Annotated in this window: 58 protein-coding genes, 1 pseudogene and 1 riboswitch; of the genes and pseudogenes, 19 read left to right on the plus strand and 40 right to left on the minus strand. The window is 64.4% G+C overall.

All coding sequences use genetic code 11. The features are described 5' to 3' along the window. The 6 genes from dmpG to E8E91_RS14400 form a co-directional block, all read right to left on the minus strand. A partial coding sequence (dmpG, locus tag E8E91_RS14375) for a 4-hydroxy-2-oxovalerate aldolase (RefSeq protein ID WP_280376312.1) occupies positions 1–944 on the minus strand: 944 nt, incomplete at its 3' end. 11 nt (positions 945–955) lie between these two features. After that, positions 956–1,885 carry an acetaldehyde dehydrogenase (acetylating) gene (locus tag E8E91_RS14380; protein ID WP_280376283.1) on the minus strand — a complete coding sequence of 310 codons (930 nt, stop codon included), beginning with the start codon at positions 1,883–1,885 and terminating at the stop codon, positions 956–958. A gap of 19 nt (positions 1,886–1,904) precedes the next feature. Continuing rightward, a complete protein-coding gene (gene mhpD / locus E8E91_RS14385; protein WP_280376282.1) occupies positions 1,905–2,699 on the minus strand; it encodes a 2-keto-4-pentenoate hydratase in 795 nt (264 codons plus the stop codon). A 15-nt stretch (positions 2,700–2,714) separates the two neighbouring features. Beyond that, on the minus strand, positions 2,715–3,572 hold the full coding sequence (locus tag E8E91_RS14390) for an alpha/beta fold hydrolase (protein ID WP_280376313.1): 858 nt from the start codon (positions 3,570–3,572) through the stop codon (positions 2,715–2,717). Between the two features lie 14 nt (positions 3,573–3,586). Then, the gene (gene mhpB / locus E8E91_RS14395) at positions 3,587–4,534 is read right to left on the minus strand and encodes a 3-carboxyethylcatechol 2,3-dioxygenase (RefSeq protein ID WP_280376314.1); all 948 of its coding nucleotides are present in this window, start codon (positions 4,532–4,534) and stop codon (positions 3,587–3,589) included. A gap of 439 nt (positions 4,535–4,973) precedes the next feature. Next, on the minus strand, positions 4,974–5,567 hold the full coding sequence (locus E8E91_RS14400) for a TetR/AcrR family transcriptional regulator (protein WP_280376315.1): 594 nt from the start codon (positions 5,565–5,567) through the stop codon (positions 4,974–4,976). A 311-nt stretch (positions 5,568–5,878) separates the two neighbouring features. Between E8E91_RS14400 and E8E91_RS14405 the strand changes: the two genes are divergently transcribed. Beyond that, complete coding sequence (locus E8E91_RS14405) at positions 5,879–7,123, plus strand: OprD family porin (RefSeq protein ID WP_280376316.1); 1,245 nt, start codon at positions 5,879–5,881, stop codon at positions 7,121–7,123. Positions 7,124–7,430: 307 nt separating this feature from the next. Here the strand turns inward: E8E91_RS14405 and E8E91_RS14410 are convergent, their stop codons facing one another. From E8E91_RS14410 to E8E91_RS14460, 11 genes and pseudogenes are all read right to left on the minus strand, one after another. Continuing rightward, complete coding sequence (locus tag E8E91_RS14410; protein ID WP_280376317.1) at positions 7,431–8,753, minus strand: MFS transporter; 1,323 nt, start codon at positions 8,751–8,753, stop codon at positions 7,431–7,433. A 248-nt stretch (positions 8,754–9,001) separates the two neighbouring features. Continuing rightward, positions 9,002–9,715 (minus strand): aspartate/glutamate racemase family protein, encoded by a 714-nt coding sequence (locus E8E91_RS14415; protein WP_280376318.1) that lies wholly within the window; start codon positions 9,713–9,715, stop codon positions 9,002–9,004. A gap of 85 nt (positions 9,716–9,800) precedes the next feature. Then, positions 9,801–10,817: an asparaginase gene (locus E8E91_RS14420; protein WP_280376319.1), complete on the minus strand. Its 1,017-nt coding sequence runs from the start codon at positions 10,815–10,817 to the stop codon at positions 9,801–9,803. A 10-nt stretch (positions 10,818–10,827) separates the two neighbouring features. Beyond that, positions 10,828–11,187 carry a non-heme iron oxygenase ferredoxin subunit gene (locus E8E91_RS14425; RefSeq protein ID WP_280376320.1) on the minus strand — a complete coding sequence of 120 codons (360 nt, stop codon included), beginning with the start codon at positions 11,185–11,187 and terminating at the stop codon, positions 10,828–10,830. After that, positions 11,184–11,741 carry a nuclear transport factor 2 family protein gene (locus E8E91_RS14430; RefSeq protein WP_280376321.1) on the minus strand — a complete coding sequence of 186 codons (558 nt, stop codon included), beginning with the start codon at positions 11,739–11,741 and terminating at the stop codon, positions 11,184–11,186. Before E8E91_RS14430 ends, E8E91_RS14425 begins: the two co-directional genes overlap by 4 nt. A 2-nt stretch (positions 11,742–11,743) precedes the next feature. After that, positions 11,744–12,976 (minus strand): FAD-dependent oxidoreductase, encoded by a 1,233-nt coding sequence (locus E8E91_RS14435; protein WP_280376322.1) that lies wholly within the window; start codon positions 12,974–12,976, stop codon positions 11,744–11,746. Then, positions 12,973–13,305 carry a hypothetical protein gene (locus E8E91_RS14440; protein WP_280376323.1) on the minus strand — a complete coding sequence of 111 codons (333 nt, stop codon included), beginning with the start codon at positions 13,303–13,305 and terminating at the stop codon, positions 12,973–12,975. The genes E8E91_RS14435 and E8E91_RS14440 overlap by 4 nt, the downstream gene beginning before the upstream one ends. Next, positions 13,302–13,718, minus strand: coding sequence for a cupin (locus E8E91_RS14445; protein ID WP_280376324.1), 417 nt, complete (start codon positions 13,716–13,718; stop codon positions 13,302–13,304). Before E8E91_RS14445 ends, E8E91_RS14440 begins: the two co-directional genes overlap by 4 nt. Before the next feature lie 12 nt (positions 13,719–13,730). Beyond that, positions 13,731–14,114 carry a hypothetical protein gene (locus E8E91_RS14450; protein WP_280376325.1) on the minus strand — a complete coding sequence of 128 codons (384 nt, stop codon included), beginning with the start codon at positions 14,112–14,114 and terminating at the stop codon, positions 13,731–13,733. Beyond that, a complete protein-coding gene (locus E8E91_RS14455) occupies positions 14,111–15,403 on the minus strand; it encodes an aromatic ring-hydroxylating dioxygenase subunit alpha (RefSeq protein ID WP_280376326.1) in 1,293 nt (430 codons plus the stop codon). The genes E8E91_RS14450 and E8E91_RS14455 overlap by 4 nt, the downstream gene beginning before the upstream one ends. 270 nt (positions 15,404–15,673) lie before the next feature. After that, positions 15,674–16,470, minus strand: a pseudogene (locus E8E91_RS14460) (methyl-accepting chemotaxis protein); the annotation flags it as partial. A 307-nt stretch (positions 16,471–16,777) separates the two neighbouring features. Between E8E91_RS14460 and E8E91_RS14465 the strand changes: the two are divergent. After that, positions 16,778–17,239 (plus strand): hypothetical protein, encoded by a 462-nt coding sequence (locus tag E8E91_RS14465; protein WP_280376327.1) that lies wholly within the window; start codon positions 16,778–16,780, stop codon positions 17,237–17,239. 371 nt (positions 17,240–17,610) lie between these two features. Here E8E91_RS14465 and E8E91_RS14470 read toward each other — a convergent pair whose 3' ends face one another. After that, on the minus strand, positions 17,611–18,558 hold the full coding sequence (locus E8E91_RS14470) for an inovirus-type Gp2 protein (RefSeq protein WP_280376328.1): 948 nt from the start codon (positions 18,556–18,558) through the stop codon (positions 17,611–17,613). A 795-nt stretch (positions 18,559–19,353) separates the two neighbouring features. On the opposite strand from E8E91_RS14470, the gene E8E91_RS14475 reads away from it, so the two are divergent. Continuing rightward, a complete protein-coding gene (locus E8E91_RS14475; RefSeq protein ID WP_280376329.1) occupies positions 19,354–20,292 on the plus strand; it encodes a class I SAM-dependent methyltransferase in 939 nt (312 codons plus the stop codon). A gap of 75 nt (positions 20,293–20,367) precedes the next feature. Here E8E91_RS14475 and E8E91_RS14480 read toward each other — a convergent pair whose 3' ends face one another. The 7 genes from E8E91_RS14480 to E8E91_RS14510 form a co-directional block, all read right to left on the minus strand. Then, positions 20,368–21,255, minus strand: a complete 888-nt coding sequence (locus tag E8E91_RS14480; protein ID WP_280376330.1) for a transporter — start codon at positions 21,253–21,255, stop codon at positions 20,368–20,370. Positions 21,256–21,329: 74 nt separating this feature from the next. Beyond that, the gene (locus E8E91_RS14485; protein ID WP_280376331.1) at positions 21,330–22,391 is read right to left on the minus strand and encodes a phenol 2-monooxygenase domain-containing protein; all 1,062 of its coding nucleotides are present in this window, start codon (positions 22,389–22,391) and stop codon (positions 21,330–21,332) included. A 10-nt stretch (positions 22,392–22,401) separates the two neighbouring features. Further along, on the minus strand, positions 22,402–22,761 hold the full coding sequence (locus E8E91_RS14490; protein ID WP_280376332.1) for a phenol hydroxylase subunit P4: 360 nt from the start codon (positions 22,759–22,761) through the stop codon (positions 22,402–22,404). 57 nt (positions 22,762–22,818) lie between these two features. Beyond that, positions 22,819–24,345, minus strand: a complete 1,527-nt coding sequence (locus E8E91_RS14495) for an aromatic/alkene/methane monooxygenase hydroxylase/oxygenase subunit alpha (RefSeq protein WP_271470083.1) — start codon at positions 24,343–24,345, stop codon at positions 22,819–22,821. 35 nt (positions 24,346–24,380) lie between these two features. Further along, positions 24,381–24,650 (minus strand): MmoB/DmpM family protein, encoded by a 270-nt coding sequence (locus tag E8E91_RS14500; protein WP_151131651.1) that lies wholly within the window; start codon positions 24,648–24,650, stop codon positions 24,381–24,383. Next, positions 24,647–25,642: an aromatic/alkene monooxygenase hydroxylase subunit beta gene (locus tag E8E91_RS14505; RefSeq protein ID WP_280376333.1), complete on the minus strand. Its 996-nt coding sequence runs from the start codon at positions 25,640–25,642 to the stop codon at positions 24,647–24,649. Before E8E91_RS14505 ends, E8E91_RS14500 begins: the two co-directional genes overlap by 4 nt. A gap of 54 nt (positions 25,643–25,696) precedes the next feature. Continuing rightward, positions 25,697–25,954: a phenol hydroxylase subunit gene (locus E8E91_RS14510; RefSeq protein WP_190826629.1), complete on the minus strand. Its 258-nt coding sequence runs from the start codon at positions 25,952–25,954 to the stop codon at positions 25,697–25,699. On the opposite strand from E8E91_RS14510, the gene E8E91_RS14515 reads away from it, so the two are divergent. From E8E91_RS14515 to ispA, 6 genes are all read left to right on the plus strand, one after another. Beyond that, entirely contained in the window at positions 25,953–26,288 is a 336-nt protein-coding gene (locus E8E91_RS14515) for a hypothetical protein (RefSeq protein ID WP_280376334.1), read from the plus strand. The genes E8E91_RS14510 and E8E91_RS14515 overlap by 2 nt on opposite strands. A gap of 50 nt (positions 26,289–26,338) precedes the next feature. Next, positions 26,339–28,042 carry a sigma-54-dependent Fis family transcriptional regulator gene (locus E8E91_RS14520; protein WP_280376335.1) on the plus strand — a complete coding sequence of 568 codons (1,704 nt, stop codon included), beginning with the start codon at positions 26,339–26,341 and terminating at the stop codon, positions 28,040–28,042. A gap of 89 nt (positions 28,043–28,131) precedes the next feature. Continuing rightward, the gene (locus E8E91_RS14525) at positions 28,132–28,566 is read left to right on the plus strand and encodes a 3-isopropylmalate dehydratase (protein WP_271470086.1); all 435 of its coding nucleotides are present in this window, start codon (positions 28,132–28,134) and stop codon (positions 28,564–28,566) included. Between the two features lie 380 nt (positions 28,567–28,946). Beyond that, on the plus strand, positions 28,947–29,705 hold the full coding sequence (locus E8E91_RS14530; protein WP_271470087.1) for a sulfite exporter TauE/SafE family protein: 759 nt from the start codon (positions 28,947–28,949) through the stop codon (positions 29,703–29,705). 209 nt (positions 29,706–29,914) lie between these two features. Further along, on the plus strand, positions 29,915–30,157 hold the full coding sequence (locus E8E91_RS14535; protein WP_190826621.1) for an exodeoxyribonuclease VII small subunit: 243 nt from the start codon (positions 29,915–29,917) through the stop codon (positions 30,155–30,157). Further along, positions 30,154–31,041, plus strand: a complete 888-nt coding sequence (gene ispA, locus E8E91_RS14540) for a (2E,6E)-farnesyl diphosphate synthase (protein WP_280376336.1) — start codon at positions 30,154–30,156, stop codon at positions 31,039–31,041. Before E8E91_RS14535 ends, ispA begins: the two co-directional genes overlap by 4 nt. A gap of 30 nt (positions 31,042–31,071) precedes the next feature. Here the strand turns inward: ispA and E8E91_RS14545 are convergent, their stop codons facing one another. Continuing rightward, entirely contained in the window at positions 31,072–31,971 is a 900-nt protein-coding gene (locus E8E91_RS14545) for a phosphatase PAP2 family protein (RefSeq protein ID WP_280376337.1), read from the minus strand. A 196-nt stretch (positions 31,972–32,167) separates the two neighbouring features. Between E8E91_RS14545 and E8E91_RS14550 the strand changes: the two genes are divergently transcribed. The 3 genes from E8E91_RS14550 to dxs all read left to right on the plus strand — a co-directional run bounded on the left by E8E91_RS14550 (position 32,168) and on the right by dxs (position 38,405). Beyond that, positions 32,168–35,437: a carboxyl transferase domain-containing protein gene (locus E8E91_RS14550; protein ID WP_280376338.1), complete on the plus strand. Its 3,270-nt coding sequence runs from the start codon at positions 32,168–32,170 to the stop codon at positions 35,435–35,437. 15 nt (positions 35,438–35,452) lie between these two features. Continuing rightward, positions 35,453–36,406 carry an alpha/beta hydrolase gene (locus E8E91_RS14555; RefSeq protein WP_280376339.1) on the plus strand — a complete coding sequence of 318 codons (954 nt, stop codon included), beginning with the start codon at positions 35,453–35,455 and terminating at the stop codon, positions 36,404–36,406. A gap of 103 nt (positions 36,407–36,509) precedes the next feature. Next, entirely contained in the window at positions 36,510–38,405 is a 1,896-nt protein-coding gene (gene dxs / locus E8E91_RS14560; RefSeq protein WP_280376340.1) for a 1-deoxy-D-xylulose-5-phosphate synthase, read from the plus strand. A 140-nt stretch (positions 38,406–38,545) separates the two neighbouring features. On the opposite strand, the gene E8E91_RS14565 is transcribed toward dxs, so the two are convergent. The 13 genes from E8E91_RS14565 to nrdR all read right to left on the minus strand — a co-directional run bounded on the left by E8E91_RS14565 (position 38,546) and on the right by nrdR (position 48,363). Next, positions 38,546–39,343: a cobalamin-binding protein gene (locus E8E91_RS14565; protein ID WP_280376341.1), complete on the minus strand. Its 798-nt coding sequence runs from the start codon at positions 39,341–39,343 to the stop codon at positions 38,546–38,548. Next, the gene (locus E8E91_RS14570) at positions 39,343–39,762 is read right to left on the minus strand and encodes an MFS transporter (RefSeq protein ID WP_190826582.1); all 420 of its coding nucleotides are present in this window, start codon (positions 39,760–39,762) and stop codon (positions 39,343–39,345) included. Before E8E91_RS14570 ends, E8E91_RS14565 begins: the two co-directional genes overlap by 1 nt. Beyond that, positions 39,759–40,373 carry a GTP cyclohydrolase II gene (gene ribA, locus E8E91_RS14575; RefSeq protein ID WP_190826580.1) on the minus strand — a complete coding sequence of 205 codons (615 nt, stop codon included), beginning with the start codon at positions 40,371–40,373 and terminating at the stop codon, positions 39,759–39,761. The genes E8E91_RS14570 and ribA overlap by 4 nt, the downstream gene beginning before the upstream one ends. 108 nt (positions 40,374–40,481) lie before the next feature. Then, positions 40,482–41,153: a TIGR02281 family clan AA aspartic protease gene (locus tag E8E91_RS14580; RefSeq protein ID WP_280376342.1), complete on the minus strand. Its 672-nt coding sequence runs from the start codon at positions 41,151–41,153 to the stop codon at positions 40,482–40,484. Next, complete coding sequence (locus tag E8E91_RS14585; protein WP_280376343.1) at positions 41,140–41,895, minus strand: transporter substrate-binding domain-containing protein; 756 nt, start codon at positions 41,893–41,895, stop codon at positions 41,140–41,142. Before E8E91_RS14585 ends, E8E91_RS14580 begins: the two co-directional genes overlap by 14 nt. Positions 41,896–41,941: 46 nt before the next feature. Then, on the minus strand, positions 41,942–42,442 hold the full coding sequence (locus E8E91_RS14590) for a phosphatidylglycerophosphatase A (RefSeq protein ID WP_280376344.1): 501 nt from the start codon (positions 42,440–42,442) through the stop codon (positions 41,942–41,944). Further along, positions 42,435–43,403, minus strand: a complete 969-nt coding sequence (gene thiL, locus E8E91_RS14595) for a thiamine-phosphate kinase (protein WP_280376345.1) — start codon at positions 43,401–43,403, stop codon at positions 42,435–42,437. The genes E8E91_RS14590 and thiL overlap by 8 nt, the downstream gene beginning before the upstream one ends. A gap of 14 nt (positions 43,404–43,417) precedes the next feature. Continuing rightward, positions 43,418–43,891 (minus strand): transcription antitermination factor NusB, encoded by a 474-nt coding sequence (nusB, locus tag E8E91_RS14600; RefSeq protein ID WP_151131620.1) that lies wholly within the window; start codon positions 43,889–43,891, stop codon positions 43,418–43,420. Then, the gene (gene ribE, locus E8E91_RS14605) at positions 43,888–44,364 is read right to left on the minus strand and encodes a 6,7-dimethyl-8-ribityllumazine synthase (RefSeq protein WP_044872640.1); all 477 of its coding nucleotides are present in this window, start codon (positions 44,362–44,364) and stop codon (positions 43,888–43,890) included. Before ribE ends, nusB begins: the two co-directional genes overlap by 4 nt. A 62-nt stretch (positions 44,365–44,426) precedes the next feature. Beyond that, positions 44,427–45,521, minus strand: a complete 1,095-nt coding sequence (gene ribBA, locus E8E91_RS14610) for a bifunctional 3,4-dihydroxy-2-butanone-4-phosphate synthase/GTP cyclohydrolase II (RefSeq protein WP_280376346.1) — start codon at positions 45,519–45,521, stop codon at positions 44,427–44,429. Between the two features lie 17 nt (positions 45,522–45,538). Next, positions 45,539–46,201 carry a riboflavin synthase gene (locus E8E91_RS14615; protein WP_280364692.1) on the minus strand — a complete coding sequence of 221 codons (663 nt, stop codon included), beginning with the start codon at positions 46,199–46,201 and terminating at the stop codon, positions 45,539–45,541. A gap of 219 nt (positions 46,202–46,420) precedes the next feature. After that, a riboswitch (FMN riboswitch) is annotated at positions 46,421–46,701 on the minus strand. A gap of 88 nt (positions 46,702–46,789) precedes the next feature. Next, a complete protein-coding gene (gene ribD, locus E8E91_RS14620) occupies positions 46,790–47,899 on the minus strand; it encodes a bifunctional diaminohydroxyphosphoribosylaminopyrimidine deaminase/5-amino-6-(5-phosphoribosylamino)uracil reductase RibD (RefSeq protein WP_280376347.1) in 1,110 nt (369 codons plus the stop codon). Then, positions 47,899–48,363, minus strand: a complete 465-nt coding sequence (nrdR, locus tag E8E91_RS14625; RefSeq protein ID WP_004420528.1) for a transcriptional regulator NrdR — start codon at positions 48,361–48,363, stop codon at positions 47,899–47,901. Before nrdR ends, ribD begins: the two co-directional genes overlap by 1 nt. A gap of 112 nt (positions 48,364–48,475) precedes the next feature. Between nrdR and E8E91_RS14630 the strand changes: the two genes are divergently transcribed. The 3 genes from E8E91_RS14630 to trxA all read left to right on the plus strand — a co-directional run bounded on the left by E8E91_RS14630 (position 48,476) and on the right by trxA (position 50,716). Next, a complete protein-coding gene (locus E8E91_RS14630) occupies positions 48,476–48,901 on the plus strand; it encodes a YbaY family lipoprotein (protein WP_280376348.1) in 426 nt (141 codons plus the stop codon). Beyond that, positions 48,898–49,551 carry a 50S ribosomal protein L11 methyltransferase gene (locus E8E91_RS14635; protein ID WP_280376349.1) on the plus strand — a complete coding sequence of 218 codons (654 nt, stop codon included), beginning with the start codon at positions 48,898–48,900 and terminating at the stop codon, positions 49,549–49,551. Before E8E91_RS14630 ends, E8E91_RS14635 begins: the two co-directional genes overlap by 4 nt. A gap of 295 nt (positions 49,552–49,846) precedes the next feature. Beyond that, positions 49,847–50,716: a thioredoxin gene (trxA, locus tag E8E91_RS14640; RefSeq protein ID WP_280376350.1), complete on the plus strand. Its 870-nt coding sequence runs from the start codon at positions 49,847–49,849 to the stop codon at positions 50,714–50,716. A gap of 57 nt (positions 50,717–50,773) precedes the next feature. Here trxA and E8E91_RS14645 read toward each other — a convergent pair whose 3' ends face one another. Next, positions 50,774–51,121 (minus strand): hypothetical protein, encoded by a 348-nt coding sequence (locus E8E91_RS14645; protein ID WP_280376351.1) that lies wholly within the window; start codon positions 51,119–51,121, stop codon positions 50,774–50,776. Positions 51,122–51,226: 105 nt separating this feature from the next. Between E8E91_RS14645 and E8E91_RS14650 the strand changes: the two genes are divergently transcribed. From E8E91_RS14650 to E8E91_RS14665, 4 genes are read left to right on the plus strand one after another with little or no spacing between them, the layout of a single operon-like run. Continuing rightward, complete coding sequence (locus E8E91_RS14650) at positions 51,227–51,787, plus strand: DUF2796 domain-containing protein (protein WP_280376352.1); 561 nt, start codon at positions 51,227–51,229, stop codon at positions 51,785–51,787. Positions 51,788–51,825: 38 nt separating this feature from the next. Then, complete coding sequence (locus E8E91_RS14655; RefSeq protein ID WP_280376353.1) at positions 51,826–52,533, plus strand: ABC transporter ATP-binding protein; 708 nt, start codon at positions 51,826–51,828, stop codon at positions 52,531–52,533. Between the two features lies 1 nt (position 52,534). Next, positions 52,535–53,797 (plus strand): ABC transporter permease, encoded by a 1,263-nt coding sequence (locus E8E91_RS14660; RefSeq protein ID WP_280376354.1) that lies wholly within the window; start codon positions 52,535–52,537, stop codon positions 53,795–53,797. A gap of 7 nt (positions 53,798–53,804) precedes the next feature. Then, positions 53,805–54,323: a DUF3299 domain-containing protein gene (locus E8E91_RS14665; RefSeq protein ID WP_280376355.1), complete on the plus strand. Its 519-nt coding sequence runs from the start codon at positions 53,805–53,807 to the stop codon at positions 54,321–54,323. Positions 54,324–54,410 lie beyond the last annotated feature (87 nt).

A 54,410-nucleotide genomic window follows, 5' to 3' on the forward strand; every position in this document is an offset into this window, starting at 1 on the left:
TTGCCCAGTTCGACGAGGATGTCGAGGGTCTTCAGGCCGTACTTGGCCGCCGCCACTTCGGCGTGACGCAGGAAGCTGGAATAGACGCCGGCATAGCCCAGGCCGAGGGTCTCGCGATCCACCCGCACCGGGCGGTCCTGCAGCGGCCGCACGAGATCGTCGGCGGCATCCATCAGCCGGTAGAGGTCGGTGCCGTGATTCCAGCCGAGGCGCTCGGTGGCGGCGATGAGCACTTCCAGCGGCGCGTTGCCGGCACCGGCGCCCATGCCGGCCAGGCTGGCGTCGATGCGGTCGCAACCCTCTTCCACCGCGACGATGGAGTTGGCCACCCCGAGGCTGAGATTGTGGTGGGCGTGCATGCCGGTCTGGGTCTCCGGCTTGAGCACCGCCTTGAAGGCGCGCATGCGGTCACGAATGTCCTGCATGTTCATCGCGCCACCGGAATCCGCCATGTAGATGCACTGGGCGCCGTAGCTTTCCATCAGTTTGCCCTGGGCAGCCAACTGCTCGGCCGGAATCATGTGGCTCATCATCAGGAAACCCACGGTGTCCATGCCGAGGCTGCGGGCGTATTCGATGTGCTGCTGCGACACGTCCGCCTCGGTGCAGTGGGTGGCCACCCGCACGCTACGGGCACCGGCGTCATAGGCCGCCTTGAGGTCGTGCACGCTGCCGATGCCGGGCAGCAGCAGCACGGTGAGGCGGGCGTGCTCGATGACATCGGCGGCCGCTTCGATCCACTCCAGGTCGGTGTGGGCGCCGAAGCCGTAGTTGAAGGATGAGCCCTGCAGGCCGTCGCCGTGGGTGACTTCGATGGCGTCCACCTTCGCCTGGTCCAGTGCACGGGCGATGGCCTGCACCTGGCCGATCGAATACTGGTGGCGGATCGCGTGGCTGCCGTCGCGCAGGGTCACGTCGGAGATGTAGAGCTTCTTGCCGTTCATGGTCGGTCTCCTCAGGCCTTGAGCATCGACTGGGCCATGCGCTCGGCGGTGGCCAGCGCGGCAGAAGTCATGATGTCGAGGTTGCCGGCGTAGCTCGGCAGGTAATGGGCGGCGCCTTCGACTTCGAGGAACACCGAGGTCTTCAGTCCGGAGAAGCGGCCGTGGCCGGGGATGTTCAGGTCGTGGAGCTCATCGAACTGCACCCGCTGCTTCAGGCGATAGCCGGGCACATAGCCCTGTACCGCAGCGGCCATCTCTTCGATGCTGGCCTCCACTTGGGCCTGGTCGGCTGCCTCCGAAAGTACGAACACGGTGTCGCGCATCATCAAGGGCGGCTCGGCAGGGTTCATGATGATGATGGCCTTGCCCTTGGCTGCCCCACCGATCACTTCGATAGCTTTCGAGGTGGTCTCGGTGAACTCGTCGATATTGGCGCGGGTGCCGGGGCCGGCGGACTTGCTGGCGATAGAGGCGATGATCTCGGCGTAGTGCACCTTAGCTACCCGCGACACCGCCGCCACCATCGGAATGGTGGCCTGGCCGCCGCAGGTGACCATGTTGACGTTGAGCTGCTGGAGGTTCTGCTCCAGGTTCACCACCGGCACGCAATAGGGGCCAATGGCAGCCGGGGTCAGGTCTATCAGGCGAATCCCCGGTTTCACGCTGCGCAGAAAGGCGTCGTTCTTTACATGGGCGCCGGCACTGGTGGCGTCGAAGACGAAGTCGATGTCCTGGAACACAGGCAGGCGGGTCAGGCCTTCCACGCCTTCATGGGTGGTGGCGACGCCCAATCGTGCTGCGCGGGCCAGACCGTCGGACGCCCGGTCGATACCGACCATGGCGCCCATTTCCAGGTGCTGCGCGTTACGCAGCACCTTGATCATCAGGTCGGTACCGATGTTGCCGGAGCCGACGATGGCGACTTTGAGTTTATTGCTCATGGGAAAGGTCTCTCTGCTATCACTCGGCACTGAACTGCACGGCCACTTGACCGATGCCTTCGATCACCGCTTCGAAGCGGTCACCAGCTACCACGGCTGACATCGGGCCCAGCGCTCCGGTCAGGATCAGGTCACCTGCCTTCAGCGGTTCGCCCAGGCGAGCCATGGTGCGGGCCAGCCACACGGCGGCATTCAACGGGTGGCCGAGGCATTCGGCACCGCTGCCGCTAGACACCAGCTCGCCATTGCGAGTCATGCGCATGGCGGCCTGGCGCAGGTCCAGGGAATCGAGCCGACGGGCCGGGCCGCCGAGCACGAAGCAGCCGCTGGAGGCGTTGTCGGCCACGGTGTCGACGAAGCGGATGTTCCAGCCCGCCACGCGGCTGCCGACAATCTCCAGGGCCGGCAATACCCAGCCGGTAGCGGCCAGTACATCGGCGAACCCGGTGTCGGCGCGCGGCAGGTCACGGTCGAGGATCAGGGCGATTTCCGCCTCGATCTTCGGCTGCAGCACCCGGCCAATGGGCACCAACTCGTTGTCTCCGTAGGCCATGTCGGCAAACAGGGTGCCGAAGTCCGGCTGGTCCACACCCAGTTGGGCCTGCACCTTGGGATTGGTCAGGCCGATCTTGCGACCGACTACGCGACGTCCGGCCGCAATGCCGTGGGCCACGTTCAGGCGCTGGATGGCGTAGGCGGCTTCGCCGTTGTCTTCGCCGATGCGCTCGCGCAGCGGGCCGATGGCCTCGCCGCTGGCTTCAGCCAAGCGCAAGCCAGCGGCCAGTTGTTCCAGGGAATCTTGGGAAAGGGTCATCTCGCACCTCGGGACTCAGTGGGTGAGGAAGTCCAGCACCATGCGGTTGAACTTGTCCGCGTGCTCCCACTGCGCCCAGTGCCCGCAGTTGTTGAACACGTGGAGTTCGGAGTTGGGGATGCCGGCTACCAGGCGCAGGCCGGTGTCCATGGGCACGAAGCGGTCGTTGCGGCCCCAGATCACCAGGGTTTCGGCCTTGATCTCCGCCAAGCGCGGGCCGAAATCGGGGAATTGCTTGGGGTTGGCCGCAAGACTGGAGACGAAGTTTTCCAGGTGATCACGGCGCGCCAGCATGTTGTCCAGACGGGCCTGGAACAGCGCCTCTGTCAGGTCACTGGGGTCGTAGACGAAGACGTTCATCATCTTCTTCAGGTTGTCGATGGTCGGCTCGCGGTACAGGCCCTGGAGCAGCTTGATGCCCTCGGTGGGCATGGGCGTGAAGGGGCTGGCGCCACCGGTGCCGCCGCCCATGAGTACCAACTTGCCGACCCGCTCCGGCCAGTTCAGGGCGAACGCCACGGCGCTGTGACCGCCCATGGAGTTGCCGAGGATATGCACCCGGTCGAGGTCGAGCTGGTCCACCAGGCCCTTGAGGATGCGGGCATTGAGGTCGGAGCGGGAGCCGCTGCAGACGATGGAGTCGCTTTTGCTCCAGCCTGGGCAGTCCAGCAGGATCACGCGGCAACCGGCGCTAACCAGCGGTTCGATGTTGCGGTTGAAGTTGGCCCAGCCGCTGGCACCCGGGCCGGAGCCGTGGAGCATGACCACGGTTTCGCTGCCCTGGCCGCAGTCGTTGTAGTGGATGTTCAGCTCCAGTTCGCCTTCCTGGATGCGGATGAACTGGCTGGTGGCGGCCTCGCTGAATGTGCTCATGTCGGACTCCGGGTTCAGGATTGCGTGGGGGCCGCGGCGATGGCGCCGAAGCCGGCGATCCACTCGGGGATCGGGCGGTAATAGCGGTGGCTGGCCTGGTAGGGGCCGAAAGCGGATAGCGCGGCGAAGGCGGCGACCCAGGTCTTCACCTCGTGGGTGGACTTGCCGGCGATGGCCGACAGCTCGGCATTGCCCAGGCCATCCAGTTCGGCGAGACGGCCGCTGGCGAGGGTGCCGAGGAAGGACTGGTCCCACTCGGGATTGAGCGGGTGCAGGCTGTCCGGGTCCTCGACGAAGCGCCGCGCGGCATTGATCACCCGCTGCTGGCGGGCCTCGCGTTCATCCGCCGGCAGATGGCGCCCGCTGCCCTTCAGGCGGTCGGCCATCAGCCCCTCGACCCGGGCCAGTTCCGGCACCGGCGGCTGGTGCGAGAGGCCGCCGGAACCGAGGAACAGCACGCGCTTGCCGGTCGAGCGGGCGAAACGGCCGACCGCCTCGCCGAGCAGGCGCGCGCGCCGGAAGCCGGGCAGCGGCGCGGCCACCGCATTTATGAACACCGGGATCACCGGATAGCGCTGCAGGCCGCCGAGCAGTTGTTCCAGCGGCTGGGCGAAACCATGGTCCACCTGCATGCGGTAGGACACCGCGGCGTCAACCCCGTCGGCCAGCACAGCCTCGGCGCAGGCTTCGGCCAACCCCTGGGGCACGCTGATTACCCCGGCGGCGGTGCCGAAGTCCCCGATAGCGTGTGCCGCCATGCCGATGCAGAACGACGGCATCACGTCATAAAAGAAACCGTTGTAATGATCCGGCGAAAAGAGGAACACCAGCTCTGGCGAGAAACATTCGATCCGCTCGCGCGCGGTAGCGATCGCCGTATTAACCTCGACAAGCACGTCCGGTGCCGGATCGACGAAACCAACCAATGGCGTGTGCGAAAGGCACTGCAACAAAGCGCTCATCGATGCGCTACCCACATCGAGCGCGCCGACAGGCACAGTAAAACTGGATAGCTTGAATGACTCATACGGGACAGGCTCCGTGACTACGTCGGCTGCGCCGGCAACGCCCTGACGAGAAGACGTTCGCGCATTGTTTGCCTCTCGAAAACCGAGGCTGGCTCGACGCAGGGTAAGGAGCTGCCCTTCAGCAAGCGCTCCCATGGCTTACGGCACTATCCCAATAGCGCAGAAAAGTAAGCACGCTCGCTGTCATCGCTGAATTAACTGGTGATCGGCCTCCTACCATTGCAACTGACCAGAAAGTGCAACCCCGAAGGTCGCCAGTTCATATCCTTAAGAACTCCACCTGGCCATGATCTGCCGTCAATCACGCTGGCGGCCACAACCTGCAGCCGATAGACACCACAAGGAGCCATGCGGAGCGCGGTCCTTGCCTTATTCAAGCGTCCTGATTGGCCTCATCCGTCCCGAGCAGCAAGACGACCATGAGGTCGGCCAGGTGCTCGACGTTGCGGGTATCGCCAATGCGCTGGTTGATGACGAAACCGTCGAAGGCCATCCAGAGGATGTGCGCCATTAGTCCATCACCCAGCAAGGCGTAGCGCTCTTCGGGGAGGCAGTCGCGAAGCAGGGCCGAGATGCGGGTTTCAGCCAGAAACAGCAATTCGTTGGGCTTGCCCTGGTCCCTGGGCGCCGAGGCCAGCGCCTCAATCATGCAGTTGGAGAATGACTGGTCGGCCGCCGGAATGTCCGCCCACAACCCCATCACTAGCCGCTTCACCTGGGCGCGCGGGTGGCGCAGCTTGCGTACCGAGCGCTCGATGCGATCGATCTGCTCCAGCAACCAGGGCGTATATATCTCATACAGCACCAGGATCTTGGAGTCGAAATAGACGTATAGGTTTGAGACCGTGGTGCCGGCCTCCCGAGCGATCTTGCTCATAGTGGTCGACGTATAGCCATTGTGTTTGAAGAGCGTGAAAGCCGCCTCAACAATAGCGTCCCTGACCTCCTGCTTCTTGACCTGAACCAAACCACACCCCTGATCGATAGTCTCTGAATTTGCCCAGGCGCATCCTGCCGGGGCGCTCCGGCACACCAGACGCCAGTCAGCAACCGCGGATGATGCCATAGCTTCAGTCTCACCAGCCGCCCGCTCCCCGACACCCCACGCCGCCCCTGATCACCGGCAGCCCCCTAGGTTTATTGACACACCCACAAAAACGAACGACATTACCATAATGACTCGAAAGCTCATTGCGGACGTCATGCTGGCCGCACATTAATGTGCACGCCTTTCACCTTGCCTCATCCACCTAATTAGCCCCTGGAGAACGACCAATAATGATAAAAATCTCTCAACGCTCAACACTATCATTATGTGTATTTTCCGCCATCATGAGTCTCCCCGGTAGCGCCACAGCCGAACTGGTAAAAGACAGTAAGGCCAGCCTCGAGTTGCGCAACATGTACCTGAACCGAGACTTCCGTTCTGGCTCAGAAGCCCCTTCCTATGGCGAAACCTGGGCACAGGGATTCATCGCAAAGTTCGAGTCAGGCTATACCGATGGAACCCTTGGGTTTGGCATGGACGCGCTGGGTCTATTAGGTGTCAAGTTGGACTCTAGCCAGACCCGTAGTGCAGGAAACATGCTTCCTCTCGAGAGCAACGGAGATCCTGTAGATGAGTTCAGCCAACTTGGCCTGACCGCAAAAGCCCGTCTATCCAAGTCCACCCTTCATGTCGGTACGCTCATGCCGACCTTGCCGGTTGCCTACTTCAACAACACTCGGCTGCTACCCAGCAGCTTTACCGGCGCCCTGCTCACCTCTCAGGAAATAGATGGGCTTACAGTACATGCAAGCCATTTAGACGACGTCAGCCTGCGAGACTCTTCCAATCGCCAGTCAGTCGGCTTCGGCGCGGCGGAAAGCGCGCACTTCGAGACGCTCGGCGGCATGTTCGCCCTGAATCCGAATACAACTGCAAGCTACTATTACAGCGAACTCAAGGACATCTATAGCCAGCACTATGCAGGCTTGGTATCCAAGGTGGCGCTAAGTGATGACTACAGCCTGAGCACTGATCTGCGCTACTTCAAGACCAATGAAGATGGCTCTCATAAAGCCGGCAGGTTCGACAGCGACTTCGTCAATGGCATGTTCAGCCTCAGCACCCGCGCGCACCGCTTTGGCCTTGGCTTCCAGAACCTCTCGGGACAGGGCGTATTCCCCTTCATGAATGGCGCCGACCCGTACAACGTCAACCTTTCGACCTTCTGGACATTCACCCGCCAGGAAGAAGACGCCTGGCAACTTCGATATGACTATGACTTTGCCGCACAAGGTATTCCGGGGCTGACCTTCATGACCCGCTACGTCTCCGGCTTCAATATCGAAACGGCGGCGGGCAATGACGGGAAAGAGTGGGAACGGGATACCGACCTTGCCTATGTGATCCAGAGTGGCAGCCTGAGGGGATTGCGCTTCCACCTCCGTAACGTCACCTACCGCGCAGCTGACGTGAGCGGTGCCCGGGATGTCGACGAGAATCGCGTGATCATCAGCTACACACTACCGCTGCTTTAAAGGTCGGCAACAACCTGCGCCGACCATCACTTCGGTGCAGGTTTCCAGAGCCCTATAAAACGCCCCCGCTCCCCGCCAAACATATCCCACCAATCCATCCCGATCGCCCCGAACAGCGCTCCTTGCAGCGACAGCCCCTGCTCCAGGCCGGCTCCGATAACCGCGACAACTCCGCCCCCCAGGACAACTCGAACTGCCGTGTCCGGGATCATGATTTTCCGACCCGAAAAAAAACCTCACCGATCATAGCGATCGGTGAGGCATTATTCGGATAGCGACTAAGAAAAAACGCTAGTCCTCAACCCTCTCAAGCCCTTCCTTCATGATTCGGCGCGGGTGTCAGCGTAATTGCCAGAGCGGCTATGAGTGCCGCAGTTGCGAACACTATGAAGTTCCAAGTACTGGGCAGTTGAAGACCCGCAACGAAGCCACCCAGCAGCGGGCCGCCCATTGCACCGAACCGACCGATCCCCACTGCCCAGCCAGTTGCCGAAGCACGCGCGTGCGGGGCGTAGTAGTTTGCGATGAAGCCCAATTGAACCAGTGCGACCGCAATGCTTCCGAAACCGGCACAGGCCACCAGGAGGTAGGTGACAAGCAATGGAGTCTTGATCGACAGCGCAGCAATGGCGCAGGCCCCGAACGTGTAACCAAACGCAAGGGTACGACGCGCCCCGAAGTTATCCGCGATACGCCCGATCATGATTCCACCCAGCGCTGCAGCCAGGTTGAATATTGCAAAGAAGGCCAGACTGGAACCCAGGTCATAGCCATTCTGGCGCATGTACTGCGGCAGCCAGGTGCCCAGTCCGTAGACCATGAGGATCGCCGCGATTTGCGCCAGCCACAGGAACAACGTTGCACGGCGATTACGCTGGGAAAATATCTCGGAAAAGATGTCCTTGAAGGTGCTTTGCGAAGTATTCGCGGCGCCGATATCCGCAGGCACCGGAAGTTCACTTACGCCCAGTTTCGCAGCCAACACCTCCGCCTGTTTGATGCGCTTCTTTGCCACCAGGAACTCCAGCGACTCAGGCAGCCAGATCATCATGACCGGCACCAGAAGCAATGCCGCAGCCCCCACCGCGACAACGGCTCGCCAGCCATGGTCCGGCATGTAGTTCATGCCGACCCATGCGGAGATCAGGGCACCCAGCGGATAACCGGAATACATGAGCGCAAAGTTCCAGTTACGGCGATGCGGTGGCGAATATTCGATAGTGAGCGCAGCGGCAACCGGGATCACGCCCCCCAGGCCCAAGCCGCCAATGGCCCGGACGATGGAGAACATTTCAGGAGAAGTTGACCACGCCGCCGCCAGCATCGAGCCAGAAAACAACGTGACACACAGGATGATCAGCGGTTTGCGGCCAATAACATCGCTCAGCGGACTGATGAAGTATGCCCCGATCAAAGTTCCAAGTAGCGCCGAACTACTCATCGCGCCAATTTCCAATGGCGAGAGATTCCATTGCGGGTCCGCAAGCAATGCCGGAACGATAGTACCCATTACTCCGATGTCGTAGCCTTCAGAAAGAATGGCTGCCCAACAGAGCAACAACACCAGCAAAGTTGTTGTAGGTGGTAGCGTTGAGACCTTTTCAGTCTGAGTTGTCTCGAGAATATGCACGCGTCCGCTCCTCATGATTTTGTTTTTTTGGCAGGATTTTGCAGAGCAATGGGCTCCACCTAAAAAATTACATAATTCGTTTTTGAAAGCTCGAAAAACTTTTCCTGATCAGAGAAAAATGTCCGGTTACCGCACCTCCCGCTAGCCACCAAAAACCGCCCCGGAGCCGCACCCGGAATCCGGGTGGCGCCAGCCCCTCGGGCCTTACCGCGGCCGCCCGCCCGGTGTCACGCGGCGGCCGCCTTGTCTCAACGCGAGTACGACAACAAACCGCCGAAGCCCTGCACCGGCCCGCGCAGGTCCAACGCTCGCAGGCACTGCCAGAGCAGCGCCTGGTTACTGGTGACCACGGGCAGCCCGAGCACCTGCTCGATGGCCTGGATGACGCTCGCGATCTGGATACCCGCGCAACTGACCAACACACCGTCGATGGACTCGCCCTTGAGCGACCGCGCCAACTCGAGCCAGCTCGCCGGAGAAAGGCTCGCCTGTTCGAACGGCGTACCGCAGGGCTGGCTCAGCGCGCGCTTCACACTGAACCCGTACTCACCCAGATAGGCCGTCTCAGCCTCGACGACCTCATCGGGATAAGGGGTGACCAGACCCAGGTTGCGCATGCCCATCGCCTTGCAGCCATCGATGACCGCCTCGATGGTCGTCACGATCGGCAGTCCGGTTGCGGCCTGCAGCCGCTGCCGGATGTTCTCCGGGCCGGCCAGCATGGTCGCAGCGGTGCAGTTGACCGCCAGCAGATCGACACGCGCGTCGACGAGGAGCTGGGCGTGCTCCTCCAGGTGCTCGGCGAAGGCGCGGTCCGACTCAAGCGAGGTGCTACGAAACGGCACCCGGGTCGTGACGACACGCACCCCGGCAGGGGCCATCCACTGGATCTCGTGGTCGCACAGACCGCCCGAAGGGTACAACTGCCCAATGCGGGCCACGCTGCCAATGCCTGGGTTCATAGGCAAAACTCCATATCTGCTTCGAGGGGTGAGCGAGCCTCTCCCCGAGGAGCGCGCCCGCACAGATCGACGCCTGACTGAACGCTCATGACGCCAGCAGCAGTTGCTGGATCGCTTCCTTGTCGAGCCCCTGGGCCAGCGCTAGCATCAACAGGATCCGCGCCTTGTGGGGCGCGAGGTCGCCACCCGCCAGCACGCCGGAGCGCCGCAGAAAATCCTGCAGGGGCACCATGCCGCGCGCCGCCCGCGTGGATTGCACCACGACGACCCCGCGCTCGATGGCTCGCGCCAGGGCCTGGACCTCGCCGTTGGCCGGACGCCCGGGCGCCAGCCCCGCACTGACCAGGCCCCGCGCACCCGCGGCCACCACGGCATCGACCGCAACGCCGTCGGCCCCGCCATAGGAGGTCAGGATATCCACTCGCGGCAGCGACATGAGCGCGTCCGGATCAAAGGCCTTCCCGCACGCGGGCTGTACCGGCAAGCGCCGCCAATTCACATTCGCATCCGCGTCCACCTCGGCCAGCGGCCCGCACAGGGGCGCCTCGAAGGCATTCAGGTGGAAGCTGGACGATTTGGTGACATCGCGCGCCGAAAACACGGCGTTATCCATCACCACCAGGGCGCCGCATTCGGCGGACCTCGGATTCAAGGCAACCGCCATGGCCGCCCGAAGATTCGGCACGACATCGCTCCCGGCTGTGTTCGACGGCCGCTGTGCCCCGGTGACCACGACGCCCGCATCGATATCGACGGTCAGGTGAAGGAACCAGGCCGTCTCCTCGAGCGTGGCCGTACCGTGGGTCACCACGAAACCATCGATGTCGGGCCGCTCGAGCGCCGTCTTCCTGATCAGGCTGGCCAGCGCCAGCCAGTCCGACGGGGTGATGGCGGTGCTACCCAGCGCCCGGAACGGAATCGGCAGCATCTCCACCTCGGGCGCGAGCTCGCCCAGTTGCCCGAGCAGATCATCGATGGGCAGCACGATCCCGCTTTCGCTGTACTCGACCCAATCGAACGGATGGCGCGCCTGCATGGCGAAGGTGCCGCCCGTCCCGATGACCGCGAGCTTGCCCCGCAGCCTGGAATCAACGTTGTTCATCGCCACCCTCTCATGCGTTCAACTGGATGTAGATCTGGTCGTCGTCGACCTTCACCGAATGGCACCGGGTGTCCTTGCTCAGCGGACTGCAAAGGGCCTTGCCGTTGCGCAGGTCGAAGGCGCCCGCATGCAACGGGCACTCGATCTCGTAACCCTCCAGATCGCCGTCGCTGAGACGGGCATTGCCATGGGTGCAGATGTCGTCGAGCGCGAACAGCTGCCCTTCCACCAGGAACAGGCCGATCTTCAGGCCATCGACGGTGATGCCGCAGCAGTTCTCGTCATCGAAAAGCTCGCTGAAGCTGCCAACGGGAATCCAATCACCCGCGGCACGCGGGACGGGGTAAATTAGGGGCTGCACGGAGGTCATGGTGTGTTCCCGGATGAAAGGCTGTACCTGGCGTCCAACAGTTCGAGGCTCCCGGCCAATGCCAGGGGCATATCGGCAGCCGGAAGCAACTGGACGTCACAGAAGCGCATGGATGAGATACGCCAACCCTCGTCTTCGATGAAGCGGTAGGTGGCAAGGACATTGGCCGCGAGGAAGACCGCCTGGCGATTGTCTTCCCGCAGCGCCAGCTGCCAGAGGCGCCATTGAGCTCGCGCCTCCTTGCCATCGACCTCGATGAGCGGGCTGACGTAATAGTGAATGGCGTAGCACCAGGGCGATTGGGTGAACCACTCGCTGAGGGCCTCGCGTCCCCGCAGGCTTCCGCCGAACTCGGCGCCATGCCAGATCGCGTCCTCACAGAAGCAGCCCGCCTGCTCCCGAGCCACGCGGGCCATCTCGGCGGGCGCCTGACGCTGGTAGTCCACGGAATACTTCAAGTCGGCGAGCTGGCTGTAATGGGCCTGGAGCCGCTGAATGGCGTCGATGCTCTCCAGTCGCCAAAGCCGTTTTTCGAGCGCCTCGATCCCTTCCATGGCTACAGGCTCTTCAGCTTGACGCCGGGGTCGGCCAGGCGATGCACATCGACAGGCCGGCGCTCGGCGATCAGCTTCTCGAGCACCTTGCGCTCCTTGCCCTGGTTGATCATCACCGCGCCGACGATCCGCGAATCGTCCAGCAGGACCAGAGTTGCCTCCCCGCCGTCCAGGTCGCCACGGAGCACCGAATGGTCGTGCCCCTCGACTTCCCCCACGACTTGAATGTTGTGCTCGAACTGATCGCTCCACATCCAGGGGATCTCGACATAGGGAAGATCGCCACCCTGGAGAATTTGCTCGGCCACGTAGACCGCCTGGTTCTCCGCGTTCCGCCAGGTTTCCTGGCGCAGCTGGCGCCCATAGAAATCACTGAAGGTCTGCGCGACATCCCCCACGGCATAGCACCAGGGGTAGGCGGGGCTTCGGCAGAACGAGTCCACGACGACGCCGGTATCGCAGGGAATGCCCGCCGCCTTGAGAAAGTCGACCTGGCACTCGATGCCAATGGCCAGCAGGACATGGTCTGCGTCGAGACTGAGCGGTTCGCCGCCGGTGGCCTTTCCTTCGAGCACAAAACCCTTTTCGCCCTGGCGGATGCCTTGTAGCTGGCTGCCCAAACGCAGGTTCACGCCCGCCTGCGCATGTTCACCGGCCAACCAGCTGGAAACGGACGCTGGCAGGCAACGACGCATCACGCTCGGGCTCGCATCTAGGACCGTCACTTCGAGCCCCATCTGCCGAGCGGTAGCCGCCACCTCCATGCCGATCACGCCGGCACCGACGATGGCCAGGTGACCGCCCTGCCGAATCGCCGCCTGCAGACTGCTGCAATCGTCCAGGGTCCGCAGTACATGCAACTTCCCATCCGGCGCGACTGCGGCAGGCAGCTTTCTCGGCTGCCCGCCGATCGCGACGACCAGTTGATCGAAGGAGACCTGGCGGCCATCGGCAAGACCCAGCGTCTTCGACTCGGGGTCCAGCCTATCGGCCCGTCCGATGACACGTTCGAGACGCGGATGACCGTCCCAGAGATCCCCGGGCTGCAGCGTCAGGTCGTCACTGGACTCGCGGCCGCTCAACAGCCCCTTGGAAAGCGCAGGCCGTTCATAAGGCGCCGCCTTTTCATCTCCGATCAGGACCACCGCGCAGTCATCGCTGCGCTCGATCAGGGCCTGCGCCACTCGACCGCCCGCGTGGCCGGCACCCACCACGGCTATGACCTGTCTGTTCATGCCGGCAGCCCTTCATGATCCTGCTTCACCATCACGCGATAGAGCGCGCCGGTTTCGCTGGCGCAGACCCAGCTGCGGGCCTCTTCCGGCGGAATGACGATGCCCTCTCCGGCAACCAGGTGGTAATGCTCACCCGCGGCGCTCACCTCGAAGGCACCTTCGAGCACCACGCCCACTTCCTCGCCCAGGCAGTCCAAGCCGCCTTCGATCCGCTCTCCCTGGCGGAAGTTACGCAGCGCCACGCGCAGGGCATCCCCCTCCAGCGCAACCGGCGCCTGGGCGTTCGCCGCCAGGGGCGAACTGACCTGAGATCTGATTCTATCGCTCATGCTCGGTCCTCCCGGGATTTCAGTGGGTAGTAAGGTGTGCTGCCTTCGGGGCCGAACTCGGCGCGACGCGGTGTCACGACGTTCAGGCGCATGCTGACCCCCTCGGGGCCGAAGTCATTGCTGCCGTAATGCATCTGCTGCGCGGGAATGATCATCGCCGAGCGCGCCACCATCCCGACCGCGGGGTCATCAACCGCCCCGAGCCCCTCGAACACCGAGCAGCCACCGACGATCTGCAGCGACGCTTCCTCGCCATGGGCATGGGACTTGGCCGGCAGGTTCCGGCCCGCCGCTTCGACGAACTTCACCACCGAGACGCTGATATCGCGCCCGAACAGATGCTTGGAATAGAGACCATCCGCGACGATCTCCTTGAGGTCATGCTCAATCGCAAAAACGCGACACTTCGCCATGGCCGCCCCCTCTTAGAAAACAGGCTTCATTGAGAAGTCTTCTTCCGCCGGGAAGCGCCGCGGGTCGAAGCCATCCGGAACGCTTTGCTGGTTGTAGCACTCCACGACCGGCGCGATCTCGGCCAACGAAAGCAGCATCTTCAGCAGCGTGGCTTGCTCTTCGTTCAGCTGATCGAGCGGGCTTGCATTGACGAAGGCGAGGACCACGTCCATGTGCGCCAACATGGCGTCCCTAAATGCCGCGATGCCGTCCATGGATTGCTGGTGGCGACAGATATTGCGCTGGGTCTCGGTTTCGAGAGCCCAGGTCCTGACATATCCCTGAAGCGCGGAAAACTGCTCCGGCAGCAGGACATCGCAAGTGGCTTCGACGTGAGTGCTGGCAATCATGTTCATGCTTGTTCTCCGGCGGCGACGGCGTTCTCTTGCATCATGCGTTCGACGGCGTGGTAGTTGTGGCGAACCAGAATCTCGCTGTCCTGCAGGAACATGTGCGGCTTGGCGCCGGTCTCGGCGGCGCGCTGGGTGCGCTCCACCGTACTCATGTCCTCGAGCAGCACGTCCCGCAGGGCAACCTTCATGTACTCCTGGAAGAAGCGACCACCGGCGGTCGTGACTTCCGGATAGAAAACCCGGCACTCGACACGGGTGCGGTTGTAGGCGACGGGCCGGAAGGTGTAGCACTGGAAGTAGTTCGGACGCAGGGACAGATAGAGGTCCGGGAACACGACGTTGATGTCGAACAGCCACTTGTCGCTGCGCGTCCAGTTCATCCCCTCCGGCAGGTCCTCCAGCGGGAATTCGTGCTTGGCGCTGCCCATCGCGGCCGTCAGCGCGGCGGCCGAAATCGGCTTGCTCTTGCGTGCGGCCTCGACTGCCTGGCGAGCGACTTCGCCGCCTTCGGTCAGCGCCTTCGGGTTGCCGTAGACGGACTTCTGGTTACCGGCGAGCGAAAGGCGGCGGTGATAGTCACCGCAAATGGCATCGAGCGGGGGGATGGTGCCGTTGTCACTCTTCTCGACGGCATCGGCGATGGAGCGGCCATGGATGTAGGCGACGTGGTAGGCCTCCTGGAACGCATCCAGGGCCAGCTTCCAGTTGCAGTTGACCTCGGAAATCCAGCTGAAACCGGCCGTCAGCTTTTCGAAGGGATAACCCTCGATGCAGCCGAACATGGGCTTGAGGAACTCCGCCAGGGTCTGGGACGGATTGGGGTCCAGGTTGACGAAGATGAACCCCTGCCAGACATCGCAGGCAACACGCGCCAGCCCGTTCGCGGACTTGTCCAGGTCGAAGAAGCACTCTTCCTCCGGAACACCGGTCAGGTTCCCGTCCAGGTCGAAGGCCCATCCATGGAACTTGCACGCGAACTTCCGGGTGTTCCCGCACTTGTCGTAGGCGATCTGGTTGAGGCGGTGCGAGCAGACGTTATGCAGCGCGTTGATCTGCCCCTTCTTGTTGCGAACGATGATCAGCTCGGCATCCGCACAGGGCAGGTCCTTCACGAGATAGTCACCCGCCTTCGGGATTTCCTCGACACGCCCCACTTGCAGCCAGGTCTTCTTGAAGATCAGCTCTTTCTCTCGCTCGTAGTACGCCGGATCGATATAGGGGGCGACCGGGACCGGCCCCTTGCCCAGATCGGGGTAGCGGTCGGTGATGAAAGCGGATGACGCTTTGGACATGTCGATGTTCTCCTCAAAAAACGAATATAGTTCTTTTTTGTGAAATCGAGACTATCGCCACAAAAGCGAAGATGTCAATAGACTGCAGACGAATAGTAATTCTTTAAAGCGAGTGGCTATCGTTTTTGACGTGTGTTCTCAGCGCAGGGGCCGAGCAGGGCCATGCCAGGCTCCAGCCCACGCGGCTGGAACGCCTGGATCGCCCATGGTTCTGCGATGCGCTGCGTCGGCAGCAGTGGGAAAGGCCGTCGCCCTGGCCGAGGTGGCCCACAGCCGGAACTGCCGCACCAGCCCGTTCAGGGACGATGTCAGCCGCGCCAGTTCCTGGGTCGCCACGCTGGTCTGCTGGGCGCCGGCGGCGGTCTGTACCGAGAGGTCGCGGATGATCACCAGGTTGCGATCCACCTCCCGCGCCACCTGGGCCTGCTCCTCAGACGCGGCGGCGATCAGCAGGTTGCGCTCGTTGATGCCGACCACCACCTCGGTGATGCTCGTCAGCGCCTGGCGTCGGCCTTCTCGGTGGTGCTCCGCGCGCGCTCGGCGCTCTGCTGCAGGGCATCGAGGGTCGCGCCGGCGCCCTCCTGGATGCTGGCGATCATGCCCTCGACCTCCCGCGTCGACTCGCCAGTACGGTGGGCCAGGGCACGGACCTCGTCCGCCACAACGGCGAAGCCACGTCCGGCGTCGCCGGCCCGCGCCACCTCGATGGCGGCGTTCAGCGCCAGCAGGTTGGTCTGCTCAGCCACCGCGCGGATCACGTCCAGCACACGGTTGATGGTCTGGATCTGCTCCGCCAGGGACGCGGCACCTCCGAGGCGCTGCGCACGTCGTCGGTCAGCGCCTGGATTGGGGCGATCGCGTCGTCCAGTTGGGCCGGCCCCTGCTGCGCCAACTGGCTGGACGCGGAACGCCTCGGAGGTAGAAACCGCGTTGCTGGCCACCTCCTCCACCGCCACGCTCATCTCGTTGACCGCTGTGGCCGCCTGCTCGATCTCGTCGCTCTGCCGCTGCAGGCCACGGGTGCTCTTCTCCATCACCGCACTCATCTGTTCGGCGACCGCCGGTAGGACGCCTCTCCCGGGAGGACATAAGCGTGCATTATCAAACACTGACATCAAGGATGCTGGCGTCAGCATCAATTGAATCCAGAACCAATAGCAATGGAATGGAGTCCTCCTGACCTTGGCACCTTGAGGGCCAGACAGAAGACCTGGAACACTCCAGCATGGAGGTTGGCCTGCATCGTCTGACACTGGAGCAGATTAATGACCCAGCCAGCTTCACACATGTCGTGCTGCTGGATCCGGCAACTCGCTCCTGGATCAGATGCATCCGTGGGGAAAGGCTATTACAAGCACAGAGCAGAAGCTCCAATTGCACGCAGCTGAGCTGAATGCCAGGTGGTTGCAGGAACAGGCCGAGCGGGAAGCTGCAGAAAAATCTCGACAGCACGCGATTGCGGAAGAAAAAGCCGAGCGTGATTTGGCCCTGAAGGCATACCGCGCCATGCAAATTGACATGGCAGCGCAATATCCAGCTACGGAGCAGGACGCTACCGTCCAAGGCCGAGCGGAGCTCATTGCGGCGACTATGTTGAAAGCAATGCGAGCCTGGGATGGAAAGGCGGTGGAGTGCACCGCCTGCCATCTACTGAGCCCGCCTGACACCAGGTTCTGTCTTTACTGCACGGCCGACAGGAGCGAAGTGCGACCTGTCAGTGTTCCTGCGGATATCGCCTCGACGATTCACAAGCGAATGCACTGTTCAGCAAAGCCAAGTATGTCGGTAAAGGCTGCTCCCAAGCTCATCTTGCGGCCGGATAGCGAAGTGGTCTGATTCACATGTACCACCCGAACGCACGCGAGGTCCGCAACTCGTTGAGCTGGACGTGCCAATCCTGACCCACTGTCCACGACTGCATCCAAAGCCGATGCTCAACCTCGAGCACTCACTGGACTGCACCGCCATAGGCCAGCCTGGCCAGCCCAAGCATGACTGCTCCCTGACAGACGAGGATCAGGACATCATGGGGTGAGATCCGCTGAGTGAACATGGCGAACCTCCGGGTAGGTGATGGCTCGACCATAACGAGGCATCCTTGCCATTGCGACCTGCCCACTTTTCGTATGTAAACAAAGTGAACAGGTCCCCCTTGAAGCGATGGATGCGCTACTTAGACACGCTATCCTCGCCCACGCCATGCTCGACTATCGAAGCATCCCCATCCGCAGGCATCGAGCTCCCTTGGGTTTCAGCCGGAGCTGCTGTGCATCCTTGACCAGGTAGCGCATCGCGTAGTGGACATGACGCCGGGCATTCAGATCGTCTCGTCGTATGCTCCCAAGAGCGCACCGCTCACCATACTGTTCCTTGTCGTGGTTGCAGCTGTTGAAACAGCCCTGCCCCCGAGTGATGCACTCCCACAGCTCACCAATCTGCTGTGCTTTGTAGACGTCTCCACGCACCTCGTTGCCATTAAAGAAGTAGGCAGCATGGATGTGGTAGCCCCTGTCGTCGCCCTGCTCAGCCGCACAGACGTAACCAGAGAGGTGGTCAAAGATCGGGTTGCGCTCATGCTCCGCAATCAGCCGGTCCAGATCATCGAACACGTGCTCAACACGTAACCTGGCTTGAGCCTCAGAACGGTAATACAGATCGATCCTGATGATGATGGTGCGCGAGTAGCGCTCAACCATAGCGTCAGAGTAATCGCAGACACGAATCTCCTGTCGCTTGGCCTGATAACGGAGGTCATTGGCATTCGGTCGATAGTCCCTAGTGCGCCTCAGACGCCGGATCTGTGCCACCAGGACGTTCATGCTGCGGTGATGGTCCAGATACGCCGTCCCCTCTTCATTCAAACAGACAGGCCCCTTACGACTCCGCTCCAGTCCGATGTCCTGACAGGCCTCCCTGAACGCTTGCAGGTGTTCGCTATAGCGGTATTCGTAGCGGTCATTGAACAGGTCGACCATCTGCTGGATGTGGTTGAAGTACCGAGAAATCCTGGTCGGTTCGATCCGGTCGGACCCTGAGCGTTCATCCCCGACTCTGAATGCCGGTGTCTCATGACGCTCGATCGCTTGGACGAGTCGTTGGATCTGGATGGCGCGATCGGACTGGGACAGGTGCTCGTAGGTGTTGCGCTTGGTCATGGTTGTGTACCTGGGTGGTTGTTCGCATACCAGATACGGGCTGTGTACTTTTTAACCGATGACCTATTCCCAGGCTTGGGTAGCCTGGGCTGTGTAGGTACTAGTCAATTCCCTACTGAATGGTTATTGATTGATAGTTGGATACTGTCTATTGGCTATATAAATAAAACCAGCCCAGCCTCAGGTGAACTGTCCCGGCCAGGCAAGGCAATGGGGAGCAACATTGCCTTGCCTGCCGAGAGAATTGCTGAACGGACTCCAGGGGGAGTTAGCTGAGAACATCTGCTGTCTCCATCCGGCATAAACGCCATGACCGTGGCCCCCGATGCTCGCAAAGTACCAACATGGCACCCAGCCGACTCCGCCCCCCTACTATCTTGGGCGTAGTACTTAAATCAGTAGCCAATGGTAGCCAGCGCAAAAGGGACGTAGCTTTTATTATCCCCATGCCCCCGCGAGGCCCGACATCAAGCACCTCGGCTATCGGTAGCGCTCAATCCGACACCACGAGAAAGCTTGGTGGGGGGACGAATGGGGGTACATGTGAAATTAATTTTTAAAAACTGATAAAAATCAGCAGCTTAGATTGTTAAAAGAGCCGGCCACAAGCCGGCTTTTTTATTGCCTGGAGGAAAGTGGATACGCAGCGCCTCTATTTCTCCCTTAGATGCGGCATGGGGCAATTCGGTACGAGCATGCGCCCAATACCGGCCAATGGCCGCACACCGTGCCACGGCGGGCAACGGAATGCTCGGGTTAGAATGCCGCCCCTCGTTTTCTCTCGAACCGCCCGCCATGAATCTCGACGCCATTGCCGCCCTGGAACAGCAACTGACTTCCGCCCTTGAGCATCTGCCGGACGAAGTCCGCCGTATCTTCCACGGCCGTGGACGGCGCTGGGTGGGGTTGGAGCAGGTGACCGTGGACTGGTTGCAGGGCGTGGTGCTGGTGTCGTTGTTCCGCGAAGTCGAGGAAGACGAGCTCGCTGCACTGCGGGCCATGTTGTTGCGCCTGACCGAATCGCCGGTCTGGCAGCGCATCGGTGCGCGGAGCCTGTTGTTGCAACATCGCTACTTGCTGGAGAGCACCGTGGAGTTGCTCTGGGGCGAGGCGGTGGACGAGTGCGTGGTCAGCGAGGCGGGCCTGCGCTTCAAGCTGGACCTGGGCAAGAAGCAGAACAATGGCCTGTTCCTCGATATGCGTTACGGCCGCGACTGGGTTCGCGCCAATGCGCAGGGCAAGCGGGTGCTGAATCTCTTCGCCTACACCTGCGGTTTTTCGGTGGCGGCAATCGAGGGTGGGGCCGAGCATGTGGTGAACCTGGACATGGCCAGTTCGGCGTTGAGCCGGGGGCGGGAAAATCACAGGCTCAATGGCCATGATCTCGGCCGGGTGAGCTTCCTTGGCCATGAGTTGTTCAAATCCTGGGGCAAGGTGAAGAAGACTGGGCCGTACGACCTGGTGATCATCGATCCGCCGTCTTTCCAGAAGGGCAGCTTCGCGTTGACCCGCGATTACCAGAAGATCCTGCGTCGCCTGCCGGAGTTGCTGACCGAGGGCGGGGTGGTGCTGGCCTGTGTGAATGACCCTGCCATTGGGCCGGACTTCCTCGTTCAGGGGATGCAGGTCGAAGCACCGGAATTGCGGTTCGTGGAGCGGTTGGAGAATCCGCCGGAGTTTGCGGATATCGATGAGGATGCGGGGTTGAAGGCGTTGGTATTTCGGCGGGGGTAGTTGCCGGGAGTCCGAGCGGGGTTCCATTTCCCTCGCCCCCGGCCCCTCTCCCGGAGGGAGAGGGGAGGAAAAGCGCTAGAAAGGCACGGTCAGCTTCAACCAATAGGCATCCCCTTCCGCGCGGTTGCGCACCTGGGTCTCCTGTTCCCATTTGGCGGTGAGGAACCAGCCGTCCTTGTTGCTGTACATGATCGACGGGCCGATGGAGAAGGCGCGACCTTTGTTGTCCTCGATGGTCTCGCCGTCCTGGCGGTCGTCGGTGGTCTGGCGGTAGTAGTAGCCACCCACGCCCAGCACCCAGCCGTTGCCCAGGCCCCAACCCACGGCGTAGTCGAAGTGGAATTCCTGGCCGGAGCGGTAGTCGGTGGCTGGGTTTTCCTGGTTGAAGTCGTACATCAGTTTCACGCTGGCGTTGAGGCCGGCCGGGTCGATGTAGGAGATCGCCCACACCGGCTCGACGGTCCAGTAGTTGCGCCCGATGTTGGCCAGGTCGCCGCGGTCGTACTCGCCCGAGGGGGCGATGAAGTCCAGGGCGAAGATGCTGTGCAGCTTGTCGCTGTGATGAAAGCCCAAGGCGGGGCCGAAGATGATGTCGCCCAGGCCCTTCTTGCTCTGGGACTGGCCGTTCACGTCCACCTTCAGGTCCACGAAGGGAAACAGCGCCGCGAAGGCCAGGTTGCCGCCGAACAGTTGCTGCTCGCTCACCCAGATCAGGCGCGGGGCTATGACATTGGCGCGCACGCGGAAGTCCACCGGCAGGCTGTCACCGTCGTTACCACGCAGGGTGTCGGCCTCGTAGTGAGTGGAGAACACCTGGCCGTAGAAACCGGGTGGCGGCATGGCGCCGGACATGTAGTTCTCGGCGCCCATCGGGTAGGTGGAACCGCCGCCTTCGGTGGCGTGGGCCACCTGGCCCAGGGCGGCGAGGATGCAGCAGGACAGGACACGCAGTTTGGCACTCATCAGCAATACCTTCTTGTTTTTATGGGCGTGAGCCGCCGTCCGCGCGCGTGGCGCGGAGCAGCGGATGAAACGGGTCAGATGCGTTTGAACAGGGCTGAGCGGGTGCTCTCGCCGGCGCCGTCGGCGGCAGTGAGGAAGCGCTCCATGAAGATGTCGCGCTCGAACAACCGTCCCTGCATCAGTGCGGTGATGGCCGCGTCGATCATCGGTGGAGGGCCGCAGAGGTAAGCCTTGTTGCCGGTGAAGCGACCGTCGAAATGTTTCTTCGCCGCGTCGTGCACATAACCCCGGAAGCCGGTCCACTCGGTGTCGTCAGCGGCCTGACTGAGGGACGGCACGTAGGTGAAGTTCTCGTGCTCTTCGGCCAGACGCTCGAAGAGCTCGCGGTTGTAGAGTTCGGCACGGGTGCGGGCGCCCTGGAACAGGGTCATGCGCCGCGTGTCGCCCTGCTCCAGCAGGTCGAGGATCATCGACTGCGGGCTGGAAAGGCCCGAGCCGCCGGCGATGAAGATCAGGTCGCCAGCCTGCGAGCCGCGCACGAAGAACTGGCCGTAGGGGCCGGAGAGCTCCAGCGCATCGCCCACTTTCAACTCGCCGTGGATGAAGCTGGTGGCCTGGCCACCTTCCACCAGGCGCACGTGCAGTTCCACCTCGTTGGCACGGCTCGGCGGATTGGCCAGGGAGAAGGCGCGGGTGCCCTCGATGCCAGGGATCTGCAGGTTGATGTACTGCCCGGCCTGGAAGTCCATCGGGCGGTCCAGTTTCAGGCGCAGGCCCTTGATGGTGGGCGAGAGGTCGTCCAGGGCGACCACCGTCGCCTGGAAGTCCTGCACCGCGTGGCCGGCGAAGTCGGGGTCGACGTCGATATCGGCCTCGATCACCAGGTCGCTCTGCGGAATGGCGCAGCACGCCAGCACCTTGCCCTCGTCGCGCTCCATGTCCATCAGGGCGAAGGGCGAGGCGGCACCGATGTCCACCTCCCCTTCCAGCACCTGCAGCTTGCAGGTGGCGCAGGTGCCGTGGCCGCAGGCGAACGGCAGCCAGACGCCCTGGCGCAGGGCGGCCTGGAGGATGGTCTGGCCTTCTTCGACTTCGATCTGCTCGCCAGTGGGTTCGATGGTGACCTGGTAACTCATGGCGACCTCCTCAGTTGAAGCTGCCGTTGAGGCCATCCAGGCCAGGGGTGGAAAAGCGCAGGAGGCTCTTGTGGCCGATGCCGTTGGCGGCCAGCCCGGCCTTCAGATCGGGCTGGAAGTCCGCGTCATCGAGGCGCCAGATCGCACGGGAGAAATCCACCTTCGCCGCGTCCGGGTGCGCCGCGATGGACGGCTTGACCACCTGTTCGATGAAGTCGCCAAAGGGCATGTCCGGCGGCAGCGGCAAGGTGAAGGGCGCGCAGAACATCAGGTGGCGTTCCCAGCAGAGGTACACCAGTTGCAGGCCGTTGAAGTTTTCCTGGCGGTCCAGGGATTGCGCCGCATAGGCGCCGATGGCAGTCACGGGCATGACGCTGTCCTTCTTGTAATGGGGGAGTTGGCGGGCGCGGGGCACCCGCCACGGGGCTCAGCCGACCTTGGCGAGGTCGGCGGGCTTGTCGCCCTGCCACTCTCGCCAGCGCTGGTGCTCGGGCGAGTCCTGGTAGTCGAAGTTGTCCTGGCCGAAGGCAATGTTGTAGTAGTCGCGCACCACCGCCTCGACATCGGCGCCGCCGCAGTTGCCCTGGAGGATCTGGTGCACCGGCAGCCAGGCCTGGACGTACTTTTCCGGCTCGTACTGGAAGATGTCGCAGCAGCCGTCAGAGCAGAAATGGAAGCGCTCGCCGCCGTGCATCACGCTGCGGTGGCTCAGGGTCGTATCCGCGTCCGGCTCCGTGAAGGACAGCGGGATCTGGCAGATCTGGCAGAGCATCGGCAGCGCGTTGTTATAGAAGCGCTCGCCACGGGCCTGCATCTCGCGCCAGTGCTCGTAGCGCGGGCGGTAGATGCGGTCGAAGGTGTCCGGGTACTTGGCTGAGAGCCAGTCCAGTTCTTCGTCGGTGGGCATCCAGGTGTGGAAGTTGGTGGCCTGGCTGTACTGGTAGAAGATCGACCAGGCCTGGTGGCTGATGTGCTCCTTGCCGATGGTGGTCTGCTCGACGTACTTCGGCGGACGGATGCCATAACGCTCCAGGTCCTTGAACAGCGCGCCGCCGGCCTGCTCGTAGTACACCTCCCAGGCCTCGGCCCAGGACATGACTTTGTTCGGCAGCATGTAGTCCATCATCATCCCCACCAGCGTCAGCAGGCGGTAACCGCGCCAGAACCACTTGTCGATCCAGCGCTGGATGATCGGCACGTTGTCTTCGTGCTGCTCCAGCAGGAACTTGATCACCTCCAGCCCCAGGGTCATGTGCCGGGCCTCGTCGGACTGCGCCGAGAAGCCGAAGGTGACGGTGGCCATGTCGCCGTTGTAGGCAGCGCCGGACATGAAGGGCACGAAGAGCAGGTTGGTCAGCACGTATTCGAAGCTGAAGGAAATCGCTGTCAGGAACTCGAACGGGCCGGCGGTGCGGGCGTCTTCGAAGAAGGACTTGGGCACGGAGAGGAACCACACGCGGTCGTGCATGTGGGCGAAGTCATGCAGGCCGTTGAAGTGCTTGTTGTAGTGACTCATGGCGTGGATCTGGGTCTGCACGTGGCGCAGCTCGTCGATCGCCTGCATCTGGCAGGCGACCCGCGCCCCGGCACCGCCAAAGTGCCGGCCGACGCGTGCGAAGCCCTGGTAGGCCTGGTACTCCAGCGGGGTCACGCCGCAGAGGAACAGCTTCAGCGCGTTGACGTAGCGCGCGTCGGACAGGTTGGTATGGCCGTTGTTCTGGGAGAAGGCATCGAAGATGGCGTAGAGCTTCTTCTCCTTCTCGGCCTGGTATTTCCAGTAGGCGTCCATGGTCAGGCGGAAGGGGTCCTCCCACTTGTCCCAGTCGGTGATCTTGATGCCCTCGAAGCGCTCGTAGGGATAGATGTCGTCCTTGCTCTGGTAGCTCGGCTCCCAGGCCAGGTCGCGGGTCAGGCAGCGGTACTTGTCTTTCTGGTTCAGGCGTTTGGCGGCCATGGTGGCTCTCCCGATTCTTGTCGTTGTACGCGGGGTCAGTTCCAGTGCAGGGCGAAGCGGTCTTCGTCTTCCTCGACGTTGCCGCCGAGGGTGATGACGTCGATGAGCATTTCCTGCACGTCCCACTCGCGACCGAGCTTTTCCTCCACCGTGGTGCGGTTGATCTCCAGGCGGCCTTCGGCCTGGACGCGGATCATGGCCGGCTGGTGCTGGATCTCGGCGTGGGGGTTGTCCTGGACGATGGCGTCGACGATGTAGCGGGCGTTGTCGTTGTCCTGGAAGGCGATGTAGACGAGGGAGGTCATTGCGCGGCTCCTGCAAGGCCGAGTTTCTTCAGGCGGGCGGCAAACTCGCCGGCCACGGTGTCGAGGGCTGCTGCACCCGGGCCGATGGCGGCAAGGGGGGCCAGGGCTTCCAGGGCGCGGGCCTGCCACTGGCCGACCCAGCCTTCCACCAGCGCGCGGTTATCAAAGCTTTCGGCCACCACGGTCTTCACCAGGGCATCGACCCAGCGTTGGGTCTCGGCGAACCACAGGCGCATGAACTCGGTGAGCATCCCCACCTGGCCGGCGCCTTGTGCGCAGAGCTGGTCGTCGAACTTGTGGAAGATGAGCGGGAAGAGCAGGCCGTCGCTGACCAGGTTCTGCGCCAGGGTCAGCTCGAACCAGTCACGCACCACCAGCGTGTCTTCCACGTAGCGACGCAGGCCCTGCCAGGCCGGGTCGTCCAGCCACTGGCGCTTGGCCTCGGCGAGCAGGTCGGTGCCGCCGTCGTCGAGCATCAGGCCGATGCGCGACAGGTACTGGGCAATGCCGAGACGGTCCATGGCCTGGAACATGTGCAGCTGGGTCAGGCTGGTACCGAAGCCATCGGCGGCGATGCCGCTGTTGTTCATGTTGGCGCCGAGTTCGGCGTGACGCAGGGGCAGCAGCAGGCGGGCGATCTGCTCACGGCTGCTGGCATCGAGGCTGGCCAACAAGTTGCGCTTCTCGCAGAAGGCGTAATCGTGCTCGGCGTTCTCCTGCATCCGGGCGCGGGTCTGCACGTAGGCGCCGTAGTAGAACTGGCGCGGGTCGCTGACGGCGTACCAGTCGGCCATGCGCACGGCGGTGCGGGTGGCGTCGTTGAGCAGCTTGTCGGGCTGCCACAGCGGGCGGTAGTGGAAGTTGGTGGCGGCCTCGATGTCGAAGCTGGCCTCCTGGTAACGGCTGGCAGGCTTGTCGCCGAAACGCCGGCGGATGTGGCTGAAGGTCTGGCGGATCGGCTCGGCCGTCGCCGTCTTGATCTCGATACTCATGCAGGGCGTCCTGTACTTGTTGTTGTGAGGAACCGACGCGTCGTTGCGGGGCGGTCAGTCGGCCTGGCCACGGCTCTCGCCGTAGCGCCACTTCTCCATGTCGGCGTCGATGGCATCGGCCATCTGCGCGTCCATGTGTTGAACCCGGTTCTGTTCGCAGAAGCTGGCGAAGGCCGCCCGCGGCAGGACGAGTTCGACGAAGAGGTCGGGATAGCCGATGGCGAAGTCGAACTCGACGAAGGTGGCGTCGGGCTCGCTGCGCACCCGGACGTAGCGCGGCAGTTGATCGAAGCGGGTCACTGGCTGGCTCATGCAAGGCAACTCCATGGGCGGGTTGTCTGTGTCAGAGCAACGGCTGTGCCAGGGCCTTGAAAGCACCACCAAAAACAACTCAACTCTTTGTTTTATATTGATTTTTACGTTCATCAACGCGCGAATGGCACAACCCGAACAGGCCAGCCCAGACGGCGGCCCTTCACCATTTGCTCAATTGCCCCAGGGCGCTTTGAGCAAATCGCCAATCGGCCCTCCCCTGCCACACAGCCGATTGACTTTTGAGTGGCTTTCAGGCCGCTTAGAAAAAAGAACGCGGCCCTTCCTTGCGTCCACCGGCCGCCCGGTCGAACCGTCCAAACCGCCCGCCTGAGCGGTGGTTCGCCGGCCTCCCCGCACAAGAACAATCTGGGGTGCAGCACGATGAAAGTTGATTACAAGGCGTCGGAGCACAGCCCGACCCTGAAGGACCTGACCGACCGGGTCCGCTTCCTCGGCAACGAGGGCAAGATCTGGCTCGACGAGCAGCGCATGCTGCTGCTCCAGTCCGCCGCCATGGGCTCGTTCCGCCGCGAGCTGGTGGAGATGCTCGGCGAGGAACGCGCCAAGGGCCTGTTCCTGCGTCTGGGCTACCAGTCCGGCCTGAAGGACGCCGAGCTGGCGCGCAAACTGCGCCCCGATGCCGATGCGGTGGAGATGTTCCTCACCGGCCCGCAGCTCCATTCCCTCAAGGGCATGGTCAAGGTCAATCCGCTGGAGATGAACATCGACATCGAGAACGGCCAGTTCTACGCCGACCTCGAATGGCAGAACTCCTACGAGGTGGAAAACTGCCGGGCCGAAGGCCTCCAGTCCGACCAACCGGTGTGCTGGACCCTGCTCGGCTACGCCATCAGCTACTCGTCGTTTTTCCTCGGTCGCCAGGTGCTCTACAAGGAGGTCAGCTGCCGCGGCTGTGGGGACTCGCGCTGCCGCATCATCGGCAAGCCGGTGGAGGAATGGGAGGACGCCGAAGAGTTCATGCGCTATTTCCAGAGCGACCCCATCATCGAAGAACTCCAGGCCCTGCAGCTTCAGGTCGCGACCATGCGCCAGCGCCTGGAACAGGACGCCGGCCAGTACTACGGCATCGGCAAGGCGCCGCTCTACCGCAAGGCCTGCACCCTGATCGACAAGGCCGCGCCGGGCAAGGCTTCGGTCCTGCTGCTGGGGGAAACCGGCGTCGGCAAGGAAGTCATGGCGCGCAGCCTGCACCTGCGCAGCGAACGCGCCGGCGGCCCCTTCGTCGCGCTGAACTGCGCGGCCATTCCGCCGGACCTGATCGAAGCCGAGCTGTTCGGTGTCGAGCGCGGTGCCTACACCGGCGCCCAGCAGTCACGCATGGGCCGTTTCGAGCGCGCCAACGGCGGCACCTTGTTCCTCGACGAAGTGGTGGAGCTCACGCCACGCGCCCAGGCCAGCCTGTTGCGGGTGCTGCAGGAGGAAGAACTGGAACGGGTGGGCGACTCGCAGACCCGCAAGGTGGACGTCCGGGTGATCGCGGCCACCCACGAGGACCTGGCCAAGGCGGTGAAGGACGGCCGTTTCCGCGCCGACCTCTACTACCGGCTGAACGTCTACCCGGTGTTCATTCCCTCCCTGCGCGAACGCAAGGAAGACATTCCGCTGCTGGTGGATCACTTCCTCGCGCGCCTGCACACCGCCTACGGCAAGCACACCCTGGGCCTCTCCGACCGGGCGCTGGAAGCCTGCATGCGCTACGACTGGCCGGGGAACATCCGCGAGCTGGAAAACCTCGTCGAACGCGGGGTGATCATCACCGATGCCAACCAGAGCATCAGCGCTGACGCGCTCTTCCCGCACTTGTCCCACGAGGCCCAGAGCATCGGTCTTTCCAGCAGCGGCGCGCTGGTGGAAGCGGTGCCGAGCGTCGAGCCGGACTGGGTGGAACGCCTGATCGACAGCGGCGTCAGCCTGGATTCGGTGGAAGAAGCGCTGATGCAGGGCGCGATGAAGCGCGCACAGAACAACGTGTCCGAAGCTGCGCGGCTGCTGGGCATGACCCGCCCCGCCCTGGCCTACCGGCTGAAGAAGTTGCCAACGGAGGATGCGGCGGACCATCGCTGACGCATCCACCCGGGCTTTCCCATGGCAAAGCCCGGGGCATCCACTAGAGTTCCACCAGCACTTCCGCTTTTCCGCCCAAGGAGGGCTCCATGCGTCTGATCTGTGCCGCCGTTTCTCTGCTCCTGCTCGCCGGTTGTTCGTCCTACCGCACGGAACCGGGCCAGATCACCCAGGTCCCCGCCGACCGTCTGTTGGCGTTCCAGGAACCGGTAGAGGGTGGTGGACAGATCGTGGTGAACCGCGACATGGGCGGGCTGGGTAGCGGCTGCTACATCGCCGTGCATGTGGACCGCCAGTTGGCGGCGCGCATCGGCATAGGCGAAGTCGCCAGCTTCCAGGTTCCACCGGGCGACCGCATCGTCGGCATCGGCATCGACGAAACCGACGACACCCTCTGCTCCAAGGGCAGCCTCCGTCGTGAAAAGGCCGCGCATATCGAGCCGGGCCAGAGCGAGCGCTTCCGCATCGTCAGCGACAATCGCGAAGGCTTTGCCTTGCTGGCGGACGAACCCCAGGGCAAGTAGGGCATTGCTCATCGGTCCACCGTTGGTGCGCGCGGCGCACCCTACCCGACAGGCCCCGGCGGGTAGTTCCCCACCCACAAATGAAAAAGACCGGAAGCGGGACTGCTGAACCCGATTCCGGTCTGACGCTAATGCGTGGAACTTTGCCTTGTCGCCTTCCACTGCTACTGCTCGGGAAGGCTTGTGGAGTGGGCTTCCTTGCGCTACGGCCCCCGCCCCATACGAGTTGTTCACAGAATACTGCTGCCGCGATTTCGCGTATTTCCACTCATCAGCGATTCGGCTCACTGGTCGGAGGGCCATCAGGCCCACGACCGTTCGGCCCTTCTTTGCCACCGTTCACCTCCAGCGGTAACCTGCCGGCTTTTGCGCATCCGAACATGAGCCTTCACGATTTCTTCCTGCTGCTGATCGCCGGCTTCGCCGCCGGGGGCATGAATGCCCTCGCTGGCGGCGGCACCTTCTTCTCGTTCCCCGCCCTGCTCGCGGCCGGCCTGCCGCCGGTGACCGCCAACGCCACCAATGCCGTGGCCCTCTGGCCCGCCAGCCTGGCCGCCAGTTGGGCCGCGCGGGAACAGCTGCGTCCGCTGGGGCGTTACGTGGTGCCGCTGGTGCTGCTGTCCCTGCTGGGCGGCCTGGGTGGCGGCCTGCTGTTGCTCGCTGGCGGCGACGAAACCTTTCGGAGGCTGATTCCCTGGCTGTTGCTGGCCGCCACCCTGCTGTTCGCCGCCAGCCCCTGGCTGAGCAGGCTGATCAACCGCCGACTTCAGGCCGGAGACCTGCCGCCCCATGGCATCGGTAGCAGCCTGAGCCACACCCTGGTCGCCCTCTACGGAGGCTACTTCGGTGCCGGCATGGGCATCCTGCAACTGGCGGCGTTCTCCATCGAAGGCCATCCGCTGCTGCGCGCCAACGCGCTGAAGAATCTGCTGTCCAGCACCATCTACAGCGTGGCGGTGGTGACCTTCGTGGCGGCGGGCCGGGTGAGCTGGAGCGAGCTGGCGGTACTGCTGGGCGCGGCCAGTTGCGGCGGCTACTGCGGCGGTGCGCTGGCGCGGAAACTGCCGACCCGGTGGCTGCGCTGGCTGGTGATTGCGGTAGGAACGGGGATGACGGCGTATTACTTCGCCATCACCTGACCCGGACTCCCTTGTAGGGGCGAATTAATTCGCCAAGGAACGCGCAGCGTTCCCCAACGGCCCATTGGCAGCCCTTCGGCCTGCTTGGCGAATGAATTCACCCCTACAGACGCATCTCCATTCCCCGACAACCATCCGCCCCCTTCATTTGCCCGCAAGGTGCGGCTCTGCTAGTGTCGCGCCCGATTCGACCGCCGCGAGACAGCATCATGGCCCGCAAGAAAGCCACCCCCGATTTCGAACAGTCCCTCGCCGACCTGCAGGCCCTTGTGGAGCGTCTGGAAAGCGGCGAACTGTCGCTGGAGGACTCCCTCAGCGCCTTCGAGCAGGGTATTCGCCTGACCCGCGAGTGCCAGGCCTCGCTGACCCAGGCGGAGCAGAAGGTGCAGATCCTGCTGGAGCGCGACGGCCAACTGGAAGAAGCGCCCTTCGACGCGGACGAGCAAGCATGATCGCCAGCTACCAGGCGCGCTGCCAGGAACGCGTGGACGCCGCCCTCGCCGAGCTTTTCATCCCCCCGCTCGCCCCGCTGGAACGTCTCTACCAGGCCATGCGCTACAGCGTCGTGAACGGTGGCAAGCGCGTACGCCCCCTGCTGGTCTACGCCGCCTGCGAAGCACTCGGCGGTGATGCGGCCCGTGCCGATGGCGCGGCCTGCGCAGTGGAGCTGATCCACGCCTATTCCCTGGTCCACGACGACCTGCCGGCCATGGACGACGACGACCTGCGCCGTGGCCAGCCCACCACCCATATCGCCTTCGATGAAGCGACCGCCATCCTCGCCGGCGACGGCCTGCAGGCGCTGGCCTTCGAGGTGCTGGCCGATCCCATGCGCAACCCGCAGGACGCCGAAACCCGCCTGGCGATGATCGCCAGCCTCAGCCACGCCGCCGGCCCCGCCGGTATGGTTGGCGGCCAGGCCATCGACCTCGGTTCGGTTGGATTGAAACTCGACCAGGGGGCCCTGGAAGCCATGCACCGGCACAAGACCGGCGCGCTGATCGAAGCCAGCGTGCGTCTCGGCGCCCTGGCCAGCGGCCAGGCCGACCCGGCCTCCCTGGCGGCGCTGCGCATTTACGCCCGCGCCATCGGCCTGGCCTTCCAGGTGCAGGACGACATCCTCGACGTGGAGAGCGATACCGCCACCCTGGGCAAGACCCAGGGCAAGGACCAGGCCCACGACAAGCCCACCTACCCTTCCCTGCTCGGCCTCGACAATGCCAAGGCCTATGCACTGGAACTGCGCGACCAGGCCCTGCGCGCCACCGCCAACCTGGGCGATGCCGCCGAGCCGTTGCGCGCGCTGGCACGCTATATCGTCGAACGGCGCAGCTAAGCTCGCCGTCCGACAGTTACCTCACGGTCTTCAGGCGGCCGATCCGGCCAGTGCTTCGACCTTTGGCTTGTCGACCGACTTCAAGAGGCCCAGGCGCACCAGAGCCCAGGGCATGGCCGCGGCCACGAACAGGCCCATCACCAATCCACGCAGCCCTTGCCACAGCTGCGGGTCGAGCGGCCAGGCCGTGCCAGCGAGCTTGAGCGCCTTCTGCAGCAGGATGAAGCTCACCGCACCGATGACGGCGGCGAGCAGGCGCCGCCAGGTCGCCACTTCGGCGGAGAACTCCATCTGGCGATAGCCGCACAGCACGCCGATTATCAGCCCCGCCAGCAGCGGCACATAGCTGGGTGCGACACCCGGCCAGGTCAGCCAGGCGGCGAGGAACACCAGCAGGATCAACGCCAGGTGCCAGAGGCCATGGGCCTCGCGCCACCAGCTCCATTGGCGCACCTGGGCGAACACCAGCAAGGTGGCGATACCCAGCAGGGAACCGCCCAGCACGTCTTCCACATCATGGGCGCCGAGGTAGAGGCGGCTGAAGATGATCCCCGTCACCACCACGCCACTGACCGCCCAGGCCCAGGCGCGGCGCAGCTCGAAGGCCAGCCATAACCAGATGACCACGGCTATCTGCGCGTGGCCGCTGGGCAGGCCGAAGCTGTCGCCCACCTCATGGTCCATGCGCAGGGCGATGTCCGGGCGCGGGTCCTGCCAGTAGTCCTTGAGCCAGGCGTTGATCAAGGCGGTCACGGCCACCAGCACCAGCAGGCGCAGGAACACGCCACGGTGCCAGGCCCAGTAGCCCAGCGGCAGGAAGAACAGGATGAACTTCTCGTAACCCAGCAGGGTGAAGAAGCGCATCACAGGCGTCAGCGCCTCGCTACGCAGGGGCAGCACCCAGTCCAGGCTGTGCAGCAGTTCGTTCATGGACGGTCCTTGTGGAGGAAATAAAGGCGCCACAGATACTGCACGGCGCGGGACCGCCACAAGGGCCGATTCGGACAATCCATATCACCTGATCATCAGCCGCCATGAGAGGTGGGTATTCGTCACGGCACAGTTGGCTGCGGCGATTGGCCCGGGCTGCCTAAGATCACTGGATTGCACGCCAAGGACCTTCGCCGTGACCACCGCCATCCAGTCCCTGCTGATCGCCAACCGTGGCGAGATTGCCATCCGCATCGCCCGAGCCGCCGCCGAACTCGGCATTCGCAGCGTCGCCGTCTACGCCGAGGACGACGACCAGTCCCTGCACCTGCGCAAGGCCGACCTCGCGGTACCGCTGAAGGGCCGTGGCGCGGCGGCCTACCTGGATGCCGAACAGTTGGTGAAGCTGGCGCGCCAGCACGGTTGCGATGCGCTGCACCCCGGCTACGGCTTCCTCAGCGAGAACGCCGATTTCGCCCGCCAGTGCGAAGCCGCCGGCATCCGCTTCATCGGTCCTTCGGCCGAAGCGCTGGAGCTGTTCGGCGACAAGGCCCGCGCCCGCGAACTGGCCGCGCGTTGCGGCCTGCCGCTGGCCGCCGGAAGCAATCGCGCCACCTCCCTGGAAGAAGCCAACGCGCTGCTGGAAAGCGGCCCGATCATGCTCAAGGCGCTGGCGGGTGGCGGTGGACGCGGCATGCGCGCGGTGCGCGAAGCCGGCGAACTGGAGCAGGCCTTCGAGCGCTGCCAGTCCGAGGCTCGCGCGGCTTTTGGCAATGGCGACCTGTACGTGGAGCGGCTGATCGAGAACGCCCGGCATATCGAGGTCCAGGTGCTGGGCGACGGTGAACGGGTCACTCACCTCTGGGAACGCGACTGCAGCCTGCAACGTCGTCATCAGAAGGTGATCGAGATCGCCCCGGCGCCCGATCTGGATGCCAGCCTGCGCCAGCGCATCCTCGACGCCGCGCTGACCCTGGCCGGCGCCGTGGGTTATCGCGGTATCGGCACGTTCGAGTTTCTGGTGGATACCCACCGTGGTGACTTCGTGTTCATGGAGGCCAATCCGCGCATCCAGGTCGAACACTGCATCACCGAGGCGGTCACCGGCATCGACCTGGTGCAGACGCAATTGCGCCTGGCCGAGGGTTTCAGCCTGGCCGAGCTGGGTTTGCTGGAGCCCGTCGCTCCGCGCGGCTTCGCCGTGCAACTGCGCATCAACCTGGAAAGCATGCAGGCCGACGGCAGTGCGCGACCGGCCGGCGGGTTGATCAGCGCCTATGAACCACCCAGCGGCCCCGGTATCCGTGTCGATGGCTATGGCTACGCCGGGTACGCCACCAGCCCCAGCTACGACTCGCTGCTGGCCAAGCTGATCGTCCAGGGCGATGACCTGCCGGCCGCCCTGCGCCGTGCCTACCGCGCCCTCTGCGAATTCCGCCTGGAAGGGGTGGCGAGCAACATCCACTTCCTGCAAAACCTGCTGCGCCGCCCGGAACTGGCCGGGGGCGTGGATACCCGCTTCATCGAACGGGAAATCGGTCAACTGCTGGCCCCGCAGCAGACCGCCCACCCGCACCTGTTCGTCAGCAGCACGGGCGCTGCCACGGTCGCCGGAACCGGGCTGGTGGAAGCGCCCGCCGGTTGCGTACCGCTGAACGCGCCCAGTCAGGGGGTGCTGGTGAGCCTCGACGTGCAGGAGGGCGACGCGGTTGCCGCCGGCCAGCCGGTGGCGGTGCTGGAAGCGATGAAGATGGAGTTCGTGGTCAAGGCGACCCAGGGCGGCATCGTCCGCTCCCTCGCCGTGGTGCCGGGCAGCAGCCTGTTCGAAGGCGCGCCGCTGCTGTTCCTGGAACCGGCGGAGGTCGCTGGCGATGCGGTGCAAAGCGAGGAAAACCTCGACCTCGCGCATATCCGCGCCGATCTTGCCGAAGTGCTGGAGCGCCATGCCATCACCCATGACGAGCGCCGTCCGCAGGCCGTGGCCAGGCGCCGCAAGACCGGCCAGCGCACCACTCGCGAGAACCTCGACGACCTGCTGGATAAAGGCAGTTTCATCGAGTACGGCGCCCTGGCCCTGGCCGCCCAGCGCCGGCGCCGTTCGCTGGAAGAACTGATCGAGCAGAGCCCGGCGGATGGGCTGGTGGCCGGCATCGGCACGGTGAACGCCAGCCGCTTCGGCAACGAGGCCGCGCGCTGCATGACCATCGCCTACGACTACACGGTGTTCGCCGGCACCCAGGGGGTGATGAACCACAAGAAGACCGACCGCATGCTCGGCCTCGCCGAGCAATGGCGGTTGCCTTTGGTGCTGTTCGCCGAAGGTGGCGGCGGCCGGCCGGGGGATTCGGACTTCGTCGGGGTGGCGGGGCTGGACTGCCACACCTTCGTCGGCATGGCGCGACTGTCCGGCCTGGTGCCACTGGTGGGCGTGGTGTCCGGCCGCTGCTTCGCTGGCAACGCCGCGCTGCTCGGCTGCTGCGACGTGATCATCGCGACCCGCAACGCCAGTATCGGCATGGCCGGCCCGGCGATGATCGAAGGCGGTGGCCTCGGTAGCTTCGCGCCGGAGGAAGTCGGCCCCACCAGCGTCCAGGGCCCCAACGGGGTGATCGACGTGCTGGTGGAAGACGAAGCCGAGGCCGTGCGCGTGGCGCAGCAGTACCTGTCCTACTTCCAGGGCGACCTGGCGGACTGGCAGTGCGCCGACCAGCGCCTACTGCGCCACGCCATCCCCGATAACCGCCTGCGGGTCTATGACATCCGCACGCTGATCGAGACCCTGGCCGACCAGGACTCGGTACTGGAACTGCGCCGACAGTTCGCACCGGGCCTGATCACTGCGTTCATCCGCATCGAAGGCAGAGCTTTCGGCCTGATCGCCAACAACCCCATGCACCTGGGCGGCGCCATCGACGCCCAGGCCGGCGACAAGGCCGCGCGTTTCATGCAGCTGTGCGACGCCTTCGACATCCCCATGCTTTCGCTCTGCGACACCCCCGGCTTCATGGTGGGACCGGAATCGGAGAAGCAGGCCACGGTGCGCCACGTTTCGCGCATGTTCGTCGCCGCTGCCGGTCTCTCTGTGCCCTTCTTCACCGTGGTCCTGCGCAAGGGCTACGGGTTGGGCGCCCAGGCCATGGCGGCGGGGAGCTTCCATTCGCCACTGTTCACCATCGCCTGGCCCAGCGGAGAGTTTGGCGCCATGGGCCTGGAGGGCGCGGTGCGCCTGGGTTACGCCAAGGAGCTGGCTGCGGTGGAGGACCCGGCCGAGCGCCAGAAGCTGTTCGACAAGATGGTTGCCAAGGCCTACCAGAACGGTAAGGCGATCAACATGGCCAGCTACCTGGAGATCGATGCCGTGATCGACCCGCAGGAAACCCGTGCCTGGCTGCTGCGCGGGCTGAACGCCGCGCCGCGGCCAGCTCCGCGCACCGGCAGGAAGCGCCCATTCGTCGATACCTGGTAAACCGTGGAGGTCGCCATGCCCGCTTTCGAACACCACCTGCTGCCGGTCAATGGCATCACCCTGAGTCTCTACACCGCCGGACCGGCCGATGGACGCCCGGTCTGGCTGCTGCACGGGTTCCCGGAATGCTGGTACTCCTGGCGCCTGCAGGCAGAACCGCTGGCGGCGGCAGGCTATCGTGTGCTGATGCCGGAGATGCGCGGCTACGGGGAAAGCAGCGCCCCGGAGGCGATTGAGGACTACGCCCTGCTGACGCTGTGCGCTGACATCCAGGCGGCGATGGACAGCCTCGGTCAGACCGAGGCCTGCGTGGTCGGCCACGACTGGGGCGCGCCGGTGGCCTGGCACCTGGCCCTGCTGGAGCCAGAACGCATCCGGGCGGTGGGCGCCATGTCGGTCCCCTTCGGCGGCCGCCCCAAGCGTCCGGCCATCGAGATCATGCGCGAAGTGAATGCGGGGCGCTTCAACTACATCCTCTACTTCCAGGAACCCGGGGTGGCCGAAGCGGAGCTGGATGCCGACCTGGACCGCAGCCTGCGCCTTCTGCTGAGTGACCTGGGCGACGCCGTGCTGCGCGAGAAACCGGCCGATGCGCGAATGCTGGACGGCCTGAGCGAGTCGCCGGCCCTGCCCAACTGGTGCGATGCCGACGAGTTCGCCGTCTACCAACGCACCTTTGCCGATCGCGGCTTTCGCGGGGCGCTGAACTGGTACCGCAATTTCACCCTGAACTGGCAGCAGACCGAGCATCTGGCAGGCCAGCAGATCCGCCAACCCACGCTGTTCATGGTCGGCGACCATGATCCGGTGGCGCGGCTGGAGGCCTACACGCTCAAGCGCATGGCCGATCTTGTGCCCCAACTGGAGCAGCATCGCCTGCCCGATTGCGGCCACTGGCTGCAGAACGAACGGCCCGACCAGGTGAACGCGCACCTGCTGGATTTCCTGGCTCGCCATTACCCGGCGTAACCGATCACACAGGCTGCTACGAACCGACTGACAGCGTGTTTGGGCACTGAGGGGCGCATCAGGTAAACTTGCCCATCTTTTTTTGCCCATAACGATTAGCCTGATGCCCACGACGTTCCACGAGATTCCCCGCGAACGCCCCGTCACGCCCCTGCTCGACCGCGCGGCGACGCCGGATGCGCTGCGCCGGCTTGGTGAGGCTGAGCTGGAAACCCTGGCCGACGAACTGCGCCAGTACTTGCTCTATACCGTCGGCAAGACCGGCGGCCACTTCGGCGCCGGCCTGGGCGTGGTGGAACTGACCATCGCCCTGCACTACGTCTATGACACGCCCGACGACCGGCTGGTCTGGGACGTGGGCCACCAGGCCTATCCGCACAAGATCCTCACCGGTCGCCGTGAGCAGATGGGCAGCCTGCGCCAGAAGGACGGCGTCGCCGCCTTCCCGCGCCGCGTGGAGAGTGAGTACGACACCTTTGGCGTCGGTCACTCCAGCACCTCCATCAGCGCCGCCCTGGGGATGGCCATCGCCGCCCGCATGCAGGGTTCCAATCGCAAGTCGATCGCCGTGATCGGCGACGGCGCACTGACCGCCGGCATGGCCTTCGAGGCGCTCAACCACGCCTCGGACGTACAGGCCGACATGCTGGTGATCCTCAACGACAACGACATGTCGATTTCGCGCAACGTCGGCGGCCTGTCCAACTACCTGGCGAAGATCCTCTCCAGCCGCACCTACGCGAGCATGCGCGAAGGCAGCAAGAAGGTGCTCTCGCGCCTGCCCGGCGCCTGGGAAATCGCCCGCCGCACCGAGGAATACGCCAAGGGCATGCTGGTTCCCGGCACCCTGTTCGAGGAACTGGGCTGGAACTACATCGGCCCCATCGACGGCCATGACCTGCCCACCCTGGTGGCCACCCTGCGCAACATGCGCGACCTCAAGGGCCCGCAGTTCCTCCATGTGGTGACCAAGAAGGGCAAGGGCTTCGCTCCGGCCGAAGTCGACCCCATCGGCTATCACGCCATCACCAAGCTGGAGCCGATCAACGCTCCGGCCGCCCCGAAGAAACCGTCCGGCCCGAAATACTCCAACGTGTTCGGCCAATGGCTGTGCGACATGGCCGGGCAGGACCCGCGCCTGGTGGGCATCACCCCGGCGATGAAGGAAGGCTCGGACCTGGTGGCCTTCAGCGAGCGCTTCCCGGACCGCTATTTCGACGTCGCCATCGCCGAGCAGCACGCAGTGACCCTGGCGGCCGGCATGGCCTGCGACGGCGCCAAGCCGGTGGTGGCCATTTATTCCACCTTCCTCCAGCGCGGCTATGACCAGCTGATCCACGATGTGGCGGTGCAGAACCTCGATGTGCTGTTCGCCATCGACCGCGCTGGCCTCGTGGGCGAGGACGGTCCGACCCACGCGGGCAGCTTCGACCTCTCCTACCTGCGCTGTATCCCCGGCATGCTGGTGATGACACCGAGCGACGAAAACGAGCTGCGCCTGCTGCTGACCACCGGCCACCACTTCGAAGGTCCGGCGGCGGTGCGTTACCCGCGCGGCAGCGGCCCCAACGCCCCCATCGAGCGTGAATTGAAGCCGGTGGAAATCGGCAAGGGCGTGGTTCGCCGCCAGGGCTCCAAAGTCGCCTTGCTGGTGTTCGGCGTGCAATTGGCCGAGGCACTGCAGGTTGCCGAAGGCCTGGATGCCACCGTGGTCGACATGCGCTTCGTCAAACCCCTGGACGAAGCGCTGGTGCGCGAGCTGGCCGGCAGCCACGAGCTGCTGGTGACCATCGAGGAAAACAGTGTGATGGGTGGCGCCGGTGCCGCCGTCAGCGAATTCCTCGCCCGCGACAACCTGATCAAACCCGTGCTGCACCTGGGCCTGCCGGACTACTACGTCGAGCACGCCAAGCCGGCGGAAATGCTCGCCGAGTGCGGGCTGGATGCGGCGGGTATCGAAGCCTCGGTGCGCAAACGGATGGCCCTGCTCGGCCTCTGACCTTCGCCAGAAGCTGTGGGAGCGAATTCATTCGCGAATGAATTCGCTCCCACAATCACCCGAAATCAGTGACTGGCCTCGGATTTCGTCTGTAGGGTGTGCCGCGCGCACCAAGCCTCTGTCGGTGCGCATGGCGCACCCTACCTTGCAGTGTCCAGCAACCGACAGAGCTTTCCAGTCGCCGCCAGCATCTGGAAACTCGGGCGCTCCAGCCCTCGGTCCGGCACGGGCCAGACCTGCTTGTTCTTCACTGCCGCCAGTTGCGGCCAGGACGCCCACGCCCTGGCCTGGTCCGGCTCGCTCACCAGGATCACTGCCGGGTCACGCTGCAACACTGCCTCGATCCCGACTTGCGGCGCCGGCAGGGAGAGGTCGGCGAAGACGTTTTCCGCCCCGCAGACCTTCAATGCATCACTGACGATCTGCTTGCCGCCAAGCGTGTAGAGCGGCTTGTCCCAGACCTGGTAGAAGACCTTCAACGGCACGTCGCGATGGTGGCGTTGGCGCAGTTCCGCCAGCCCCGACTCAAAGCGCTCGGCCATCTGGCGGCCCTGTTCGGCGCGGCCGACCCGCTCACCGATCTCGGCGAAGGCATCTGCCAGTTGCTCCAGGCTCCGCGGCTCCACCACCAGTTGGGGAACCGGGAATTTCTTCAATTGCTCGCGTCCGGCCGAACCCACGCTGTCGGGCCAGAGCAGCACCAGATCGGGCTTGAGGGCGAGCAGGCTTTCCGGTTGCAGCTGGCCGTAGCGCCCCACCGAAGGCAGGTCGGCCAGGGCTGCAGGGCGATCGCCGCCGTCGAGCACGCCCACCAGCAGGTCACCGGCGCCGAGGTCGAGCATGATTTCAGTCAGGGAGGGTGCCAGGCTGACGACTCGCAGCTGCGCCGTGGCGGGCAGCGCCAGGCACAGCAGCAGGAAGGCGAGCAGCCGGCGCATCAGCCGAGCTGGCGGGGGATTCGGTAAAGGTAGAGCAGTACCAGGCTGCTCATGGCCAGGAGGAACAGCGCCACGGTGTTGAGTCCAACCAGCACCGCCAGGGCGGCGATCCAGGCTGGCAGGCCGGCGGCGAGGAAGCCCTTGTTGCGACGGCGGGTCAGTTCCTGCCAGGCACCGGGCTCCTCGGCACGACCGAGGGAGGCCTCGGTGGCCACGAGGGCGCGCTTGTAGGCGGAAAACATCGGCAGGCTGAGGAACAGCGAAACCAGGGCGGCAATGAAGATCGGCATCTGCAATACCGGCAGCACCGGTTCCCCGTCGCCGAACAGGTAACCCATGATGAACAGCGGCACCAGCGTAAAGCCCACCTGGCGCCACCAGGTCATGGCCAACCGGCGACGGACTTCCTTGCGGGTCACGATTCGGATTCCGCCTGATGCAGGTTACCGAGCATGTGCCCGAGCTTGCCGGCCTTGGTGGCCAGGTACTTGCGGTTGTGCTTGTTCAGGCCGGTCTGCAGCGGTACGCGCTCGGCGACCTTGAGACCGTAGCTTTCCAGTGCCTTCACCTTTCGCGGGTTGTTGGTCATCAGCTTGACCGCGCAGATGCCCAGGTGCTCCAGCATCGGCTGGCACATGGCGTAGTCACGCTGGTCAGCACCGAAGCCCAGACGCTCGTTGGCTTCCACGGTGTCGGCACCGGCGTCTTGCAGCTCGTAGGCACGGATCTTGTTCAGAAGACCAATGCCACGGCCTTCCTGGCGCAGGTACAGCAGCACACCGCTACCGGCTTCGGCGATGGCACGCAGCGCCGCTTCCAGCTGGAATCCGCAGTCGCAGCGCAGGCTGAACAGGGCGTCGCCGGTGAGGCACTCGGAATGCAGGCGACCCAGGACGGGTTCGCCACTGGCCACATCGCCCAAGGTCAGGGCAACGTGTTCCTTGCCGCTGGCCTCATCAAGAAAGCCGTGCATGGTGAACACGCCGAACGGGGTGGGCAGCTGGGAGGCGGCGACGAAAACGACAGACACCGTGTAACTCCTGGAAATTGGCAAGGCCGGCATTGTAGCAGCAGCGCTAACCGGCACGTCAGATTGAATAGTTGGGGATAAGTATCGAATGGCTCGAAGCACGCGGCCTCAGAACTTGGACTCCAGCATCAGCACGCCCTGCTCCTCGCGCCAGCGCACGCGGTTGAGGAAGCTCATGCCCAGCAGCACCTCCACCGGCGCCTCGCCTTCGATTACCGCGCCTTCCACGCCCAGCACTTCGAGGCTGCCGACCTTGATGCGGTCGAATTTCACCCGCCAGGCGTTGACCGTTCCACTGGCGGTACTGGCCTTCATCGGCAGCCCCTTCACCCGGTAGTCGATGCCCAGGCGGCGGGCCTGGCCCTCGTTCATGGCGACGCTGGTAGCCCCGGTATCCACCAGGAACTGCACCGGGTGGCCCTCGATGGAACCCGCGACCTGGTAGTGCCCGTTATTGCCCCGAGCGATGCTCAGCTGGGCCTTCTGCGGTGACGCCGGGGTGCCGGGGCTGTCCGTGCTGCCGGCCGGGTTGTACTCACGGCTGAGGCCGTAGCTGCGTTCGACACCGTCGACCCGAAGCACCGCGCCCTTGCTGTCGGCGCTGATCACCTGGACGCCACCGGGGCCGGTCTGCCCGACTTTCACCAGCTTGCGCTGGCCGTCGACGTTGATCACTGCGGCACCTGGGAACAGGCCGACCACCTGCACCTGGGTGGCAGCAGCGAACAGCGGAGCCAGCGCCAGCAGGCAGGCGGCGATACGCAGGTCAGGGCGTGACATCGGGTTTCTCCAGTTCCTTGTCGAAGGCATACGGCTGCTTCCAGCGTTTGAACAGCGGCCGCAACTCACCGTTGGCCACCAGGTCCGTCATGCGGCGGTCGAAGATGTCCGCCAGGCGGCGACCGCGCGGCGTATCGGCGAAGCCCAGGTAGAGCGGCAGGCGCACCAGCGGGGTGATGCGATAGCGGCTGCGGTCGGTGGCGGTGCCCAGCACATCTTCCACCTCGGTACGGGCATCGATGTAGAAATCCACATGGCCCAGTTCGAGCATCGAGAGGACACCGCTACGCCGCTGGATTTCCGTGAAGTGCTTCAGGTTCGGCAGGTGGTCCTGATAGTCGTAACCGCGAATCCAGGCCAGGCGGTACTGGCCGAGGGTGGCCAGGGTGGGAACGGGCGTGGAGGTCAGCGAAAGCGCGCTGACCTGGTCGGCATCGTAATGCCATCTCGGATAGTAGGCGCCGTCGACTTCGTTGCGGTAGGAGCCGACCCAGGCGTCGGCCTCACCTCGCTGCACCAGGCCGATGGAGCGGGTATAGGGCACGATGTGGATCTTCAGCTGGATGTCTTCGGGCTCGTAGACCCGCCGCAGGATGTCCCACCCGAGTCCGGTGCCATCGGCTTCGGTGTGCCCGGGCCAGACGTCGCTGGCGAGATGGATTTCATTATCCGGGAACGGCGCCGCCCAGGCTGCCGGCAGCAGCAGGCAGCCGATCAGGAACTTCAGTAACCAGCTCCGCATCACGCATCCCTCCACCAGCCCTTCGCCGTTGCGGGTCCAACCAAGATTAGGCCAGACCCCAGACGATGAGCTGCATTACCAGCCAGGCGAAGACACCGGCCAGGACGTCATCGAGCATGATGCCCACGCCACCGTGGACATGGCGGTCGATCCAGCGGATCGGCCAGGGCTTGAGGATGTCCATCACGCGGAACACCAGGAAGCCGATCAGCAGCCAATGCCAGCCCTCGGGCACCAGCCAGAGGGTGATCCACATGCCGACCATTTCATCCCAGACGATGCCTTCGTGGTCATGCACGCGCAGATCGTCGGCCACCTTGCCGCACAGCCAGAAGCCGAACAGCATGGTCAGCCCCAGCATCAGCCAGTAGCCCCAGTCCGGCAGCATCTGCCAGAGCGGAATGAACGGCAGCGCTACGAGAGAGCCCCAGGTGCCCGGAGCCTTGGGCAGCGTGCCCGAACCAAATCCGAAGGCGATGAAATGCCAGGGGTTGCTCCACACCGAATGAGGGATGGGTTGCGGCGTGGCCGACTCGTGATCAGTCACCTTGACTCCCGAAATGTTGATAACCCAATGCTGGCGGCTGCAGTTCGAGACCGGCGGCATCCAGCAGGTGAACCCCCTGCCCGGCTTCCACCCGGCCGATCACGGCCACTTCCGGCCACTGCGCCTGAACGGCGGCCAACTCTGCGGCGGGCAGGGTAAAGGCGAGGCGGTAGTCGTCGCCACCGGCTAGCGCACATTTGCGCGCGAACTCATTGGTGAAGAGTCGTTCGAGTGCTGGCGACAGCGGCAGCTTCTCTGCTTCCACCAGCAGCGCGACGCCCGATGCCCTGGCGATGTGGCCGCAGTCGGCGAGCAGGCCGTCGGAGATGTCCAGCGCCGCAGTGGCCCGGCCGCGCAGCGCCTGGCCCAGGGCCAATTGCGGTTGCGGCGCCCAGTAGCGCTGCAACAGGTACTCCGCATCCGCGCCGCTGTCCTGCCTTTCGCCCAGCACCAGCGGCAGCGCGCCGGCACCGTCACCCAGGCTGCCGCCCACGCAGAGCAGATCGCCGGGGCGCGCACCCGCGCGGGTCAGCGCCAGTCCGGCAGGCACCCGGCCGAACACCGTGAGGGTCAGGCTCAGCGGGCCACGGGTGGTATCGCCGCCCACCAGGCCGATCCCGCAATCCCGCGCCATGGCGCAGAGGCCACGGGCGAAGCCTTCGAGCCAGTCGGCGCGTGCGTCGGGCAGGGTCAGGGCCAGGGTGAAGGCAATGGGCTTGGCGCCCATGGCGGCCAGGTCGCTGGCGGAAACCGCCAGGGCGCGCTGACCGAGAAGGAAGGGGTCGGCCACTTGCGGGAAGTGCACGCCGGCCACCAGGGTATCGGTGGAAATTGCCAGTTGCTCGCCGGGGGGCACTTGCAACAGGGCGCAGTCGTCGCCGATGCCAAGGGCAATGCCTTCGCCCCCGGCCGCACAGGCGGCGGAGGCGAAGAAACGGCGGATCAGCTCGAACTCACCCATTCACTGGGCTGCGATCAGCGCTTGCCGCCACGGACTTCAGCGGCGCGCAGGCGCGGCGCCAGCTTGTCCAGCACGCCGTTGACGAACTTGTGTCCGTCGGTGGCGCCGAACACCTTGGCCAACTCGATGCCTTCGTTGATCACCACGCGGTACGGCACGTCCACGCGGTTCATCAGCTCGTAGGTGGACAGGCGCAGGATCGCCAGCTCTACCGGGTCGACTTCCTCGAGGGCGCGGTCCAGGCAGGGCAGGAAGGCCGCGTCGATCTCGGTCTTTTGGCGCGGTACGCCGTGGAGGATCTCGTGGAAGTAGGCGCCGTCGACGCTGGCGAAATCGTTGTCGACGCGGAACTGCGCCTCGATTTCGTTGAGCGGCTGACCGGCGATGTGCCAGGAGTAGAGCGCTTGCATCGCCAGGGTACGAGCCTGGCGACGAGCTGCGATCTTGCCTTTCGGAGCCTTGGGCGCCGAACCGTCTGCGTTGCTCACTTGGCCTCCAGGGCAGCCAGCAGGCTTACCATCTCCAGAGCGGACAGGGCAGCTTCGGCACCCTTGTTGCCGGCCTTGGTGCCGGAACGTTCGATGGCTTGCTCGATGGAATCAACGGTCAGCACGCCGAAGGCGACCGGTACGCCGAACTCCATGGAAACCTGGGCCAGGCCCTTGGTGCACTCGCCGGCAACGTATTCGAAGTGCGGGGTGCCGCCACGAATGACCGCGCCGAGGGCGATGATGGCGGAGTACTCGCCTTGCTGGGCGACCTTCTGGGCTACCAGCGGGATTTCAAAGGCGCCGGGCGCGCGGATGATGGTGATGTCGCTTTCGCTGACACCGTGGCGAACCAGGGCGTCTACGGCGCCGCTCACCAGGCTTTCCACGACGAAGCTGTTGAAACGGCCGACCACCAGGGCATAGCGGCCTTTGGGGGCGATGAAGGTACCTTCGATGGTCTTCAGGGACATGGGCGAGTTCTCGTCAATTAAAGAGCGAGGGCCCCGGCCTTGACGGTCGGAGCCCTGCGGGATCATTCAGCGGGCAGGTATTCTACAACTTCCAGGTCGAAACCGGATATCGCGTTGAACTTCATCGGCGAGCTCATCAGGCGCATCTTGCGCACTCCGAGGTCGCGAAGAATCTGCGATCCGGCACCAACGGTGCTGTAGGTCGTCGGGTTGGTGACCTTGGTTTCCGCACCCAGCTGACGCTCCAGGTGCGCGAGCAGCTGCGGACCGGTGAGCGGGGTGCCGAGCAGCAGCACCACGCCGCTGCCGGCGGCGGCCACTTCCTTCATGGCGGCACGCAGGCTCCAGCGGCCAGCCTGGTTGACCATGAACAGGTCACGCAGCGGGTCCATGTTGTGAACGCGCACCAGGGTCGGCTCTTCCGGGCAGATCTTGCCCAGGGTCAGGGCCATGTGCACGTCGCCTTCCACGGCATCGCGGTAGGTCACCAGGTTGAAATGCCCCAGTTCGCTGTCCAGCGGCTGCTCGGCGATGCGCTCGACGGTGCGTTCGTGGATCAGGCGGTAGTGGATGAGGTCGGCGATGGTGCCGATCTTGATTCCGTGCTCGGCGGCGAAGGCCTCCAGCTCGGGGCGACGGGACATGGTGCCGTCGTCGTTCATGATTTCGCAGATCACGCCGGAAGGCTCGAAGCCAGCCATGCGCGACAGGTCGCAGGCCGCCTCGGTGTGGCCGGCACGGGCCAGCACGCCGCCCGGTTGGGCCATCAGCGGGAAGATGTGGCCGGGGCTGACGATGTCGTCGGCCTTGGCGCCCTTGGCTGCAGCCACCTGCACGGTGCGCGCGCGGTCGGCGGCGGAGATGCCGGTGGTCACACCTTCGGCGGCCTCGATGGACACGGTGAACTTGGTGCCGAAGCCGGAGCCATTGCGCGGCGCCATCAGCGGCAGCTTCAGCAGTTCGCAGCGCTCGCGGGTCATCGGCATGCAGATCAGGCCACGGGCGAAGCGGGCCATGAAGTTGATGTGCTCGGCCTGCACGCACTCGGAGGCCATGATCAGGTCGCCTTCGTTCTCGCGATCCTCGTCATCCATGAGGATGACCATCTTGCCTAGGCGGATGTCTTCGATCAGTTCTTCGATGCTGTTGAGAGCCATGGGCCCTCCTTCTGAATTCAGTGTTTGAGGTAGCCGTGTTCGGCGAGGAAGCTTTCGGTCAGGCCGGAGGACTGGGGCTCGGCCGCCTTGTCGCCGAGCAGCAGGCGCTCCAGGTAGCGGGCCAGCAGGTCGACCTCGAGGTTCACGCGGCGACCCGGGCGGTAGTCGACCATGATGGTCTCGGCCAGGGTGTGCGGGACGATGGTCAGCTCGAACTCGGCGCCGTTCACCGAATTCACCGTCAGGCTGGTGCCATCGACGGTGATCGAGCCCTTCAAGGCGATGTATTTGGCCAGGTCACGCGGCGCGCGGATGCGGAATTGCACAGCGCGGGCGTTGTCCTCGCGCATCACGATCTCGCCGATGCCATCGACATGGCCGCTGACCAGGTGGCCGCCGAGGCGGCTGGTGGGGGTCAGGGCCTTTTCCAGGTTGACCGGGCTGCCGGGCTTGAGGTCGTCGAAGGCAGTGCGGGCCAGGGTTTCGCGGCTGACGTCGGCCCAGAAGCCGTTGCCGGGCAGTTCTACTGCGGTGAGGCAGACGCCGTTGACGGCGATGCTGTCGCCCAGCTTGACGTCGGCGAGGTCCAGCTTGCCGGTTTCCACCAGGACACGGACGTCACCGCCCTTGGGCGTGATCGCGCGGATGGTGCCGATGGCTTCGATTATGCCGGTGAACATGGGTCCTCCAGAGCTTGCAGCGAACCGGTCGATACCGGCGAAAGACGCATTATAGGCGCCCGCCCCTCACCCGCGCGCGGGCACGCCGCCGACGCCGGAAGGATGTGGACTGTTGCATTTGACATCGATGGAACTCCTGTTTCGTGAAAAACAGGGCGTATCGGATCGAAAGGGATCTGACGGACACGGGCACGGACGCACCCTGGACCAGGCAGGCAATCCCGTTCTCTCTTCATCCGGACTATTACCGTCGGCCTCGGGATCGCACCGAGTCTGCTGACCTCACTGGATGGATTGGCTGCGCGTCGGCGATACGGCGTTAAAAACCGCCTCGGAATGCTCATTTACAGTCGTAAACTCCGCTTCCTCGGCTGTTTCTGCCTTGTCTCGCTCTAGCTCGCTCAATCCTGAAAAGTGTTCTTCCAGCAAGCGCTCGCGGGCTATGCGCATTTTGCGCAATCACCGCCGGTGGGGACTTGCACCCCGCCCTGAGAACGTTTCAGCCAGCATCTAACTGGCTGGCAGGCGTTTTATCACAGTCGTGGCGAACTTGCATCGGCCTTTGCGGCCATGCCGCTGGTGCGTAAATCAGGCAGTGGCGCGGGGTATCGCGATGACTCGCCAGTCGTCGCCCACAGCGCGCATTTCGACGATGTTCAGTTCCTGCGCTTCCGCCATCCGCGCCAGGGGCCAGTCCAGTAGCGGACGGGCGCTGGAGCCGAGGAATTTGGCGGCGATGAAGATCTGATACTCATCCACCAGTCCGGCCTGGGCGAAGGCACCAGCCAGGCTCGGGCCGGCTTCCACCAGGACTTCGTTCACGCCACGGCTGGCCAGTTCCTGCAACAGCTTGCGCAGGTCGACGCGACCATCGGCGCCGGGCAGCACCAATAATTCGTGGTCCGCGTAGGCGTCCGTGCTGCAATCACTGGCGGTTGCCACCAATGCCGGTCCCGCCTGGAAGAAGGGCGCCGCCAGCGGCACCCGCAGGCGGCCATCCACCAGCACCCGCAAGGGCGGGCGGCTGACCGCGAGGGCGGTGAGTTCGGGATCGAGGCCCAGCTCATCGGCGCGGACGGTGAGGCGCGCGGCATCGGTGAGCACGGTGTCGGCGCCGGTCAGCACCACGCTGGCTTGGGCGCGCAGGCGTTGCACTGCCGAGCGGGCAGCCGGGCCGGTTATCCACTGGCTTTCGCCACTCGCCATGGCGGTGCGCCCGTCAAGGCTCATGGCCAGCTTGACCCGCAAGAAGGGCAGTCCCTGCTCCATGCGCTTGATGAAACCGGCGTTCAGCGCTCGTGCCTCAGCCTCCAGCACGCCGCTTTCGACGGCGATGCCGGCATCGGCCAGCCGTTTCAGACCACGGCCGGCGACCTGGGGATTGGGGTCCTGCATGGCAGCCACCACGCGCCCTACCCCGGCGGCCACCAGCGCATCGGCGCAAGGCGGCGTGCGGCCGTGATGGCTGCAGGGTTCGAGAGTGACGTAGGCGGTGGCGCCACGGGCCAGCTCGCCAGCCTGGCGCAGGGCATGGACTTCGGCGTGGGGCTCACCCGCGCGGACGTGCCAGCCTTCGCCGACGACCTGGCCATCGCGAACGATGACGCAACCGACGCGCGGATTGGGATGGGTGGAATAGATGCCCTTGCGCGCCAGCTCGAGGGCGCGAGCCATGTAGGCCTGGTCGCTGGCGGCCATCAGTCTTTCGACGGCTCGCGGGCCAGGCGCTCGATTTCCTCGCGGAATTCGTTGAGGTCCTGGAAGCGGCGGTAGACCGAAGCGAAACGGATATAGGCGACTTCGTCGAGCTTCTGCAGCTCGGCCATCACCAGCTCGCCCAGCACCCGCGACTTCACTTCGCGTTCGCCGGTGGCGCGCAGCTTGTGCTTGATATGGGCGATGGCCGCTTCCAGGCGCTCGATGCTCACCGGGCGTTTCTCCAACGCGCGTTGCATGCCGGCACGCAGCTTCTCTTCGTCGAAGGGCTGGCGGCTGCCGTCCTGCTTGATCAGCCGGGGCATCACCAGTTCGGCGGTCTCGAAGGTGGTGAAGCGTTCTTCGCAGGCCAGGCACTCGCGGCGACGGCGCACCTGGTCGCCCTCGGCAACCAGCCGCGAATCAATGACCTTGGTGTCGTGGGCGCCGCAGAAGGGACAGTGCATGGGTTCGAAGAGGCATCGGCGGAAAAGGTGGTCCATGGTAGCGCATCCCCCGGGCAAGACAAGCCGGCGGCTTTGCGCTATAAGGCCCGCGCACCAGTATCAGGAAGCCCAGATGCGCCCACTCCTCCCCCTGCTCCTGGCCGCCCTGCTCGCGGCCTGCGCCAGCGAAGAGCCCGCCCCGGAACTGCCCGCGCCGACGCAGAAACCCAGGGTGGAAGCGACGCCGGCCCATATGCGCGAGCTCATCGGCGTGCTACAGACGCCACCGTCCGGCAGTGAAGTCGAACTGGCGCTGATGTCGATCGATTCCCGCGACCGTCCACAGCGTTTGCTGGGCAATCTCGTACTGAACGGCAATGGCGGTCCGCTGCCCTTCCGCCTGCTGTTCAACCCGGAATCCTTCCCCCGTGGCGAGCGAGTGGAACTGCGTGGTCGCGCCAGCCTCTCCGGACGCCTGATCCTCAAGCTGCAACCCCGCCTCATTCTCCAGCCGGAAAGCCAGACCCTCGGCCCGCTGCAGATGGTCCCCGCGCCATGACCGCCCCGAAGATGCTGCAGCAGGCGCTGACTCAGTTGCTCGGCGACGCCAGCCTCAGCGCGGAAACCCTGCCCGGAACCGACCTCAAGCTCTGGCTGATCGACGCCGACAACATGGACCGTGCGTTCAGCCCGGAAGAGACCCGGCGCATCCTCGAAGAGCCGCCCTACTGGTGCTTCTGCTGGGCCAGCGGCCTGGCCCTGGCGCGCTGGCTGGCCGAGAAGCCCGAGTGGGTCGCCGGCAAGCGTGTGCTGGATTTCGGTGCCGGATCGGGTGTCGCCGCCATTGCCGCAGCCAAGGCCGGCGCCGCTGAAGTGGTGGCGTGCGACCTCGACCCGCTGGCCCTGGAAGCCTGTCGTGCCAACGCCGAACTGAACGGCGTGGTGCTGAGCTACTCGGCGGACTTCTTTCAGGAAGAGGATCGCTTCGACCTGATCATCGTCGCCGACGTGCTCTACGACCGCGCCAACCTGCCGCTGCTCGACCACTTCCTCACCCGAGGTCGCCAGGCCCTGGTGGCCGACTCGCGGGTCCGTGACTTCCAGCACCCGCTCTACACCCGCCTCGCCGTGCTGGATGCCTGCACCTGGCCGGACCTTGCGGAGCCTGCGGAATTCCGCAATGTGAGCCTGTATCACGCGATTCGGTGAGCCTGGGCCAATGCATTGCCCGTAGGAGCTGGCTTGCCAGCGAATGGCCCTTTTTCGCTAGCAAGCTAGCTCCTACAAGGCTCCTGACTTTTGGCAGACATAGCCAATTCAGGTAAGGAATCGTCCCGGTACGGCTCGGAGTCGGGGCGCCCCTACGTGGCGCTTGGCGAATGAATTCGCCCCTACAGGTAGAGCAGACCGAGTGGCGGGCAAACCCAGCGCTCGCGCGGGTTCTCGTGTTTCCCGGTTGCCAGCCGTATGATTCGCCCATCCTTTCGTGCCTTCGAGAGCCCAGATGAGCGACATTCCCTACATCTTCGATACCACCGGCGCCGACTTCGACCAGGCGGTGATCCAGAACTCCTTCCACAAGCCCGTGCTGGTGGATTTCTGGGCCGACTGGTGCGCCCCCTGCAAGGCGCTGATGCCGCTGTTGGCGCAGATTGCCGAGTCCTACCAGGGCGAACTGCTGCTGGCCAAGGTCAACTGCGATATCGAGCAGGACATCGTGATGCGCTTCGGCATCCGCAGCCTGCCCACCGTGGTGCTGTTCAAGGACGGCCAGCCGGTGGACGGATTTGCCGGCGCGCAGCCGGAATCGGCCATCCGCGCCATGCTCGAACCCCATGTGCAGATGCCCGCCACGCCCCAGGGCAACCTGCTGGACGCCGCCCAGGCTGCCTTCAGCGAAGGCCGCATCAGCGAAGCCGAGAACCTGCTCAAGCAACTGCTGACCGAAGACAACACCAACGCTGCCGGGCTGATCCTCTATGCCCGTTGCCTGGCCGAACGCGGTGAGCTGGGCGAAGCGGAAACCGTGCTCAATGCGGTGAAGAGCGACGAACACAAACAGGCGATCGCGGGTGCCCGAGCGCAGCTGACCTTCCTGCGCCAGGCTGCCGACCTGCCAGAAGTCGCCGACCTGAAATCGCGCCTGGCACAGGATGCCGGTGACGACGAAGCGGTCTACCAGCTGGCGATCCAGCAGCTTTCCCGCCAGCAGTACGAGCCGGCGCTGGACAGCCTGCTCAAACTCTTCGCGCGCAACCGTGGCTACGAGGGCGGCCTGCCCCACAAGACCCTGCTGCAGGTGTTCGACCTGCTAGGCAACGACCACCCGCTGGTCACCACCTACCGCCGCAAGCTGTACAACGCGATCTACTGATCCGCCCTACCCTGTGGGAGCGAATTCATTCGCGATTGAACTCGCTCCCACAGCTCATCACCCCCGCCAGATATAGAGAGGCGCGTCTTCCCGCACCTCGACATGCACCTGCTCGCTGTGGCGCAGACGCACCAGCAGACGCTTTCCCGCCGCCACACCACCAGTCAGGGCTTCCAGTTCGGCCAGCAATCGTGGCCCTTCCATCTGTCCGGCTTCGCGCAGGAGTTGCTGGGCGGTCTCCCAAAGCGCATCACTGCGCGGCGCGCTCGGAACCTTTGGCGCCGCCGACGCCGAGGCCGCCAGCTCGGGGGACAGGCGACTGGCCAGCTGATCCCAGTCCTCGGCGTCCATTTCGACCGTCAGGTCCACCGGCCAGTCGCCGATCTGTCCGCGTATGCGCAGCATGTCCAACTCCTCCAGAAACGAATGCGCAATGCTCCCACGGCGCTGGCGGGCTGCCTACATTTGTTATAACGTAACTAAATCTTTTAACCCTCTCCGGAGACCTCCATGCGCCGCCTGCTGCTTGCCCTGCCCTTCGCCTTGCTGCCCCTGGCCGCTGTCCAGGCCCACGAGCACGACCATGATCACGACAGCCTCGGCGCCCACGAGCACGGCGTAGCGCGCCTGAACGCTGCGCTGGACGGCGATGCCCTCGAGCTGGAACTGGAAAGTCCGGCGATGAACCTCGTGGGCTTCGAACATGCCGCCAGTAGCGATGCCGACAAAGCCAGGGTCGCTGCTGTCCGTAACGAGCTGGAAAGTCCCCTGGCGCTCTTCGGCCTTCCCCAGGCGGCCGGCTGCAGGGTCGCGTCCCAGGAACTGGAAAGCCCGCTCTTCGGCGCTGACGATCACCATGACGAACATGCCAAGGGCCATGACCACGAGCACAGCGAAGTCCACGCCCACTACCGGCTCGAGTGCTCCACCCCCGATGCGCTGAAGTCGCTGGACCTCGCCGGGCTGTTCAAGCGCTTCCCTGCCACCGAGAAAATTCAGGTACAACTGATCGGCCCGAACGGGCAGCAAGGCGCGGAACTGAGCAAGTCCAACGCCACCCTGAGCTTCTAATTCCCTAGAACCGGCCGGGGCAACCCGGTCGTTTTCCCATGAGCCAGACACTGATCGAACTCCAGGGGCTGGGCTTTGCCTGGCCCGGTCACCCGGAACTGCTGGATATTCCCGAGTTCCGCCTGCAACACGGCGAAAGCCTCTTCCTCAAAGGCCCCAGCGGCAGCGGCAAGACGACCCTGCTAGGCCTGCTTGGCGGCGTGCAGAAACCCGGCCGTGGCAGCATCCGTCTGCTCGGTCAGGACCTGGCCAAGCTCTCGGCCAGCGCCCGTGACCATTTCCGTGTGGACCACACCGGCTACATCTTCCAGCAGTTCAATCTGCTGCCCTTCCTCTCGGTGCGCGAGAACGTCGAGCTGCCCTGCCGCTTCTCGCGTCTGCGTGCCGAACGTGCGCGCCAGCGCCACGGCAGCGTCGATGCGGCCGCCGCCACCCTGCTGCGCCATCTCGGCCTGAAGGAAGAACTATTGCAACGCCGCGCTGATGCGCTGTCCATCGGCCAGCAACAACGGGTAGCCGCTGCCCGTGCGCTGATCGGCCAGCCGGAACTGGTGATCGCCGACGAACCCACCTCAGCCCTGGATGCCGACGCCCGCGAAGCGTTCCTGCAACTGCTGTTCGCCGAATGCCGTGAAGCCGGCTCCAGCCTGCTGTTCGTCAGCCACGACCAGAGCCTGGCATCGCTGTTCGACCGCAGCCTGTCTCTGGCGGACCTGAACCATGCCGCGCGCATCGAGGAGGATTGAGATGTATCTGCTGCGCCTGGCCCTGGCCAGCCTCGCCAACCGCCGTTTCACCGCCCTGCTGACGGTCTTCGCCATCGCCCTTTCGGTCTGCCTGCTGCTGGCCGTCGAGCGTGTGCGCACCGAAGCCCGCGCCAGCTTCGCCAGCACCATCAGCGGCACCGACCTGATCGTCGGCGCCCGCTCCGGATCGGTGAATCTGCTGCTCTATTCGGTGTTCCGCATCGGCAATGCCACCAACAACATCCGCTGGGACAGCTTCGAAGCCATCAGCCAGGACAAGCGAGTGAAGTGGGCCATCCCCATTTCCCTTGGCGACTCCCATCGCGGCTACCGCGTCATGGGCACCAGCGCCGCCTACTTCGATCACTACCACTACGGCCGCGGCCAACCGCTGCGACTGGCCGAGGGCAAGCCTTTCTCCGAGATGTTCGAGGTGGTGCTCGGCGCCGAAGTGGCCGAGGCCCTGCACTACAAGCTGGGAGACAAACTGGTGCTGGCCCACGGTGTCAGCACCGTCAGCCTGGTACAGCACGACGACAAGCCGTTCACGGTGGTCGGCATCCTCGCGCGCACCGGCACGCCGGTGGATCGCACCCTGCACATTTCCCTGGCGGGCATGGAGGCACTGCACGTCGACTGGCAGAACGGCGTGCCCGCGCGCGGCGCCGGCAAGGTCAGCGCCGACCAGGCCCGCGCCATGGACCTGCAACCCAAGGCCATCACCGCCTTCATGCTCGGCCTCAACAGCAAGATCGCCACCTTCGCGCTGCAACGGCAGATCAACGAATACCGGGGCGAGCCGCTGCTGGCGATCCTGCCCGGCGTGGCCCTGCAGGAGCTCTGGAGCCTGATGGGCACGGCCGAGAGGGCGCTCTTCGTGGTCTCTCTGTTCGTGGTGCTGACCGGCCTGATCGGCATGCTCACCGCCATCCTCACCAGCCTCAACGAACGCCGCCGGGAAATGGCCATCCTCCGTTCCGTGGGCGCACGCCCCTGGCATATCGGTAGCTTGCTGGTGCTGGAAGCCTTTGCCCTGGCCGTGGCGGGTGCGGTGCTGGGCGTGGGGCTGTTGTACCTCAGCATCGGGCTCAGCCAGGGTTATGTGCAGGCGAACTATGGGCTCTACCTGCCACTGGCCCTGCCCAGCCCCTATGAGTGGACGCTGCTCGGCGCTATTCTGGCCGCCGCCCTGCTGATGGGCGTAGTGCCAGCCTGGCGTGCCTATCGGCAGTCGTTGGCCGACGGTCTGTCCATTCGCCTGTGAGACTCCCATGACACGCATCCTGCTGGCCCTGCTGCTGACCCTTTCCTCCCCGCTCTGGGCCGGCGAGGCACGCGAACTCACCTGGGCGGAGATGATCCCGGAAGGCGCGCCGCCACCCGCACCGCCCGCCCCCATCCATGACCTTTCGCAGTTGTCCGACGCCCTCAACGCCGAGGCTGGCCCGGCGGCGAGCCAGCAATCTCCTGCAGCACCGGTGGTCAAGGCGCTGGATGGCCAGGAAGTGAAGCTGCCGGGCTACATCGTGCCGCTGGATGTGACCGAGGAGGGCCGGGTCACCGAGTTCCTCCTGGTGCCCTATTTCGGCGCCTGCATCCACGTACCGCCGCCACCGTCGAATCAGATCGTCCACGTGAAGAGCGAACTCGGCGTGCTGATGGATGCCCTCTACCAACCCTTCTGGATTGAAGGCCCGCTGCAGGTGAAGGCCAGCAGCAGCGAACTGGCGGAAGCGGGTTACCAGATGGACGCGAGCAAGATCTATCCCTACGAGTCCACCAGCAACTGACCCTGGACGCTCAATCCCCGAATGCACAAAGGCCCGGTCTTACCGGGCCTTTTGCTGTCAACCGCAAGCGACATTGCTCTGGATCAA

It is taken from the genome of Pseudomonas sp. BN515 (assembly GCF_029873155.1).
GTDB lineage: Bacteria > Pseudomonadota > Gammaproteobacteria > Pseudomonadales > Pseudomonadaceae > Metapseudomonas.

Excerpts from the sequence above, each read along its gene's own strand:
- E8E91_RS14635 (WP_280376349.1), top strand. The coding sequence starts at position 48,898 with ATGACCGCCCCGAAGATGCTGCAGCAGGCGCTGACTCAGTTGCTCGGC.
- E8E91_RS14555 (WP_280376339.1), top strand. The coding sequence starts at position 35,453 with ATGCCCGCTTTCGAACACCACCTGCTGCCGGTCAATGGCATCACCCTG.
- E8E91_RS14510 (WP_190826629.1), bottom strand. The coding sequence starts at position 25,954 with ATGAGCCAGCCAGTGACCCGCTTCGATCAACTGCCGCGCTACGTCCGG.
- E8E91_RS14405 (WP_280376316.1), top strand. The coding sequence starts at position 5,879 with ATGATAAAAATCTCTCAACGCTCAACACTATCATTATGTGTATTTTCC.
- E8E91_RS14655 (WP_280376353.1), top strand. The coding sequence starts at position 51,826 with ATGAGCCAGACACTGATCGAACTCCAGGGGCTGGGCTTTGCCTGGCCC.
- E8E91_RS14645 (WP_280376351.1), bottom strand. The coding sequence starts at position 51,121 with ATGCTGCGCATACGCGGACAGATCGGCGACTGGCCGGTGGACCTGACG.
- E8E91_RS14505 (WP_280376333.1), bottom strand. The coding sequence starts at position 25,642 with ATGAGTATCGAGATCAAGACGGCGACGGCCGAGCCGATCCGCCAGACC.
- E8E91_RS14430 (WP_280376321.1), bottom strand. The coding sequence starts at position 11,741 with ATGGAAGGGATCGAGGCGCTCGAAAAACGGCTTTGGCGACTGGAGAGC.
- E8E91_RS14440 (WP_280376323.1), bottom strand. The coding sequence starts at position 13,305 with ATGAGCGATAGAATCAGATCTCAGGTCAGTTCGCCCCTGGCGGCGAAC.
- E8E91_RS14615 (WP_280364692.1), bottom strand. The coding sequence starts at position 46,201 with ATGTTCACCGGCATAATCGAAGCCATCGGCACCATCCGCGCGATCACG.
- ribE (WP_044872640.1), bottom strand. The coding sequence starts at position 44,364 with ATGTCCCTGAAGACCATCGAAGGTACCTTCATCGCCCCCAAAGGCCGC.
- E8E91_RS14425 (WP_280376320.1), bottom strand. The coding sequence starts at position 11,187 with ATGACCTCCGTGCAGCCCCTAATTTACCCCGTCCCGCGTGCCGCGGGT.
- E8E91_RS14450 (WP_280376325.1), bottom strand. The coding sequence starts at position 14,114 with ATGAACATGATTGCCAGCACTCACGTCGAAGCCACTTGCGATGTCCTG.
- E8E91_RS14530 (WP_271470087.1), top strand. The coding sequence starts at position 28,947 with ATGAGCCTTCACGATTTCTTCCTGCTGCTGATCGCCGGCTTCGCCGCC.
- ribBA (WP_280376346.1), bottom strand. The coding sequence starts at position 45,521 with ATGGCTCTCAACAGCATCGAAGAACTGATCGAAGACATCCGCCTAGGC.
- trxA (WP_280376350.1), top strand. The coding sequence starts at position 49,847 with ATGAGCGACATTCCCTACATCTTCGATACCACCGGCGCCGACTTCGAC.
- nrdR (WP_004420528.1), bottom strand. The coding sequence starts at position 48,363 with ATGCACTGTCCCTTCTGCGGCGCCCACGACACCAAGGTCATTGATTCG.
- ribD (WP_280376347.1), bottom strand. The coding sequence starts at position 47,899 with ATGGCCGCCAGCGACCAGGCCTACATGGCTCGCGCCCTCGAGCTGGCG.
- E8E91_RS14525 (WP_271470086.1), top strand. The coding sequence starts at position 28,132 with ATGCGTCTGATCTGTGCCGCCGTTTCTCTGCTCCTGCTCGCCGGTTGT.
- ispA (WP_280376336.1), top strand. The coding sequence starts at position 30,154 with ATGATCGCCAGCTACCAGGCGCGCTGCCAGGAACGCGTGGACGCCGCC.
- E8E91_RS14535 (WP_190826621.1), top strand. The coding sequence starts at position 29,915 with ATGGCCCGCAAGAAAGCCACCCCCGATTTCGAACAGTCCCTCGCCGAC.
- E8E91_RS14495 (WP_271470083.1), bottom strand. The coding sequence starts at position 24,345 with ATGGCCGCCAAACGCCTGAACCAGAAAGACAAGTACCGCTGCCTGACC.
- E8E91_RS14500 (WP_151131651.1), bottom strand. The coding sequence starts at position 24,650 with ATGACCTCCCTCGTCTACATCGCCTTCCAGGACAACGACAACGCCCGC.
- E8E91_RS14455 (WP_280376326.1), bottom strand. The coding sequence starts at position 15,403 with ATGTCCAAAGCGTCATCCGCTTTCATCACCGACCGCTACCCCGATCTG.
- mhpD (WP_280376282.1), bottom strand. The coding sequence starts at position 2,699 with ATGACCCTTTCCCAAGATTCCCTGGAACAACTGGCCGCTGGCTTGCGC.
- E8E91_RS14420 (WP_280376319.1), bottom strand. The coding sequence starts at position 10,817 with ATGAACAACGTTGATTCCAGGCTGCGGGGCAAGCTCGCGGTCATCGGG.
- E8E91_RS14585 (WP_280376343.1), bottom strand. The coding sequence starts at position 41,895 with ATGCGGAGCTGGTTACTGAAGTTCCTGATCGGCTGCCTGCTGCTGCCG.
- thiL (WP_280376345.1), bottom strand. The coding sequence starts at position 43,403 with ATGGGTGAGTTCGAGCTGATCCGCCGTTTCTTCGCCTCCGCCGCCTGT.
- E8E91_RS14630 (WP_280376348.1), top strand. The coding sequence starts at position 48,476 with ATGCGCCCACTCCTCCCCCTGCTCCTGGCCGCCCTGCTCGCGGCCTGC.
- dxs (WP_280376340.1), top strand. The coding sequence starts at position 36,510 with ATGCCCACGACGTTCCACGAGATTCCCCGCGAACGCCCCGTCACGCCC.
- E8E91_RS14435 (WP_280376322.1), bottom strand. The coding sequence starts at position 12,976 with ATGAACAGACAGGTCATAGCCGTGGTGGGTGCCGGCCACGCGGGCGGT.
- E8E91_RS14470 (WP_280376328.1), bottom strand. The coding sequence starts at position 18,558 with ATGACCAAGCGCAACACCTACGAGCACCTGTCCCAGTCCGATCGCGCC.
- E8E91_RS14485 (WP_280376331.1), bottom strand. The coding sequence starts at position 22,391 with ATGAGTTACCAGGTCACCATCGAACCCACTGGCGAGCAGATCGAAGTC.
- E8E91_RS14475 (WP_280376329.1), top strand. The coding sequence starts at position 19,354 with ATGAATCTCGACGCCATTGCCGCCCTGGAACAGCAACTGACTTCCGCC.
- E8E91_RS14490 (WP_280376332.1), bottom strand. The coding sequence starts at position 22,761 with ATGCCCGTGACTGCCATCGGCGCCTATGCGGCGCAATCCCTGGACCGC.
- E8E91_RS14415 (WP_280376318.1), bottom strand. The coding sequence starts at position 9,715 with ATGAACCCAGGCATTGGCAGCGTGGCCCGCATTGGGCAGTTGTACCCT.
- E8E91_RS14665 (WP_280376355.1), top strand. The coding sequence starts at position 53,805 with ATGACACGCATCCTGCTGGCCCTGCTGCTGACCCTTTCCTCCCCGCTC.
- E8E91_RS14565 (WP_280376341.1), bottom strand. The coding sequence starts at position 39,343 with ATGCGCCGGCTGCTCGCCTTCCTGCTGCTGTGCCTGGCGCTGCCCGCC.
- E8E91_RS14660 (WP_280376354.1), top strand. The coding sequence starts at position 52,535 with ATGTATCTGCTGCGCCTGGCCCTGGCCAGCCTCGCCAACCGCCGTTTC.
- E8E91_RS14545 (WP_280376337.1), bottom strand. The coding sequence starts at position 31,971 with ATGAACGAACTGCTGCACAGCCTGGACTGGGTGCTGCCCCTGCGTAGC.
- E8E91_RS14480 (WP_280376330.1), bottom strand. The coding sequence starts at position 21,255 with ATGAGTGCCAAACTGCGTGTCCTGTCCTGCTGCATCCTCGCCGCCCTG.
- E8E91_RS14390 (WP_280376313.1), bottom strand. The coding sequence starts at position 3,572 with ATGAGCACATTCAGCGAGGCCGCCACCAGCCAGTTCATCCGCATCCAG.
- E8E91_RS14520 (WP_280376335.1), top strand. The coding sequence starts at position 26,339 with ATGAAAGTTGATTACAAGGCGTCGGAGCACAGCCCGACCCTGAAGGAC.
- E8E91_RS14515 (WP_280376334.1), top strand. The coding sequence starts at position 25,953 with ATGCAAGGCAACTCCATGGGCGGGTTGTCTGTGTCAGAGCAACGGCTG.
- E8E91_RS14650 (WP_280376352.1), top strand. The coding sequence starts at position 51,227 with ATGCGCCGCCTGCTGCTTGCCCTGCCCTTCGCCTTGCTGCCCCTGGCC.
- E8E91_RS14445 (WP_280376324.1), bottom strand. The coding sequence starts at position 13,718 with ATGGCGAAGTGTCGCGTTTTTGCGATTGAGCATGACCTCAAGGAGATC.
- mhpB (WP_280376314.1), bottom strand. The coding sequence starts at position 4,534 with ATGAGCGCTTTGTTGCAGTGCCTTTCGCACACGCCATTGGTTGGTTTC.
- E8E91_RS14380 (WP_280376283.1), bottom strand. The coding sequence starts at position 1,885 with ATGAGCAATAAACTCAAAGTCGCCATCGTCGGCTCCGGCAACATCGGT.
- E8E91_RS14580 (WP_280376342.1), bottom strand. The coding sequence starts at position 41,153 with ATGTCACGCCCTGACCTGCGTATCGCCGCCTGCCTGCTGGCGCTGGCT.